This is a genomic window from Anabaena sp. TISTR 8404 (assembly GCF_056847745.1).
In genome coordinates this window covers 2,595,219-2,652,889 of the sequence record NZ_CP180578.1, presented here as the reverse complement: position 1 = coordinate 2,652,889, position 57,671 = coordinate 2,595,219, and the positions used below count along the sequence as shown (strand labels likewise).

At 38.1% G+C, this 57,671-nt stretch carries 48 protein-coding genes (1 of these 48 only partly in view); 33 read left to right on the top strand and 15 right to left on the bottom strand.

The genetic code is table 11. The features are described 5' to 3' along the window. The 13 genes from ACMX3D_RS11470 (at position 1) to ACMX3D_RS11410 (ending at position 14,191) form a co-directional block, all read left to right on the top strand. Entirely contained in the window at positions 1–972 is a 972-nt protein-coding gene (locus ACMX3D_RS11470; protein ID WP_482751544.1) for a GDP-mannose 4,6-dehydratase, read from the top strand. 668 nt (positions 973–1,640) lie between these two features. Further along, positions 1,641–2,921, top strand: a complete 1,281-nt coding sequence (locus tag ACMX3D_RS11465) for an ABC transporter ATP-binding protein (RefSeq protein ID WP_482751543.1) — start codon at positions 1,641–1,643, stop codon at positions 2,919–2,921. Positions 2,922–3,042: 121 nt separating this feature from the next. After that, positions 3,043–3,732: a class I SAM-dependent methyltransferase gene (locus ACMX3D_RS11460; protein ID WP_482751542.1), complete on the top strand. Its 690-nt coding sequence runs from the start codon at positions 3,043–3,045 to the stop codon at positions 3,730–3,732. Between the two features lie 23 nt (positions 3,733–3,755). Further along, positions 3,756–4,667 carry a glycosyltransferase gene (locus tag ACMX3D_RS11455; RefSeq protein WP_482751541.1) on the top strand — a complete coding sequence of 304 codons (912 nt, stop codon included), beginning with the start codon at positions 3,756–3,758 and terminating at the stop codon, positions 4,665–4,667. A gap of 131 nt (positions 4,668–4,798) precedes the next feature. Next, positions 4,799–5,668, top strand: coding sequence for a glycosyltransferase family 2 protein (locus ACMX3D_RS11450; RefSeq protein ID WP_482751540.1), 870 nt, complete (start codon positions 4,799–4,801; stop codon positions 5,666–5,668). A 27-nt stretch (positions 5,669–5,695) separates the two neighbouring features. Beyond that, entirely contained in the window at positions 5,696–6,673 is a 978-nt protein-coding gene (locus tag ACMX3D_RS11445) for a hypothetical protein (RefSeq protein ID WP_482751539.1), read from the top strand. Positions 6,674–6,723: 50 nt separating this feature from the next. Further along, complete coding sequence (locus ACMX3D_RS11440) at positions 6,724–7,689, top strand: glycosyltransferase family 2 protein (RefSeq protein ID WP_482751538.1); 966 nt, start codon at positions 6,724–6,726, stop codon at positions 7,687–7,689. A gap of 135 nt (positions 7,690–7,824) precedes the next feature. Beyond that, a complete protein-coding gene (locus ACMX3D_RS11435; protein ID WP_482751537.1) occupies positions 7,825–8,952 on the top strand; it encodes a glycosyltransferase family 4 protein in 1,128 nt (375 codons plus the stop codon). A gap of 17 nt (positions 8,953–8,969) precedes the next feature. Next, positions 8,970–10,049: a glycosyltransferase family 4 protein gene (locus tag ACMX3D_RS11430; protein ID WP_482751536.1), complete on the top strand. Its 1,080-nt coding sequence runs from the start codon at positions 8,970–8,972 to the stop codon at positions 10,047–10,049. Between the two features lie 46 nt (positions 10,050–10,095). Beyond that, positions 10,096–11,424: an O-antigen ligase family protein gene (locus ACMX3D_RS11425; RefSeq protein WP_482751535.1), complete on the top strand. Its 1,329-nt coding sequence runs from the start codon at positions 10,096–10,098 to the stop codon at positions 11,422–11,424. A 147-nt stretch (positions 11,425–11,571) separates the two neighbouring features. Next, complete coding sequence (locus ACMX3D_RS11420) at positions 11,572–12,771, top strand: glycosyltransferase (RefSeq protein ID WP_482751534.1); 1,200 nt, start codon at positions 11,572–11,574, stop codon at positions 12,769–12,771. A gap of 71 nt (positions 12,772–12,842) precedes the next feature. Then, entirely contained in the window at positions 12,843–13,616 is a 774-nt protein-coding gene (locus tag ACMX3D_RS11415) for a glycosyltransferase family 2 protein (protein WP_482751533.1), read from the top strand. Between the two features lie 5 nt (positions 13,617–13,621). Continuing rightward, positions 13,622–14,191 (top strand): YdcF family protein, encoded by a 570-nt coding sequence (locus tag ACMX3D_RS11410; protein ID WP_482751532.1) that lies wholly within the window; start codon positions 13,622–13,624, stop codon positions 14,189–14,191. A gap of 170 nt (positions 14,192–14,361) precedes the next feature. On the opposite strand, the gene ACMX3D_RS11405 is transcribed toward ACMX3D_RS11410, so the two are convergent. Further along, positions 14,362–16,758, bottom strand: coding sequence for a DUF4082 domain-containing protein (locus tag ACMX3D_RS11405; protein ID WP_482751531.1), 2,397 nt, complete (start codon positions 16,756–16,758; stop codon positions 14,362–14,364). A 707-nt stretch (positions 16,759–17,465) separates the two neighbouring features. Between ACMX3D_RS11405 and ACMX3D_RS11400 the strand changes: the two genes are divergently transcribed. Then, the gene (locus ACMX3D_RS11400) at positions 17,466–18,005 is read left to right on the top strand and encodes a WcaF family extracellular polysaccharide biosynthesis acetyltransferase (RefSeq protein ID WP_482751530.1); all 540 of its coding nucleotides are present in this window, start codon (positions 17,466–17,468) and stop codon (positions 18,003–18,005) included. Positions 18,006–18,216: 211 nt separating this feature from the next. Here ACMX3D_RS11400 and ACMX3D_RS11395 read toward each other — a convergent pair whose 3' ends face one another. Continuing rightward, complete coding sequence (locus ACMX3D_RS11395; RefSeq protein WP_482751529.1) at positions 18,217–18,522, bottom strand: acylphosphatase; 306 nt, start codon at positions 18,520–18,522, stop codon at positions 18,217–18,219. A 261-nt stretch (positions 18,523–18,783) separates the two neighbouring features. Between ACMX3D_RS11395 and ACMX3D_RS11390 the strand changes: the two genes are divergently transcribed. The 4 genes from ACMX3D_RS11390 (at position 18,784) to ACMX3D_RS11375 (ending at position 22,723) form a co-directional block, all read left to right on the top strand. Further along, entirely contained in the window at positions 18,784–19,158 is a 375-nt protein-coding gene (locus tag ACMX3D_RS11390; protein WP_482751528.1) for a DUF1823 family protein, read from the top strand. Positions 19,159–19,537: 379 nt separating this feature from the next. After that, complete coding sequence (locus ACMX3D_RS11385; RefSeq protein WP_482751527.1) at positions 19,538–21,196, top strand: alpha-amylase family glycosyl hydrolase; 1,659 nt, start codon at positions 19,538–19,540, stop codon at positions 21,194–21,196. 260 nt (positions 21,197–21,456) lie between these two features. Beyond that, positions 21,457–22,500: a 3-deoxy-7-phosphoheptulonate synthase gene (locus ACMX3D_RS11380; RefSeq protein ID WP_482751526.1), complete on the top strand. Its 1,044-nt coding sequence runs from the start codon at positions 21,457–21,459 to the stop codon at positions 22,498–22,500. 16 nt (positions 22,501–22,516) lie between these two features. Beyond that, positions 22,517–22,723, top strand: a complete 207-nt coding sequence (locus tag ACMX3D_RS11375) for a hypothetical protein (protein ID WP_482751525.1) — start codon at positions 22,517–22,519, stop codon at positions 22,721–22,723. Here the strand turns inward: ACMX3D_RS11375 and ACMX3D_RS11370 are convergent. Then, positions 22,718–24,628, bottom strand: a complete 1,911-nt coding sequence (locus tag ACMX3D_RS11370) for an ATP-binding protein (protein ID WP_482751524.1) — start codon at positions 24,626–24,628, stop codon at positions 22,718–22,720. The genes ACMX3D_RS11375 and ACMX3D_RS11370 overlap by 6 nt on opposite strands. A 319-nt stretch (positions 24,629–24,947) precedes the next feature. Here ACMX3D_RS11370 and ACMX3D_RS11365 point away from each other — a divergent pair, with 319 nt between their 5' ends. After that, complete coding sequence (locus ACMX3D_RS11365; RefSeq protein ID WP_190592304.1) at positions 24,948–25,151, top strand: hypothetical protein; 204 nt, start codon at positions 24,948–24,950, stop codon at positions 25,149–25,151. A 386-nt stretch (positions 25,152–25,537) separates the two neighbouring features. Continuing rightward, positions 25,538–26,392 carry a cyanophycinase gene (locus ACMX3D_RS11360; RefSeq protein ID WP_482751523.1) on the top strand — a complete coding sequence of 285 codons (855 nt, stop codon included), beginning with the start codon at positions 25,538–25,540 and terminating at the stop codon, positions 26,390–26,392. 286 nt (positions 26,393–26,678) lie between these two features. Here ACMX3D_RS11360 and ACMX3D_RS11355 read toward each other — a convergent pair whose 3' ends face one another. Next, positions 26,679–28,097 (bottom strand): aldehyde dehydrogenase family protein, encoded by a 1,419-nt coding sequence (locus ACMX3D_RS11355; RefSeq protein ID WP_482751522.1) that lies wholly within the window; start codon positions 28,095–28,097, stop codon positions 26,679–26,681. A 65-nt stretch (positions 28,098–28,162) separates the two neighbouring features. Further along, positions 28,163–29,206, bottom strand: a complete 1,044-nt coding sequence (locus tag ACMX3D_RS11350; RefSeq protein ID WP_482751521.1) for a nitrilase-related carbon-nitrogen hydrolase — start codon at positions 29,204–29,206, stop codon at positions 28,163–28,165. A gap of 114 nt (positions 29,207–29,320) precedes the next feature. On the opposite strand from ACMX3D_RS11350, the gene ACMX3D_RS11345 reads away from it, so the two are divergent. The 4 genes from ACMX3D_RS11345 to ACMX3D_RS11330 all read left to right on the top strand — a co-directional run bounded on the left by ACMX3D_RS11345 (position 29,321) and on the right by ACMX3D_RS11330 (position 31,076). Continuing rightward, positions 29,321–29,629 carry a hypothetical protein gene (locus ACMX3D_RS11345; protein WP_482751520.1) on the top strand — a complete coding sequence of 103 codons (309 nt, stop codon included), beginning with the start codon at positions 29,321–29,323 and terminating at the stop codon, positions 29,627–29,629. A 12-nt stretch (positions 29,630–29,641) separates the two neighbouring features. Next, on the top strand, positions 29,642–30,037 hold the full coding sequence (locus ACMX3D_RS11340; RefSeq protein WP_482751519.1) for a hypothetical protein: 396 nt from the start codon (positions 29,642–29,644) through the stop codon (positions 30,035–30,037). 17 nt (positions 30,038–30,054) lie between these two features. Beyond that, a complete protein-coding gene (locus tag ACMX3D_RS11335) occupies positions 30,055–30,303 on the top strand; it encodes a hypothetical protein (RefSeq protein ID WP_482751518.1) in 249 nt (82 codons plus the stop codon). A 194-nt stretch (positions 30,304–30,497) separates the two neighbouring features. Next, positions 30,498–31,076 carry a hypothetical protein gene (locus ACMX3D_RS11330; protein ID WP_482751517.1) on the top strand — a complete coding sequence of 193 codons (579 nt, stop codon included), beginning with the start codon at positions 30,498–30,500 and terminating at the stop codon, positions 31,074–31,076. Positions 31,077–31,190: 114 nt separating this feature from the next. Here the strand turns inward: ACMX3D_RS11330 and ACMX3D_RS11325 are convergent, their stop codons facing one another. Continuing rightward, complete coding sequence (locus ACMX3D_RS11325) at positions 31,191–31,640, bottom strand: Hsp20/alpha crystallin family protein (RefSeq protein WP_482751516.1); 450 nt, start codon at positions 31,638–31,640, stop codon at positions 31,191–31,193. A 359-nt stretch (positions 31,641–31,999) separates the two neighbouring features. Between ACMX3D_RS11325 and ACMX3D_RS11320 the strand changes: the two genes are divergently transcribed. After that, on the top strand, positions 32,000–32,320 hold the full coding sequence (locus ACMX3D_RS11320; RefSeq protein ID WP_482751515.1) for a DMT family transporter: 321 nt from the start codon (positions 32,000–32,002) through the stop codon (positions 32,318–32,320). Between the two features lie 342 nt (positions 32,321–32,662). On the opposite strand, the gene hppD is transcribed toward ACMX3D_RS11320, so the two are convergent. The 3 genes from hppD to ACMX3D_RS11305 form a co-directional block, all read right to left on the bottom strand. Beyond that, complete coding sequence (gene hppD / locus ACMX3D_RS11315; protein ID WP_482751514.1) at positions 32,663–33,685, bottom strand: 4-hydroxyphenylpyruvate dioxygenase; 1,023 nt, start codon at positions 33,683–33,685, stop codon at positions 32,663–32,665. A 140-nt stretch (positions 33,686–33,825) separates the two neighbouring features. After that, positions 33,826–34,914, bottom strand: a complete 1,089-nt coding sequence (locus ACMX3D_RS11310; protein ID WP_482751513.1) for an NYN domain-containing protein — start codon at positions 34,912–34,914, stop codon at positions 33,826–33,828. A 261-nt stretch (positions 34,915–35,175) separates the two neighbouring features. After that, positions 35,176–35,970 (bottom strand): phosphate ABC transporter ATP-binding protein, encoded by a 795-nt coding sequence (locus ACMX3D_RS11305; protein WP_482751512.1) that lies wholly within the window; start codon positions 35,968–35,970, stop codon positions 35,176–35,178. A 1,055-nt stretch (positions 35,971–37,025) separates the two neighbouring features. Between ACMX3D_RS11305 and pstS the strand changes: the two genes are divergently transcribed. From pstS to pstB, 4 genes are all read left to right on the top strand, one after another. Next, positions 37,026–38,066, top strand: a complete 1,041-nt coding sequence (gene pstS / locus ACMX3D_RS11300) for a phosphate ABC transporter substrate-binding protein PstS (RefSeq protein ID WP_482751511.1) — start codon at positions 37,026–37,028, stop codon at positions 38,064–38,066. 162 nt (positions 38,067–38,228) lie between these two features. Beyond that, entirely contained in the window at positions 38,229–39,230 is a 1,002-nt protein-coding gene (gene pstC / locus ACMX3D_RS11295) for a phosphate ABC transporter permease subunit PstC (protein WP_482751510.1), read from the top strand. 5 nt (positions 39,231–39,235) lie between these two features. Continuing rightward, positions 39,236–40,120, top strand: a complete 885-nt coding sequence (gene pstA / locus ACMX3D_RS11290; protein ID WP_482751509.1) for a phosphate ABC transporter permease PstA — start codon at positions 39,236–39,238, stop codon at positions 40,118–40,120. Between the two features lie 42 nt (positions 40,121–40,162). Next, a complete protein-coding gene (gene pstB, locus ACMX3D_RS11285; protein ID WP_482751508.1) occupies positions 40,163–40,942 on the top strand; it encodes a phosphate ABC transporter ATP-binding protein PstB in 780 nt (259 codons plus the stop codon). A 103-nt stretch (positions 40,943–41,045) separates the two neighbouring features. On the opposite strand, the gene ACMX3D_RS11280 is transcribed toward pstB, so the two are convergent. Further along, entirely contained in the window at positions 41,046–43,091 is a 2,046-nt protein-coding gene (locus tag ACMX3D_RS11280) for an FAD-dependent oxidoreductase (protein ID WP_482751507.1), read from the bottom strand. A gap of 233 nt (positions 43,092–43,324) precedes the next feature. Between ACMX3D_RS11280 and ACMX3D_RS11275 the strand changes: the two genes are divergently transcribed. Beyond that, complete coding sequence (locus tag ACMX3D_RS11275) at positions 43,325–45,478, top strand: tetratricopeptide repeat protein (protein WP_482751506.1); 2,154 nt, start codon at positions 43,325–43,327, stop codon at positions 45,476–45,478. 50 nt (positions 45,479–45,528) lie between these two features. Here ACMX3D_RS11275 and ACMX3D_RS11270 read toward each other — a convergent pair whose 3' ends face one another. The 4 genes from ACMX3D_RS11270 to ACMX3D_RS11255 all read right to left on the bottom strand — a co-directional run bounded on the left by ACMX3D_RS11270 (position 45,529) and on the right by ACMX3D_RS11255 (position 53,118). Then, on the bottom strand, positions 45,529–45,936 hold the full coding sequence (locus tag ACMX3D_RS11270; protein ID WP_482751505.1) for a KTSC domain-containing protein: 408 nt from the start codon (positions 45,934–45,936) through the stop codon (positions 45,529–45,531). Positions 45,937–46,022: 86 nt separating this feature from the next. Further along, positions 46,023–47,786, bottom strand: coding sequence for a hybrid sensor histidine kinase/response regulator (locus ACMX3D_RS11265; protein WP_482751504.1), 1,764 nt, complete (start codon positions 47,784–47,786; stop codon positions 46,023–46,025). Between the two features lie 15 nt (positions 47,787–47,801). Next, positions 47,802–50,810 carry a response regulator gene (locus ACMX3D_RS11260; protein ID WP_482751503.1) on the bottom strand — a complete coding sequence of 1,003 codons (3,009 nt, stop codon included), beginning with the start codon at positions 50,808–50,810 and terminating at the stop codon, positions 47,802–47,804. Positions 50,811–51,279: 469 nt separating this feature from the next. Next, positions 51,280–53,118 (bottom strand): alpha-amylase family glycosyl hydrolase, encoded by a 1,839-nt coding sequence (locus ACMX3D_RS11255; RefSeq protein WP_482751502.1) that lies wholly within the window; start codon positions 53,116–53,118, stop codon positions 51,280–51,282. Positions 53,119–53,391: 273 nt separating this feature from the next. Between ACMX3D_RS11255 and ACMX3D_RS11250 the strand changes: the two genes are divergently transcribed. After that, a complete protein-coding gene (locus ACMX3D_RS11250) occupies positions 53,392–54,030 on the top strand; it encodes a hypothetical protein (protein WP_482751501.1) in 639 nt (212 codons plus the stop codon). A 219-nt stretch (positions 54,031–54,249) separates the two neighbouring features. On the opposite strand, the gene ACMX3D_RS11245 is transcribed toward ACMX3D_RS11250, so the two are convergent. Beyond that, positions 54,250–55,389, bottom strand: coding sequence for an acyltransferase family protein (locus ACMX3D_RS11245; RefSeq protein WP_482751500.1), 1,140 nt, complete (start codon positions 55,387–55,389; stop codon positions 54,250–54,252). A 42-nt stretch (positions 55,390–55,431) separates the two neighbouring features. Between ACMX3D_RS11245 and ACMX3D_RS11240 the strand changes: the two genes are divergently transcribed. Both ACMX3D_RS11240 and ACMX3D_RS11235 read left to right on the top strand, forming a co-directional pair. Continuing rightward, positions 55,432–57,087 carry a glycoside hydrolase family 10-like protein gene (locus tag ACMX3D_RS11240; protein ID WP_482751499.1) on the top strand — a complete coding sequence of 552 codons (1,656 nt, stop codon included), beginning with the start codon at positions 55,432–55,434 and terminating at the stop codon, positions 57,085–57,087. A 308-nt stretch (positions 57,088–57,395) separates the two neighbouring features. After that, positions 57,396–57,671, top strand: partial view of a KGG domain-containing protein gene (locus ACMX3D_RS11235; protein WP_482751498.1) — the 5' portion only. 93 nt of this gene lie beyond the right edge of the window; the window shows 276 of its 369 coding nt (coding positions 1–276); its start codon is at positions 57,396–57,398; its stop codon lies off the right edge, out of view.

Here is a 57,671-nt window from a genome sequence, read left to right as displayed (position 1 = left end):
ATGAGTATGCAAAAAAAAGCACTTATCTGTGGAGTCTCAGGGCAAGATGGAGCTTATTTAGCACAGTTATTATTAAATAAAGGATACATCGTCTGTGGAACTTCACGGGACGCACAAATTTCGTCGTTTCATAATTTAGTCCGCTTGGGTATTTATGATCACGTGAAACTAGCATCTGTGGCATTGACTGATTTCCGCAGCGTCCTACAAGTTATCACAAAAATTCAACCGGATGAAATTTACAACTTAGCAGGCCAAAGTTCTGTGGGTCTGTCTTTTGAGCAACCAGTAGAAACTTTAGAAAGTATCGCTACCGGTACTCTTAATCTACTAGAAGCTATTCGTTTTATTGGCGCTCCCATTAAACTGTACAATGCTGGTTCTAGCGAGTGCTTTGGCAACACTGGTGAACAGGCAGCAAATGAAAATACGCCATTTCGTCCTCGAAGTCCCTATGGTGTTGCTAAAGCTACAGCTTTTTGGGAAGTAGCTAATTATAGAGAAGCTTATGGCTTATTTGCTTGTTCCGGTATATTATACAATCATGAGTCTCCTTTAAGACCTGAAAGGTTTGTGACTCAGAAAATTGTTTCTGCGGCCTGCCGTATAGCTCAAGGCAAGCAAAATCATCTTTATTTAGGCGATCTTTCTGTTCAGCGTGACTGGGGTTGGGCGCCTGAGTATGTTGAGGCGATGTATTTAATGTTGCAGCAAGAACAACCAGATGATTATGTAATTGCTACAGGTAAGACATCAAAATTAGAAGATTTTGTAGCACAAGCTTTTGCTTGTTTAGGGTTGGAATGGTGTAAATATGTAATTAGTGATACTAGCTTATTTCGACCTACTGATATTGCAGTTGGCAGAGGTAACCCAGCCAAAGCAAAAGCAAATTTGGGATGGCAAGCAACATTCACTATGAAGGATGTAGTGCGAATTATGGTAGAAGAGAAGCAAAAATCTTATTCCTAAAGTCGATAATATTTAGCAATTGTGTTCTGATTATTCAATTAATAAATCATATATTACAACGGGATATTGAGCGATATAGCCAAATAGTGCAGATTAAAGGATGATTGCATAGCTGATAAATATCGAGTAATTGCAGTAAAAATTAGGATTAGATTAACTTACCAGTCTAAAATAAACAGTATATGCAATTATCTAGCAATCCTAAATCATTTGTGAAAAATCGCAGTTGTTGATATGGTAACCATTGGAAGTGGCTAGTAGGGTGCATGGCAGTACAGATGAAAGAGTTGATAGAGTTCATTCAAACTACAGCAGACCCCAGAGAACTAAAACAATCACTGGCTCGATAGAAGCTTCTGTTTTAGGTGATTCCTGTTCTACTCTCCACAATAAAACATAATAGAAGGAAATAATGGCACAGCTTTAGATACTATATCAAGCGATCACTGACTCTATGCTGCCCTCGAACATTACTGCTCTTTATAGTAAGAGTGATGTGTATTCCAAAATTGCTGAAATCTTTAGCTCATCAAGCATTTTTTGATATGCCTCAGTAAAAGAGCTTGCGAGTACTGAGATGATACTGCGCAAGTTTAAGAACACGCCATTATTTTTCCAGTGTTTCACCATATGATGAATATTTATTTAACTGAAAGAGGGCTTATTTAATGTCTGAAACTTGTATTAGAGTAGAAAATTTGGGAAAAAAGTACACTATTACTCATCAAAGCGAAGGTCTTAAATATAAGGCTTTACGAGATATTGTGACAAGTAAAGTCAAGACAATTAGTAAGCAAATTTTCAAATCTGCTGAAAAAACTACAAATCGAACTGGAGAAGAATTTTGGGCATTAAAAGATATTAATTTTGAAATTAAGCAGGGCGATCGCGTAGGTATTATTGGACGTAACGGTGCAGGTAAATCAACTTTATTAAAAGTTTTAAGCCGAATTACAGAACCCTCTAAGGGTAAGATAGCTATCAAAGGAAGAGTTGCAAGTTTATTAGAAGTTGGTACAGGCTTTCATCCAGAATTAACAGGCAGAGAAAATATTTATCTCAATGGTGCCATCTTAGGAATGAGTAAAGCAGAAATTAAGCGCAAATTTGATGAAATTGTTGATTTTGCTGAAGTAGAAAAGTTTTTGGATACGCCAGTCAAGCGTTATTCATCAGGTATGTACGTGCGCCTTGCTTTTGCTGTAGCGGCTCATTTAGAACCAGAGATTTTAGTTGTAGATGAAGTGCTGGCCGTAGGAGATATTCATTTCCAGAAGAAGTGTCTTGGAAAAATGGAGGATGTTGGAAAGGAAGGACGTACAGTTTTGTTTGTTAGCCATCAAATGGCTACTGTCGAAAATCTATGTTCAAAAGGCATTATATTAAGCTCAGGTAGCGTCAAATTTATTGGTGATACAAAGTCAGCAATAAATTTATATTTAAGAGACTTAGAAGCTCAAACAAAGTCATTAAATGTTTTAGATTTAAAACGCTCAGGTTCTGGAGATATAAGAATTACTAATTTTTCTCTGGAAGATATCTATGGTAATCCTCTTGTGTCCGCTGCTTCTGGCGAAGATTTGGTTTTAGTTTTCCATTATGAGGTACCTGTAGATAAGTTTATCAAAAATGCTAGTTTCGGATTTTCACTTCATACTTTTTCTGGAGAAAGAATTTCTATCCTATATAGCGATTATGTAGGAAGTACATTCTCTGGCATTCCAAAAGCAGGAAAATTTAAGTGCAAAATTAAAGACTTTCCTTTCGCAATTGGTCGATACTTTATAGCAGCAAGAGTTTTAGTTAATGGTATAGAAGCTGATTGGCCAAGAGATTTTATTGGTTGTATAGATGTTGTAGCTGGAGATTTTTACCGAACGGGGATTAGTGGACATAGTGGTACTGGGTTGGTTTTATTAAGAGGTGATTGGGCAATAGAAAATGCCTAAAATGCTATCAACTTATTTATATAACTTAATTTTTTCTTGAAGCTACTTCAAAAACAGAAAAAAATTCAATAGAATATTGGCAATCGAATTGTGAAGCAAAAGTACTATACTATCCAATATCATGAAAAGCAGTAACTTATTATATAGAATATCCATACATATTAATTGGCGGACAGAAATTTTTCTGACAAACTTTCAAAATTCTGTCATTAATCAAGAATTAGCAAAATTAGGGTGTCCAAATGCTAAAAATATTGGCACACACATGACCAGACGAGAACTAAACACTCTTTATATATTAGCAAAAGAACAAGGAACTACTGCTCAGGCGCTAGAAATAGGCTCATATTTGGGAGCTTCTAGTTGTTACATTAGCGCTGCTTTAGCTCCACAGGGGGGGCATTTATTTTGTGTTGATACTTGGGAAAACCAAACCATGCCAGAGGGTGAACGTGATACATTCTTGGAATTTAAAAATAATATTGCTGGTTTAGCAAAATACATAACTCCCCTTCGTAAAAATAGTCAAGACCTAACAACATCAGAATTGGGACATCCATTTAACCTTGTTTTTATTGATGGTGACCACAGTTATTTAGGTGTCAAAAACGATTACGAAAAGACTTCTCCTTGGATTGTAGGAGGAGGCGTACTAGCCTTTCATGATTGTATTGCTTTTGAAGGAGTAGCTAGAACTATTGGCGAAGCCCTTGCTAGTGGTAACTGGAAATTTGGAGGACAAGTTGATAATCTTCTCTGGCTACGCAAGGTAAAAAAAGGTTATTTAGAATTTGAACATTCAGCATTTTAAAACCAAGACCAAAATTAGGTTTTATGGAACTTCCTATTAGTGTAATTATTTGCACTCACAATCCTCGTTCTAATTATCTAGAGAGGGTTTTAGCTGCACTTGAATCTCAAACTTTATCTAAAGATTTTTGGGAACTTTTGTTAGTTGATAATGCTAGTAATAAAATTTTGGCTTCTGAAATTGATTTAAGTTGGCATCCTCAAGCTCGTCATATTAGAGAAGAAAAATTAGGTCTCACTCCTGCACGATTAAGAGGTATTAGTGAAGCTCAAGCTGGAGTACTAGTGTTTGTTGATGATGATAACGTTTTGGATTCCAGTTACTTAGAAGTTGTATGGCGAATTGCTAAAGACTATCCAATTATTGGTGCTTGGGGTGGACTAATTAAGCCTGAATTTGAAGAACCTCCTCCATCATGGACAAAGCCATATTTGGGAATATTGGCAATCCGAGAGTTTGAGCGTGATCAATGGTCAAATTTACTTGATAACTATGAGACAGTCCCATGTGGCGCAGGACTCTGTGTTCGCAAAACTGTTGCTCAAAAGTATGTAGATTTGGTTACTCAAGATCCTAAGAGAGCTGCCTTAGATCGCAAAGGGAAAATGCTTACATCTTGTGGAGACTCTGATTTGGCTCTAACAGCATGTGATATTGGTTTAGGCACAGGGATGTACACATCTTTAAATTTAACTCACTTAATACCTTCTGGTCGTTTGCAAGAAGACTATCTCCTGCGGTTAGTAGAGGGTTTATCTTACTCACAAACTATGCTGGCGTATTTTCGAGGCACTATTTCATCTGATTCTTTTTGGAGAGCATCAAATATATACTCATTGTACTTAAGTCTACGATATGGTTTTAGAGTAGCTCGTTTCCATCAAGCTGGACAAAAGGGGAGAAAACTAGCATTAAAAGAAATTGCCAATTTGTAAAACAAATTTGACATAATGCCAAGTATTATTTGCATTATGTCAAAAAATAACTCTAGTGGAAATTAGTAAATCATAAGGGCATAAACTTTTAAACTCAAAAATTAAAAAACCTACAAAAACAAATATTCAAAATGGAAGACAAAAAAAATAATTATGAATTTAAAGAGCCAATTGATGAGCTGAGAAGTGTATCTCAAAAATTACCTCTTGTGTCTATAATCACAGTAACTTATAACTGTCTTGAAGGTTTACGTGAAACATTCGCTAGTGTTACTTCTCAGACATATAAAAACATAGAATATATAGTGATTGATGGAGGTTCTCAGGACGGTACAGTAGACTTTTTGCGTGAAAAGAATCACAGCATATCTCACTGGGTGAGTGAAAAAGATGGTGGTATTTATGATGCCATGAATAAAGGAGTCTCAGCGGCTACTGGAGATTGGATCATATTTATGAATTCTGGGGACAAGTTTTTTGCAGAAGATACACTCGCTAAAGTTGCAGAATATATTGATGACTCCATAGATGTTATTTATGGAGGAGTTGAATTTATTATTAATGATAGATATGGCTACCGTACTTATCAACGTAAGCCGTATGATTTATCTATAATTTGGCATGAAATACCAACTTGCCATCAAAGTGTTTTTGTGAAACGAGAACTGCAAGCTCAATATCCTTTTGATACTTCCTTAGCTTGGTGTGCGGATCATGATTTTCTGGCTAAGGTGTACGTAGCTGGCTACAGCTTTCAAGAAATTCCTATAGTTATATCGAAATTTGATGCTTCAGGAGGAGCATCTAGAGATTTGTTGAGTTTTACTAGAGAACGTTGGTCTATTTGCAGAAGATATTTTGGTAATTCATGGGAAAAAACCTGGTATTTTATTAATGAATATAAAGGATTTTGGTTGCAAAAAAATTTTATTAGTAAAATACGTAATTTGATTCCCAGTGAATGGATAATTGTTTTACGTAAATATAGAGGAATATATTAGTTTAAGTTAAAAATATAAAAATTTAATATGGATCACTCTAAGAGTATTGGAGTATATTTTTCTGCAAATGATGTAGTTTATGATTGGGCGATCGCTTTTCTCAATAGCTTCAGAACCTTTAACCCAGATTTACGTCTGATTCTGATTCCCTTTAATGATGAGTGCGATCGCCTCCTAAAGTTGAGTGATATTTATAGCTTTGAGATATATACTGATTCATCCTTTTCTCGTTTAGAAGCGATCGGTCAAGGATTTGAACTAGGTTATACATCCACAGGCCCCTACTGGTTCAGGCGCTATGCATCTTTTTGGGGGCCACTAGATTACTTTATGTACTTAGATGCTCGCCAAATTATCTTAGCAGATCTCAAACCTTTTATTGAAGCAGTAGAAAACCTGGGATTTGACTTTTTACATTATGACTGCGCCATTGACCAAGTTTATGAACCTGGAGCATTTCGCCAAAAATTATTAAGACAAGGACGTGGGCGTGGGTTTAATTCTGGTCGTTGGGCTTCTCGTAAAGGATTATTTTCAATAGAAGAGTTTGAACAGTTAGCAGAGGAAGCCTTGAAAATCAGGGATCAACTCAACCCTAGAAATACAGATCAGGTGTTTATCAACTACTGTTGTGATATAAAACCCGTATGCTATGGGCATTTTGCTGAAGTATTCGGAGGAATTTGTCAACGTGGTTGGTCAGCACATTTAGGTAATATTTACCAGCAAAGTGGTAAATACTTTCTTTGGAATTTTGGCAGTGACGATCATAATAAACAGATTATTCTGCTACACTGGGCAGGATGCCGTATGAATTCTCTCTTACCTCATATCAACTTATTTTACCAATACTACTTACAACGAAAGCCTATTTGGAAATATGGCATAATTTATACATATATTTTTCTCAATTATCTTTGGCAAAAGCCTCTTGAAATTTTACGCAAGAATCATTTATTTAATACTTTATATCATCGAATAAAAAAGAAAATAAATATTATTTAGAGCATTAAATATTGATCGTTAATATGATTTTTTAGAGAAGAGATATCTATATGTTAAATCAAGAATTTATGGTAAAAGACAAAATTAGAGTGAATTCTGTTTCTGTTTTAATTCCTACTCATAACCGTGATTGGTTACTCAAGAAGACATTAGAAAGTCTTGCTCAAATTGAAGTACCTTCTTGTATTGTATTAGAGGTTATTGTTACTGCTAATGCATGTACAGATAATACTCTAACTTTATTAGATGATTACCAGAAAAAGTTTCCGTACACTTTAAAATATTTTAATGAAACAACTGCTGGAGCTAATATTGCAAGAAATCGCTGTCTCCAAGAGGCTCAAGGCGAAATTCTAGCCATAGTTGATGATGATATTCAGTTCGATAGAGAATGGTTGGTAGGATTAGTTGAGGCTTTTGAAAACTTTTCTATAGATATTGTAGGTGGCCGAATCCTGCTATGGTGGGAATCAGTAGATCCTCCACAATGGTTAAACCCTAAATTAGAGACACTTCTTTCGGCATACGATTTAGGCAATGAGATTATCCATGTTGATCTACCAGGCCCTATAGCTGCAAATCTAGCTTTTCGTCGCCATGTATATGAAACGCTTGGTTTGATGCATACAGGCATTCAAAATGAAAACAACAAAATCAACCGTGGAGATGAAGTAGAATATCTCATGCGTGCGAAAAAAGCTGGTTTCAAAGCGATTTATGCTCCTAAAGCATTAGTCCACCATTGGGTATCTCCTAATAAACTAAAATCTGACTTTTTTAAAGTAGCTGGTTTGGGATTTGGCAACTCTAGAGTGTATATAAAGGATAAATTAACCGTATTTAATACTTTTAGATCTTTATTAGGTTTTTCTTATTTAGCTTCAAAGTATGCGGTTCAAGTATTGTGGAATAAATCTCAAAAAGATGAATCTGCATATTTATATAGCTTATATACCTGCATGGTAGGCTTAGGAGGTATCCAAAGTACGTTTCATAGAATTTTTAGTAAAAAATAACACCGCACCATCAACAATTTTATTTATTTAGGTTTTTACTACTTAGTAAAAAGTATACAATAACTGTTATAAAAGAAGAAACTTTATAACTTTTGACCAACTATTTTCTTATTTGTACAAAAATACAATATGTGAATGAAAATTATTTCTTACATTCATCCTATTCGTACATACTTACCCTGCACAGGAGTAGGACGGCATATAAATAATATTTTACTAGGGATTGCAGCTACAAAAAAGATACAATTAGAACTTTTGTTCTCGCAACAATGGTTAGGAAAAGACAATAAGTTAGACCCAAGCTGTCCTTTGCGAGAACTACCCAAACATACTTTCCCTACACCAGAAAACTCCACTGAGCGTCTATGGAAGTTGCTTGGCTATCCAGGTATAGATAAATATTTGCCTGAAAAAATAGACTGGCTCTACGCACCGATGGAAACTTACATTCCGGTCTCCAAATGCCCAGTAGCTGTCACAATTCATGACATACAAGCATTTGAAATTAATTTACCTTGGTCAGGTAGTTGGCAACATCAATGGTTCCGTTATAAGTGGGGACGTTGGGTACGTCGTGCTTTATCTGATTGTCGGGTTATTTTTACTGTCTCAGAATTCTCCAAACAGCGGATGGTGGACTTACTGGGAGGCAATCCACAGAAAATTGTAGTGGTTGGGAATGGTGTGGAGCAGTCCTTCTTTGATATTGCCTCAAAAAATCCAAAAGACTTAAAGCTACCAGTTGAAGCACCTTATATTTTAGTAGTGGGTGGTTTGCGTCAGAAAAAAGGAGGTGATTACATCCTGGCTGTTGCACAGGCTCTACTTAGATGCAAAAGTAGCCTAAATATTGTTGTAGCTGGGGAATTAGAAGCAAATTACGTTGAAGCAGCTAAATCTTATTCCAACATTACCTTGTTAGGCATGGTTTCAGACGAAGTTTTACCACAGTTGCTACGTGGGGCATTATCTCTTTTATTTCTTTCGCTTTATGAAGGATTTGGTATGCCTGCTCTTGAAGCGATGGCTGTAGGTATTCCAGTAATTGTTTCTAACAGAGCTTCTCTACCAGAAGTTGTTGGTAATGCTGGGATTGTTGTTAATCCAGAAGCAACTGAAACCATAGTGGAGATACTTGTGAATTTGGCGGAAAATAGTTATCTTGTCGAAGAATATGCTCAACTAGGGCGTATACATGCAGCACAATATACTTGGTCACAATGTGTAGATCGGGTAATAACTGCTTTACAGGAATTTGCTTAATATCAATGACAGTAACTATGACTTTAAAAGTAGTCTTTTGCTGGTCTGACATCTCTGGTTATATGGCAGCTTGTTGGCGAGCTTTGCATCAATTACCAGACATTGATGTATTTGTTGTTGCCTTTCAGGCTCACACTGAAACAGAGTTTTCTGACCAATTGATGCAAGGTATTCCTTGTCAGCTGTTAGATATACAAGAAAGAGAAGATGCTAATTTAATTAAGCATTTAGTTTTGTCAGAATCTCCAGATGTAATTGTTCTTTGTGGCTGGTTGCATAAACCCTATCATCAGTTGGCGTTTATTTCTGAATCCCAGAAAATAGCCATAGTGATGACTATGGATACTCCTTGGTGGGGGACTTGGAGGCAGCACCTAGCTCCTTGGTTTCTCCGCTCCTATTTAAAACACATAAATACTGTGGTCGTGGCTGGAGAGCGTAGTTGGCAATATGCTTTACGCTTGGGAATTGACTCAGCAAATATAGTGCGTGGGGTTTATGGTATTGATTACGATGCCTGGTCTCCACTATGGCAACATCGTACTCAGTCGCAATGGCCACGTTGTTTTTTATTTATTGGCCGCTACGTTCCGGTTAAGGCAGTTGATGTCTTAGTAGAAGCTTATCAACTCTATTATTCCCAAGTTTCCAACCCTTGGAAATTGGTATGCTGTGGAAAAGGTTCTTTGGAAACATATCTTCAGGGTAAGCCAGGAATCGAAAATAGAGGATTTCTACAGCCATCAGAAATGCAAGAGGTTTGGCAATCAGCAGGGGCTTTTATCTTGCCCAGTAGGTTTGATCCTTGGCCTTTAGCTTTGGTAGAGGCAGCAGCAGCAGGTTTACCTGTTATATGTACCGATGTTTGTGGTTCTGCGGTTGAGGTAGTTCGCTCTTGGTATAATGGTTTAATTATACCTAAAGAATCTCCAGAAGCTTTAGCCAAAGCGATGGTGACTTTACATAAAAATTACCTTGAGTTACCAACTTGGGGAAAGCGATCGCAACAACTAGCAGCTCCCTATGCTGCTAACATCTGGGCAATTCGTTGGCAAGAGTTAATACACCATACATACCAGATGAAATCTGCCAAGTAAAATACCAGTGATTTGGTTTTCGGAATTTTGGTATGAACTCTAAAATATGGCTTCAAATTTTACAGATAAACTTCTTGATCTCATATTTAGCCCTTATGCCCTAATAGGTATTGTCATCATTCTGATATTCTTGGAACAAGCTACACGCTCTCGCCGTTTAGCTTGGTTTTTATTCTCATTATTTTGTTATGCAGCTTCACTTGGGAAGTTCCAGGATGAATGGATAAAGGAACCCCCATCTTTAGTTTTTCCCTTACAGCAGATACGTGATATGGGTCGCCCCCTAACCATAGTTTTGCTCGTTTTACTGCTTTTATTAGGAATGCAAACGCGGAATGGGTGGCGACGGATACTAACTCCACAACCAGTTTATTACCTCATAGCATTTCAGGTGGCAGTTTTTTTTAAACTTCTACTTTATGGCGATCTCAACTTTGGGCTAATTGCATTAGTGACATTTTTGGCACTTGTACTGATGTTTAAAACAGGGCCGTGGCGTTGGTTACAAGATGAACATAATTTCCACTTAGGAGTTTGGTCACTGGCTATGGTGGGTGTTATATTCGCTGTTGCCTGTGCTTATCAGGCAAAATTCAATATGCAGGCAATGACATTTGCACAAGGAAGGTTCTTAGGAACTACTGGAAATTCACAACATGCAGCTGCTCTTTTAGCTGGGACTGTTCCCAATTTTTTATTTCTCATAGAAAGCCGCAAAAGATGGGATTGGATAAAAGTTCTGTGGATAGTTCTTTTACTCCTTGTTGTTTACTTCCTATTTCTCACTGGTTCCCGTACTGGAGCAATGATGACAGTCAGCTCAATTTTATGTTTCTATCGCAATAAAGGAAGTACTTTGCTAAAGCTAGGCTTATTTGTTGGAGTATTATCTGCTATATCTTTTTTCTTTAAAAATCCAGAGACAGATATAATTTCCAGCAACGCTCCAGCTAGTGACAGGTTTGTTTCAGGAGGAAATACGCGTGAAGGAGCATGGTCTGGGATGTGGAATGGATTTATGAACAATCCACTTTTTGGCTCACCACTGTACGGAGATCGGGTAGTTTTTGGTGAAAGTACTTGGTTAGCTGCTGGAGATACTACAGGATTGGTAGGATTTATACCAATATTAATGGTGGGTCTAGGATGTTTGAAAATGATATTTCAACTTCATAAACTAAGTAACAGGAAACCTAGTTACTTCTTACACAGTAGTACTGTTATTGCTGGGTTGGCAGGTCTTTTAGTAGGAAGCTTTTCAGAAGCTCTTCTTTTGGGAAATTTATCATTTTCTGTATTTTCATTGTTAATGTATTTATCTCTTGGAAAGTATTTGCTTGATTTGGATTTTGCTCAAAATAAACGTCAATTATAATAGGGAATACGAAGTCAAAATATTTTTGAATGATTCATAGTGTTGACTAAAATTTATTTAGAGCTTTTTCAGATAAAGTTATATATTTGTTCATTAGATTAATAAAAAAGCTATACATACCAATTTTTTAGCGAGTTAATTTTACTAATGAAAGTTCTCCACGTTATTCCTTCGATAACAAAAGTGCGTGGTGGCACTAGTCAGGCTGTATTAGATATGGTCAAGGCATTACGACTTAGCAATGTTGATGCTGAAATCGCCACTACAAACGATGATGGTGATAACTTGCTGGATGTTCCGCTAGGAAAGTGTATTGAGTTCAATCATATACCAGTTTGGTTTTTTCACCGTTTTTCGCCCGATATTAAAGCAGTTAGAGAATACGCATTTTCTGCTGATCTAACGCAATGGCTTTGGCAAAATATCACTAAATATGAACTTGTACATATTCACGCTCTGTTCTCCTATCCATCTACAATTGCAATGGCGATCGCTCGCCTTAAAAATGTACCTTATATAGTGACTCCGCATGGTCTACTGTGTGAGTGGTCTTTACAACAAAGTCAGCGTAAAAAACGAACTTACCTCAAACTTATAGAAAGAGCTAATCTCAACGCTAGTCAGAAAATCCACTTCACTTCCCAAAAAGAACAGCAAGAAGTTTCACTATTGGGATTGCAAGCTTCCAACTTTGTTTTACCTCTGGGAATATCTTTACCAAACCAGATTTCTCATCCTCGCTACCGCTTACGGCAACAATTTAATATTCCAGAAGACGAACCTGTCATTTTATTTTTATCTCGACTACATTACAAAAAAGGCTTAGATTATTTGATTCCTGCTCTCGCTAAATTAGTTCACCACCGCTTTACTTTTATTTTGGCAGGTAGTGGTACTCCTGATTACGAAGCTGAAATAAAATCTTTGCTTATTTCTCATGGATTACATGAGCGCACTCGAATTGTAGGCTTTGTTGCAGGTGAGACAAAAGATATACTGATGCAGGGGTCAGATTTATTTGTTCTTACCTCTCATTCAGAAAATTTTGCGGTTTCAGTTTTGGAATCATTATCTGTAGGTGTTCCTGTTCTTGTAACTCCTGGTGTGGCTCTAGCTTTCGTTGTGCAAGAAAATCAATTAGGTTATGTTCCTAAAATGGATGTTTTAGCGATCGCTAATGCTTTGGAAGATTTTCTTAAAAATCCTCAATTAGCTCAAACTACAGGTATTCGAGCAAGTCAATTTATAAGAGAAAAATATACTTTAGAAAAATTGGCTTCTCAAATGCAGTATATATATACACAGATAATAAATAAAAGCAGACATCAAGTTTTTGATAAAAAGTAAAATATTTGGTATTCTTCCTGCTATTGGATTAGAAAAATATATAGGTTTATCTTCTATAAAATTTATTATTTATGCTGGAAAAAGTTACTCCATTAATTCTTACATATAACGAGGAAATTAATATCCATCGAACACTCCAAAAATTAACTTTTGCCAAAGAAATTATTATTGTAGACAGCTATAGTAATGACGCAACTTTAGAAATTATCAAATCTTATCCACAAGTGCAATTATTCCAGCGAAAATTTGATACTCACGCTACACAATGGAATTATGGATTACAGCAGGTTAACTCTGAATGGGTTCTATCTCTGGATGCTGATTATGTTCTTTCAGACCAGCTGATTGATGAAATTCAGCAACTACCTGAAGATTCTCTGATAGACGGTTACTTTGCTAAGTTTAAATACTGTGTTTTCGGTAAACCATTAAAGGGAACCATACTACCGCCAAGACAAATTTTGTTCCGAAAAAGTAAATCTATTTATATTGATGATGGACATACTCAACTTTTAGAGGTTAAAGGTAAATCAGCAATGTTATCAGGTTATATTTACCATGATGATCGCAAATCATTAAGTCGATGGTTGTGGGCGCAAGATAGGTATATGGTGATTGAAGTCAAGAAGTTATTAGAAACTCCATCCAGAGAATTGAGTTGGGGCGATCGCATCCGCAAACAAAAATTTCTGGCTCCTTTTATTATTTTCTTTTATTGCTTAATCCTTAAAGGTGGCATTCTTGATGGTTGGCATGGTTGGTATTATACATTTCAGCGTGTATTGGCAGAAATTCTTCTCGCAATCCGTTTGATTGAAACTGATTTGGCAAAAGAGCAAGAATAATTATTATGAGAAGGTTTGATCACCGACTCAAGAAATACTTAATATTAGCTTTAACAGGTTTGATAATTTTTCATTTACTGATCATTCCTGTTCGTTTAGCTATAGCCCAGTACCAAGCACCTCAACCTCAAGCTATATTAACCCTTGGTGCTTGGACTGATCGAGAAAAAGCTGCGGCTAAAATAGCACATTGGAATCCTTCTTTAGAAGTATGGGTTTCTTCTGGTACACCACCGGAACTTGTACAACCAATTTTTCGGGCAGCTGGTGTATCAAATAGTCGTCTTCACCTTGATTACTGTGCTGTTGATACTGTGACAAACTTTACCACAGTTATTCCTGCGTTTCAGCGTCGAAATATCAGACATATTTACTTAATTACTTCAGAGTTCCATATGCCTAGAGCAAAGGCGATCGCTACGTTGATTCTTGGTAGCCAAGGCATAGCATTCACACCCATTTCTGTACCATCAGAAAACCCTAAAAAAGAAACTATTTTGCCTATTATTCGAGACTTAGGTCGCTCTCTTCTTTGGATTTTTATAGGTTGTACGGGAGCATCTAGTAAGTGTTGAAAACTATACTCATCAAGTAGCTAAAATTTGCAAAAGACTTTTCATATACATAAAAACTATACATTGGAAAAAAGAGTAGATGGCAAATAATTTTTGCCATCTACTCCTATTTATTGCTTATCATTATCGTCAACTTAGTTGACGATACAAATAGACCTGCGTTTCATCGACTAAAAAACAGTAGAAGTAGTCATATTCTTCGTGGGGTTCATTGCATCAGAATCTACAAGGGTGATTTGAGGCAGTCCATTGACAAGTTTAACAACGTACACAGATCCAGCCTTTCTGGCACGTAAAGTCAAAGTTCCTAATTTATTATCAATTTTCACCCTGATATCGCGATCTTCACCCGTATTCGCCCAAGCAGAAACTAACCAACGATCTTCACCAACAATTTTCCGTGCCAGAACACGAGCTGTTGGTATTGTTACAGGCCCCCACAAACCAGCTACTTGCTTGGTTTCACCTTCAGCAGTAAATTCCATTGCTGGCAGTACCTTAGTGTAACTTTGATAAGGATGCAAATTGGGCCCTGGTAGCAAGTCACCGTTACGCAAGTAATCTTCCAGATGTGAGAACAAGGCATGAACATGGCCCAGGACTGTTAATTGCTGAACCAGCGTGGGAGTTGTTGTCCCAACAGGCTTGTTATAGTAGAGAGACTCCCATATTGGCCCACTACACACAAAATAACCACTCACAGCTCCAATAGCTCCTGCTGTGTAGTAAGACTTCATCATACCCATGAATCTATCTGGCTCCGAGATAGGAACTTCTCCTTCCGAACCCATAGCTACCCAGGGATAGGCAAATTTTTGTCCAAGACTAATTGCTCCAGATATGTTGTTCAATGCTTGTGTCAAAGCATCCCAAGGTACTGTGCTGTTGTAATGTATACCAGTCCAGCCAGAGTTATGAAAATTGTGATACATCTCTGGAGAAGTATAATCAGATACTAACGGTTTTCGATTAGGATCAAGGAAGTTTTCGTACATGAACATATACCATTTCCAGCCTGCCCATCGACCACGTTCAGTACCGTATTGTTCTTGATACCAAGAGTAGACTGGTCGAGACTGCAAGTAGCTAAACAATTTTTCTTTCAGTGCGGCTTCCTGCCGTGCCTTATTGCGAGAGATATAGGCAAACCAGTCGCCTAGTCCAGAATTATTGAAGTCAGCTTTTACCGAAGGATCTCGACCGAAGTACTGTTCTGGGTCATTGTCGCCAGGAATCCAAAGCCCAGTCTCACCTTCATTGACAACTACCTTGATAGGCTGCCCAGAAGATTTCTCTAATTGACCTAGTGCTTTACCGTAATAGTCACCTATAATCTGAAAAGTTTCATTTGGTGCAGCAGGACTGACTATTGGCTTACCACCTTGGAGAATGATATTTCCATTACTGTCACGTAACCAGGTGTTCGGCGGTAGCTGCGGACGGTCAGGGTTGCGCCCATCGTAGTTATCATAAAATTTATACACTTCGCCTATGAGAACTACAGACTGATATTTACCAGGATTAGCACGGGCAACTTGATCCAAACCACCCTTCTCTATTGGTAGTCCGTATCCCCAGTAATTGGCTAACTCAGTGTACATTTGGTTATTTGGCCCACAACTGGCGGAAGCAGACAGAGGTAGCAGTGTATTGCCTTGTTTAAATACGGGTTTAGGTGCGGCTCTAAGATGATCTAATGGAGTAGATTGGTCATTGATAGTTGGAGGAACAGGAGTCGGTGTTGGTGTTGGTGTTGGTGTCGGTGTTGGCGTTGGTGTTGGAGTCGGTGTTGGCGTTGGTGTTGGAGTCGGTGTTGGAGTCGGCGTTGGTGTTGGCGTTGGAGTCGGAGTAGGCGTTGGTGTTGGTGTTGCTTGGGTAGCAGCAACAAAATTAATGTCACGAAAATAGTTGCTATTTTTGTAGGAGTCAGTCGGGAAGTTTCCGCGAGTGTAGTTAAACACTCCATTGCTACCGTCGGCAACTGAGCTAAGATTTCCATTAACTATGGAACTAGCTAGTTGATTTTGTGTGTAAGGATAGTAGCTATTGGCATTCACAGAAACCACATAATTTGTATTAGCTTGAATACTTAGTGGTGTACTCAAAGCCTGTTGTTGCCAACCAGAAGCAGTCTCGTTACTAAAAGTAACAGTAGCCAGCACAGTTCCTGTTGCTGACCAGATTCTGCCAGTGTGAGTTCCTGTCTCTCCGGAAGGTTTCCAATACCGAATAGCAGTAATCTGTCCCCCTGTGGTACTGCGGAATTTCATTCCTAACTCGTAAGAACGATCATTCGCGGAACCGCCAGGAACTTGAGTTGTGAAAACTGTCTGAACTGTGGTTGTTGTCTGAGCCAGTTTTATGTTGTTGATAAATTTCTTTAGACTACCATTCTCAACAGAGTTATTGTTGGTGTCTTTAACTGTAATTGGATAGGTTGCTATTTGGGAAGATGTATTTGTTGAGGCTAGATTAACGGCATTGGTGGGAACTGCCCCAAAAAAAGCAGCACACAATAAAACAGTAGGAGAATAGACTACTGTCAGAAGATTATTAAAAAGCTTCATAGAACCTCATCAGCCTATTGTCATTAATATCGGGAACACACTTCTGTCTAAATTCAGAAGTTGATAATTATTCAGGGAAGGGATACACACTGAAAACTTTAATTTGTTTAAAAGTACCACCATTTGGTAGACTTTTAACCATTTATTCTTTTAGGGCAGTTGTCTAACTTGCCTCCAGAATAAATTTGAACAAAAATTTTAAATTGTGGCTAACACTAAGTTAAATCGAGAAACAAATCAGGCTATGGAACAGCGAGTCTGAATGCGTAGACGCAAAGCGGCTTGTCGCTAGACATCGCACACATCAAATACATACGATAAACAGTTATGACTGTTACCTCCTCAATAAATCAGAATCTTTTCGACTCCGCCTGGGTAAATTTACCATAAATTCATCTACCATAAAGCAGATTACAGTAAAACTACGTGGGGTTAATTGCCTTGGAAAAACTCAAAAGTCAAAACTGGTAAGCTTTGCGGATAAATTATGAAGTTAAAATTTATCAAACTAACTCAATAAGTTTTTATCTATGTGTTACATAGATAAAAAGAAGTTATATTTTTGATGTTCAAAATAGTGATAAACTTCTTCATGAAGAACGTAAATTCATCTATGAAAATCTGGGTAAAACTATCCAAGCGCCAAGTAACCCAATATTTGTTTTTACAGGAGCCACTATTTAATAGAATGTTACTTGGCTTGATATATGCGGTTAGATAGTTATACTCTTGGAACTTATACCCCTGGCGCACCCTTATGGAAACAAGTCTTGTGGTATTTTGTAGGATTTACGTTAGTACAAAATCGTTGGTTGACTGCTTCAGGTTTTAAAGTTTGGTTACTTCGCAGTTTTGGAGCGCAAATTGGTCAGAACGTCCGCATCAAACCAGGAGTGCGCGTTAAATTTCCCTGGCGATTAACTGTTGGTGATCATGTTTGGATTGGAGAAGATGCTTGGATTGATAACCTGGCTACTGTAACTATCGAAAGTCATGTGTGCATATCTCAAGGGGTTTATCTCTGCACAGGAAACCACGACTGGAATCATCCCGATTTTAAATTAATTACTGCCCCAATCCATATTCAAGAAAGTAGCTGGATTGCTGCTAAGTCAGTAGTTGGCCCAGGCGTAACCGTCGGTAAGGGAGCAGTATTGACTTTGGGTGGAGTGACAGGACGTTCTTTAGAAGCGATGACCATATATGCAGGGAATCCCGCTCAGCCAATCAAGCAGCGCAAAATTTAATTTATTTCAACGAGCGATCGCCCTACATTAGATATACTATATGAATCCGATTTGATTACTGAAAATCCTTGTGTTGGTAGGCAACAGGGAACAGGGAACGGGCAACAGATAAGAGCAAAGTTAGATGTGTACTGATTTTTTTCAAAGATCAAATATGAGTCCTATATCAATCTATACTTTTTTCTAGCCCATATTTTCCAGTCACGTTTATCTATTTAATAAACTGCTTAACTTCAAATCCCCGCAAACCTTCTGGTTTTTCATACTCAGTCACAACCTCTTGCACCATAGCCGCAGGTGGGCCAGAGTGACACCAGCGAATCATTTCCTCTACAACTTCCCGCGCCCCTTCAAATACTGCTTCTACGCGATTATCAGGAAGATTTCTTACCCAACCTGTTAAACCCAATTGGCTGGCGGTATCGACCGTTGCATAGCGATAGCCCACTCCTTGAACTCGTCCAGAAATTAAGACATGGGCGCGAATTATTTTGGGTAGCTGTGTGGAGTCTTGCATAAACCGGTCAGATCTTTACGATTTCCAGTCTACCTGTTAAGTGAATCCAGAACAAAATTTTAATTAAAAACTCAAGTTTTGGCAGATAAGTTTTTTAACAAAAGTAGATAACTAAAAAATTATCCTTAGCTTTTAGAGTCACTAAAGGTGATGATAAATTATTGTTTGTGTATTGCTGTACTCTGACGGATGCTTGCATCCCTAATTACAGATTACTCTTGAGCAATCTGCTAATTTTAAAGTTTGAATTCTGCCTTGCTTATGTCTAATTTACCACCTCTCAATACAGATACAGTTTGGGGAATACTCAAAGATCAAATTGATGATGCCACAGTTAATCAGTTAGTATGGCACTACTTGGGATATCGCTATAACTCCACAACTGACAAATGGGACAATAGCGAAGTTATTCCCGAATGGCGAGATGAATATCCAGAACCGCCAAACTTTCTAGAAAGTCGCCCTGCAACCATGAAGTTAACACGTTCTATTCCCAAAGAATACAAGCAAGGCCTCAAAGAAAAGTTGGGTTTTAAAGGTTATAAAATTGGAGAATTTACTCCCAGAGAAACACGCAGAGCAACAGCCGCCAATTGGTTGTTAAGTTATTGGCAACAGCAAAATCCTGAATTATAGCCTTTATAAGGCAATCCTATTTGATTGAGTAATTGTTCCTGATGATAGATTAGGAATTAAATCTGTTTCTCACCAATTTAGGGCTGTTCTATAAATATTCAGTTGATATTTAGATATTTTCAACTGAATATTATTTTATTGTTATCTATAAATAGATGAAAATTAATTTTATAAACTCTATCGCTTGATGGTAGATAGCTGATTATAGACAAATATCAGGCATTTTTCGGAATTAACTTTTAAAAAATACCTATTTTGATATTAACTAGTATCCCTGTAGATAGAGGAGTGCTGAGTTAATTATTTCCCTAGACCGATTTGCAAATTGATTAATTATTAAGAAAATACGGATATTCGCTTTATATAATTGAACATTTTTATGGCTAATCCCATTGAATTTACTTTATTTGCACCTTATAACAAAGGTGCTGCATTAATAGGTTCTTTTTCTGATTGGCAAGAAATTCCAATGGAAAAAGGTGAAGATGGTTACTTTCGGACAACTGTTGAATTAGAAGATGGGGTTTATCAATATAAATTTCGTGTTCAGTCAAAATCATGGTTCTTTGAACCAGATCAGTGCGTAGATGTTACCGACCCTTATGCAACTGATATTGACGAAATGAGTGGTCAAGATAATGGCGTAATCCGCATTAAAGATGGACAAAAAATTGTTGATACTTATGTTTGGCATCATGATGACAAACCATTACCAGCAGACCATGAGTTAGTTATTTATGAATTACATGTTGGAGATTTTTCTGGTGGTGAAGATGACCCTTATGCCAGAGGTAAATACAAACATGTTATTGAAAAGTTAGATTATTTGTGTGATTTAGGAATTAACGCTATTGAGTTGCTGCCAGTTAAAGAATATCCTGGTGATTATAGTTGGGGTTATAACCCCCGATATTTTTTTGCAACTGAATCTAGTTATGGTTCTACAGATGGGTTAAAGCAACTAATTGATGAGTGCCATAGCCGAGGTATTCGAGTGATTATGGACGGGATTTATAACCACTCGGAATCTTCTAGCCCTCTAACTCAAATAGACCATGATTATTGGTATCACCATGCGCCTCGTGACCCTGGTAATAGCTGGGGGCCGGAGTTTAATTATGAACTATACGACAAAAATTTAGAGACTTATCCAGCACGAAAATTTATTGGTGATACAGTCCGCTTTTGGATTCAAGAATATCACATAGATGGGATTCGCTACGATGCGGCAAGACAAATAGCTAACTACGATTTCATGCACTGGATAGTTCAAGAAGCAAAAAAAACTGCTGGTGCTAAACCTTTTTATAATATTGCCGAACACATCCCTGAGACTACTAGTATTACTAATATTGATGGCCCAATGGATGGTTGTTGGCATGATAGCTTTATGCACACAATCACAGCCCACATTTGCGGCGATCGCTTTGATTTAGAAAACCTCAAAGATGTGATTGATGCTAAACGCCAAGGATTCATGGGAGCGACCAATGTAGTGAATTATCTCACCAACCACGACCATAATCGAGTGATGGTTGAGTTAGGTAATCGGAATGTTTTTGATGAAGAAGCTTTTAGACGGATCAAATTAGGTGTAGCCATTTTGATGACGGCTGTTGGTGTACCTTTGGTATGGATGGGGCAAGAGTTTGGCGAATATAAACCTAAAACACAAGAATCATCGAAAATTGATTGGACACTACTAGGTAATGATTTGAATCGTAGTTTATTTGATTACTACAAAGGCTTGATTCATTTACGGAAAAATAACCATGCCCTGTACACCGAAAATATTGACTTTATCCACGAAAATGCCGAAGCAAAGGTGCTGGCTTATAGCCGTTGGAATGATGAGGGTTCCCGTGTAGTGGTGGTAGCAAATTTCTCAGAAAACTTTTTAGCCGGCTATCATGTGCCTAACTTTCCTTGTAGCGGTACTTGGCACGAGTGGACGGGCAATTATGATGTTGAGGCTGGTGATGATGGAATTATGACTGATATTGGCCCATACGAAGCCAAGGTCTTCGTTTGGCAGTAACAAGATTCTCTGACATAAAGTCAACCTAAGTACTTATAGAATTAAGGGGGCTGCATTTAGCCCCTTTTTATTTATGATTAGAAAACTGGCGATCGCCAGTAATTCTCCTCGTCAGTAAGTACAGTTAAACTATCAATAGACTCAGGAATAAAGTCTGTTTAAATAAAAATAGATTCATCTATTGTTGTGCTTTTGACCTAAAATGTGTATATTAATTTCCACTCAAGCAATGAGATAACAAAAATCTCCAGAGCCGCTCCATGCACAACAAATTATCTAATACTAACATCAAAAGTTCTCACATTTTATTAACGCCTCATGACGTTAAGACAAGACTGCCGATAACTAAATCAGCAGAATATACAGTTTTAAAATATAGACAGCAACTAGAACATATTTTAGATTTTCAGGACAGTAGAAAGTTTATTGTAGTTGGCCCATGTTCTATCCACGACACAAAAGCGGCATTAGAATATGCTGAAAAATTAAAAGTATTAGCTGAGAAAGTTAAAGATAAACTCTTATTAATTATGAGAGTTTATTTTGAAAAACCCAGAACAACAGTCGGCTGGAAAGGATTGATTAATGATCCTGATATGGATGATTCTTTTCATGTTGAAAAAGGTTTATTAACCGCCAGAAGCTTGCTATTAAAAATTACTGAATTAGAATTGCCTGCTGGTACAGAAGCCTTAGACCCAATTATACCGCAATATATTAGTGAATTAATTACATGGTCTGCTATTGGTGCAAGAACCACAGAATCACAAACTCACCGCGAAATGTCTAGTGGACTTTCTATGCCTGTCGGTTTTAAAAATGGCACTGATGGTAATATTCAAGTAGCCTTAAATGCTCTCCACTCAGCTAAAAGTCCCCATAATTTTTTAGGAATTAATAATAAAGGACAAGTCAGCGTTTTTCAAACTAGAGGTAATCCTTACGGTCATGTGATTTTACGAGGTGGAAATCAGCCAAACTATGATGCAGCCAATGTCAAAGTAGTAGAACAAAAATTAAAAGAGGCTAATTTACCACCAAGAATTGTGATTGACTGTAGTCATGGCAATACAAATAAAGACTACAGATTGCAGTCTCAGGTCTTTGAAGATGTGATTCAACAAATAGTTGATGGCAATACATCAGTTGTTGGGATGATGCTGGAATCTCATTTATATGAAGGCAATCAACCATTGAATTGCAAACCGGAAGAATTAAAATATGGTGTTTCTGTAACTGATAAATGTATTGGTTGGGAAGAAACAGAAAGAATTATTTTGGCAGCCTATGAAAAACTAAGATAGTAATGGAGACGTTGCAATGCAACGTCTCTCAATTAACTTTACTAGCCCCTTCGGTGCGGGAACTCTTAAGAGGGAACAGGGAACAGAAGAGAGAATTAGCCCCGAAGTGAGGTTTAAAGCCGAGTGGAATTTTGGGCGAAATAATCATTATTTTGCAGGGCAGGTTGAAACCCCGCCCCCTGTGGGTGGCTTAATTTTCCCCGTTCCCTGTTCCCTTTCATAAAATCATGCCAATTTCTTTTAAATAAACTCTTGTAAAGGGTTCATCTTCTCCCAAGGTGTAATCTTCAATTAAGCCCTTGCGCCTAACTGAAACATCGTTGTCTTTTTTAATGATCACTGTTGAACCGTCAATAACATCACGCACTAACATCATTTCGGTTTCAGTGGGATTATCTAAAATGACAATGTTGCTTCCTTGATAGAACATTCCCTCTGTATCCAAAATTTCTGATTCATACTCAGCAATCAGTAAATCTAGTTTGGGATTACGTAGTAAACCTTGGATATTGCTGTTGTAATCTTGGCGGAGAACTTTTTGTGAACGATTCACAAAAATAGCTTCACGACAAACAGCACCGACTGTCCATTCAGGATGTTGTAACAAAATATGGTCTATTGTTGTTTGTAGTTCCTGAACTGAGATTTTGTTAAAGGTAATAATGGGAATTCTGGCATCAATACCCGACTCAAAAAAAGTTTCGAGGATGCGAGATGGCACATCTACACTTTCACCAACTGCTGGGTTAAGGTGCATCAAAATACCTGGTGCAGCATTAATTTCCAGGATGGCAAAGTTACCTTTTTTCCAAGATTCTGCTAAATCTTCAGCTATAACATCAATACCCAAACAAGTTAAGCGAAAATGTTGGGCAATATCTTGAGCTAAGATAATATTATCATCATGAATTGTATGGGTGGCATTGATACTCATCCCACCAGCGGAAAGATTCGCAACTTTACGCAGGTAAACAGTATGCCCTTTGTCTAAAACACTTTTTAAAGACAAACGCTGTTCCTCTAGATATAATTCCATCGCCTCATCAATTTGAATTTTGCTCATTGGCGATGTGGGTGAATCTAAACGTTCAGGTTTGCGATTTTCTTGCCGAATTAATTCATTAATCGTGGAGTAACCATCACCTGTCACCGAAGCAGGACGGCGTTCTGTGGCTGCAACAAATTTACCGTTGACACAAAGCAAGCGAAAATCTTTACCGGAAATGCTTTTTTCAACGATGATGCGTATGGGTTGGTTTTCTGGAATTGCTGCTAAGGCGCGACCGTAAGCAGATTCTAATTCGTAGGAGTCTTGTACTTCTGCGGTGACACCAATTCCTTTATGGCCTACCACAGGTTTGACAGCTACTGGATAGCCAATTTCCTTGGCTACTATCAAGGCTTCTTTTTCAGAACTAACGATTTCACCGTTGGGAACCGGGAAGCCTAAATGACCTAAAAAGTCTTTGCAGTCATCTTTGCGGGTGGTGAAGTCAGAATCAATATGACTATCACAATCAAAGGTTGTAGCTACACCCCGAACCTGTTTTTTTCCCCAACCGTATTGGGTTAGTCCTTCGTCCCAGAGATAAAAGGTGGGAATGCCTTTTTCATCGGCGGTACGTAATAAGGAGTAAACGGTGGGGCCGCCATAAACAGATTCGCGGAATCGGGTTTGTAACTTGCTTAATTGGTCGTCAAAAAGAAAATCTTCGTCTTGGCTAATGGCTTCAAACCAATCCCAAACACAGTAAATTACTGCTCTGGTGGTGCGGGGATGCAGTGATTGAACACTAATCCGCGTAAACTTATCGTATGGCTTAACACTGTAGTGGCTAAGGTGCAAATCCATTTCCAGCCTTCCCAGTTCTGACGCGGCGCGTGCAAATAAATGGGCGTATGATTCGTAAGTTTGGTTGCCTAGAAGTGGATAGCGATCGCTAATTTTGGCAATATAATCTTCAATGGGCAAAGGCTGTCTATACCCAGTCAGCGCAAAATCAAATACTAACGCGCCTCTATCTAAGTAAGGGTTAGGCCCGGCGAAATGCTCGAAGTTGAAAACATCAAACACATCTGTTCTTCTGGCATTCACACGGACTACATTGGTGCTTTTTTCTTGAATCATTGATTCTCAACCTTTGCTAAACACCCTGAAATTTCAACCTTAATTTGTGGTTGCTTAGACTCAATCAATTATTGTAGATTGATTCAAATTAACTCTGGGCAAGCTGTAACTTTGTCTTTGACTTCATTAGCTTCACCCTAATTCTACTTGTTAGGTATTTTCAACTATCTCAAGGCATAATCAAATCCCTACAAGGTTTCATAAAATCACTAGCATTCTACACGCAATCTGCAACGATAAAAATATAACCTTTGAAGGGTGATTTTTGATTTATCAAAATATATAAGTATAAAAATAGGGTTCGAGGAGACAGCCAAACATGAATAGCACAAAAGCTGCTCTTAGAGATGAGGTTAGACAACTCGCCGAGGAAGCTTTTCACTGTAAGCTGATTTCTGGCTATGGAGATGGCCCGGATATCAACGAATTTCAAATTGTATATCAAGGTAAACCACGACATTTACCTTTGGAACAAGCACGTTTGTTTTTAGTGAACTTGCTTTATAAAATTCGTCCCCAGTAAAAATTTCCTTTTAGATGTGTAGATTACAACACCCAACTTTACAAAACTCAGGTTAATAACAAAATCACGTCATAACGCTTCTCTGTTCAGCGTTCTACTCTTGAGAGAGCTAGAAACTTCTCAATAATAACTACAATGTTTTAGTTATTACACTTGAGGAGAGTTATAAATACATTATTACTACATTAGTAATTGGTAGTTCTGCCAAATAAATTACCAATTACTAATACACAAGGCAATTTTTTATTTGCGCATAAAGTTATATATAATTTAGCTTTTTCTAACAAAAATTAATCTGCCAAATGGATGATTTGATTGTAGGAATTGTCATGTTTTATTGAAATTAATCTAAATTTAATTCTTAATCCGGTTATCCGGGAGGCATTATGACAGAGGCTAAACATAAACGCCAGTTGGTAATTATTGGGGGAGCAGAAGACAAAGAAGGCGATTGCCAAATTCTGCGAGAATTTGTCCGTCGCGCTGGTGGTACAAAAGCCAATATTGTAATTATGACAGCAGCAACAGAACTGCCCAGAGAAGTTGGAGAAAACTATATTAGAGTTTTTGAACGGCTAGGTGCAGAAAAGGTTCGTATTGTTGATACAGAAACTCGTGAAGATGCAGCTTCATCTACTGCTTTAGAAGCTATTAGTAAAGCAACTGGAATATTTTTTACTGGAGGAGATCAAGCGCGGATTACCAGCATCCTCAAGGATACTGAAATCGATGCGGCAATTCACCAACGGTTCGCTGAAGGTGCAGTTGTAGCAGGTACAAGTGCTGGTGCGGCTGTCATGCCCGATAAAATGATTGTCGAGGGTGATTCTCAAAGCACACCCCGGATGGAAATTGTGGAAATGGGGCCGGGACTTGGTTTTCTACCAGGGGTAGTTATTGACCAACATTTTTTACAACGGGGACGCTTAGGACGCTTGGTGACAGCTTTAATTCGTGAACCTGCGGTATTAGGGTTTGGTATTGATGAGAATACTGCGATCGTTGTGACTGATAACCAAATTGAAATTATTGGTGAAGGTTCCGTCACAATTGTGGATGAATCAGAGTCCACATACAATAACATGGGCGAAATTCTTCGGGATGAACCTCTGGCAATTTGCGGTGCAAAGCTGCACATTTTGCCACATGGCTATAAATTTGACCTGAAAACTCGTCAAGCGATTTTAACTAATGGTGTTGTCGCTAGTGAAGCTGTGAATGAATCCGTAGGGGTTGGTTAAATTTCAATACGGTTCAGTTAAGAAAGTTTCCCTGTAGAAACAAGGGAGCAGGGAACAGTAAAAGACAAAAAAACTTATCTGAACTGTATTGGGTTAAATTTCAGGAAACATAGGTGACAGCTGACAGTTAACAGTAGGTTGGGTGGAGTAACAGCGAAACCCAACAAACGCCAATTAATATTTTGACAAGAGCGATCGCTACATCTTAATATGTCTCAGATGGTGCGTTGCGCTATGCGACAACACACCCTACAAAGAATGATTCAATGATTAACGTGAAATAATATTACCCATGATTAAACCACCAAGGGTCTGGATGAGAGTTGGTTTTAATCAAAAAAGCTTTTTTCCGCAAAAACCGTTTTAGTGCTGCTGCACCCATGCGCGAACCGCCTAAACCGGAGAATTTGAAGGAGTTTTTCTCACCCTCGTGCATGATGGCTGTAAGAGCAGCATCATTAATACTAATAGCACCTGCATCTATTTGTTGGGCAACAGCTAAAGCTTCAGTTTCGGTTTCTGCAAACACCGCAGCACTCAGTCCATAAATTGAATCATTGGCTAAATTAACTGCTTCTTCAACTGTGGCAAAAGGCATGACTGGCATGATAGGGCCAAAAGTCTCTTCTGTCATGACTTTCATAGAATGATTTACTTGAGTCAGCACTGTGGGACGACACCACAAACCACCGCCTAAGTCTTCAACTTTACCGCCACAATGAATAACTGCACCTTTTTCTACAGCATCTGAGATATGCTCGTTAATGATTACTGCTTGTCTTTCGGCAATAATTGGGCCAATTTCGCCAGTTTCAATGGTGGGATGGGCTAATTGTAGGCGATGAGCTTTAGTTACTAGCTGATGATAAAACTTTTCAAAGATAGATTCCGCAACGTAAATTCGCTCAATTGATAAACATGACTGTCCGGTGTTGACGACAGAACCCCACAAAATCGCTGATGTTGCTAATTCTAAATCGGCTGATTCTAAAACGATCACCGGATCTTTGCCACCCAATTCCAAAAAAGCAGGGATAAATTTTTTCGCTGCGGCTTCTGCAACTTTGCGTCCAGTGGTGACACTACCTGTAAAGCACACTAAATCTACATTCTCAATTAAAGCAGCCCCAGTTTCCCCGGCTCCTTCAACAAAACTTAAAACATCACGCAACGCCGGAACTTCATTAATTGCGGCTATTAGTGGGGCGATGAAACGTGGTGCAATTTCACTGGGTTTAACAACCACAGCACAACCCGCCAGCAGTGCAGGAATAGTATCTATGGTAGACAGCAACAGTGGAAAATTCCAAGGACTAATTACCCCAACTAAAGGGTAAGGTGCTGATGTTTGTTGCAGTGCGATAAAGGGGATAGATGTATTCTTGGCAGAATCTTGTAATAATTCTGGGGCTAATCCACACCAGCGATCAATACTGGACAGGAATGAGTCAATTTCCATCACCGAGATAGATAATCTACCCGTATCATTGACCAAAGCCTCTGTGAGTTTTTCGCGTTTAGATAAGATAACTTGCTTCCATTCTTGAAAAGCAGCAACTCTACCTTCGACACCGAGTTTTTGCCAACGCACTTGCGCCCTTTTTGCCCGGTTGCATTGCTGTGCCAGCAGTTTCGGCGGCGGTGGGATAATTATATAGTCATATTTTCCCGTTCGGGGGTTGCGGACTTCGATTGGTTTGTTCATTAGTCATTGGTCAATAGTCAATGGTCAATGGTCATTTCACACTTCAGACTTCAGACTTCATACTTTTAAATAATCCCCAGTTGGGATAGACGTTCTATAGTTTTTTGTTGTGTTTGGATGAAGTGTTTGCGATCGCATTCTTGATCCAGCATAGTGTTTGCTGGGTAAAATTGTGCCTGGTTGTAGCTTTGGGCGTAGAGTTCAAATCGCTGGCGAGAGAGTAAATTATTTAACCCTGGTCGGTGGCGATCGCGTCTTAAGGCAGCTAAATCTATCTCTGCGAAAGCTGCCATACTTTCGCCTGCACCTGTTTCTGCTAGTACAATACCGCGATAATCAACTATTTTTGAGCCGCCATCAACGGAAGCTATGGGGATAGAACTATTAGCTAGACCTGCGGTATTAGAAGAAACAACGTATGCCATATTTTCGACAGCACGAGAAATTTTCGCCGCGTCTTTGGGTGTGAGGTTTTTGCTGTAAACTTCTGAGGTGGAATGCAGAAAAATCTCTGCACCGCGCATAGCTAAACACCGCGCCACTTCTGGATACAAAATTTCTTCGGAAGCTAAAGCGGCTAAATTCCCTATTGCTGTTTTCGCAACGGGAAACACCCCTTCTACGCCGTAAAAATCCAGATATTTATCCCAAACATCATGGGGTGTGGGTGCAAATAACGAATTTAGCCGCCGATACCGCAACACAATAGTGCCAGAAGGGTCAATCACAAAGCAAGTTTGAAAGTACAAGCCGGGAAAGTTAGGGTCGAGTTCGTAGGCGTTACCAGCTAAAAATATCTGATGTTTTTGCGCGATTTTACCCAGTGCTTCATATTCTGCACCGTGCATTTCTATACAAGCTTTTTCTCCCCACACAGCCAAAGATTCCCCCATTGGGAAACCTGTGAGGAAATATTCTGGTAAGACAATTAAGCGACAGTCAAAACCAATAAAAGCAATGCTGGCGGCGATTTGTGTTGCCAAGCGATTGATAGTATTATGCATCATCACCTGGGCTGCGTGGCGATCGCTTGCTTGATTAACAGCATGGCAAGTAACTTGCAGTGCTAAGGCACGGTATGATTCGATGGAATTTGTGATATCTGCCATGCTGTTTACTTTCCAAAACGCCTCACTATCAATTTACTAGGAGATGTTTACTATTGATTAGCGATCGCGCTACATTCACATAAATTGTGCTTCTACTGCATTAGTATTCAATGAATGGAAGCTTTACCCGATAATTGGTCAATTATTCGACCTGATACTGTATATTTGTCAACCAGTGGCTTGCTTGTGTCATTTGCCAGCGAACAAATAAAGTTAGGATTGAAATATGATTCTAAAGGAAAACATTTAAAAGCCATTGAGAAAGGGCAAGTAGCCCCTCGCGGTCATGTTGGACTAGTGACTTCTCAAGAGTCAGGCTACGATTTAAAATCTAAGGTTCTAGGTAAAGGTGGCGATAGCCGATTTCATGCAAAATTTATTGATGGTATATTACACTTTCCCGGTTTGGTAACAGAACATTAAGCCCACATAACTATGACAATACTGAAACTAAAAAATCACCAAATCTGGCAAGATTTAACTGAAATATTGGAAAATTTAGATGCCAATATTCTCGTTAAAGAACATCTTGAGCAATGTGAGTATAAAATATGTGGCTACTGGGATGAGCAAGATGAATACTATGAAACAATTACTTTACCTGGTGATTTAAAGGCTGAATTAGTCAGTAGTTCTATTGGTGTTAGTCAGAAAGAACGCTTTTTAAAATTCAAGTTTTTACTCATAGCTTCCACTGTTGACACTAACATACAAGCCCCAAATAATACCACTCAAAAACTTGCTGAATTAGTTCTAGTTTACGATGAAAACTTAAATTTTGTTGATGAAAATTGGTTGTTAGATATCGATTCTCCAATGTTAGTGAAATGATATTGCTTAATTTCTGATTGCTGTTAATGACTGCGATCGCATTTCTTATACTAAGAGTCGCTGATATAGATTTTGCGATCGCATTTGTGATTTTTGCGTTAAGATTTTCATTCTTTTACCCCTCAGGGGGATGGAACAGTATGGCGTTAATTAACCAAACTGCCGAGTGTCAGGAATTGCTTACATATCAAAAATTCCGTATTGTAGGCAAAACAGTTAATAATAGACGCATATATAGCGCTTACACTTACAACTTGCGATGGTAGTTTTCGCAGTCCTACCAAGTTGCTGGAGAGAAAAGTATTTTTAGTTAGTCTAGATTGTGTTGCCGATTTAACTATAAACTGACTACTAATCCTGCAAATTGTATTCTGCCAACTTGCCTGTTTATCGGGACTAAACCCGGAAGACAGGTAGAAAGATGGGAATAAGTACTAGTAAATAACAGACAATTTTGCTAATGAGAATTTGGGCTGCAATAGTTGTACTAACTTCTTCTTGGCTAGTCTCTGGGTTGGTAGCCTCTAAGCCAATCAATGCTACAGTTGCGATCGCCGACAACAAGATAGCATCTACTGGGTTAATTTCTCAAGCAAGCAATACTAACAAGCCAATTGCGATCGACAAAGCTGAGTTTGGGATAGCAAGAGTTGATGCTAGAGGTAAAGTTAACTTTATTCCCACATTCAGAGTACCACTACAAGAAGGTAGTAAATATGGGTGGCGGATTCAACTCAAGGACTACCAAGGTGAAGTGACATGGCGAGAAGTTCTACGGTTACCAAAACCTCCAGAAACTTGGGCTACAGATGATGGTGAAAACTTTTCAGTCTCAGCTGATGGTACAGAGTCGGTAATGAGGCGGAAAACTGTAGCCAATGATGGTGTGATTGAAAACTATTGGACGATCGCAGCAGGTGATCCCCCTGGTAAACATAAAATACAGGTATACGTTGATGAACGTCTGATTGCAACTTTCGATTTTGAAGTTTTTCCCATAGACAGACCACAATCATCAAGTAGAAATCGCAGCTTATAGCAATATTAAATCATTCGTAAACAACAAAATACCCGACTTCTTTAAGAAGTCGGGTATCTGATTAAGCGGAATTTTTATCTCTGTAGAAACGTTGCATTGCAACGCCTCTAATTTTTAGCCAACAGATTCTAGATTCACCTTGACAACTTTTTTCTTTTCGTCTTCAGCTTTAGGCAATGTCAGAGTCAAAATCCCATCTTTATAGTCAGCAGAGACATTGGTATTTTGAATGCGAGTAGGTAAAGGAATCAAACGTTGGAATTTGCCATAATGGAATTCCGTCTTGGTTAAACCTTTGCCTTCTGTTTTGGTTTCAGATTTACGTTCACCACTGATGTAGACAGCTTTTTCTGTAACTTGCACGTCTAAGTCTTTGGCTTCTATTCCTGGCAGTTCTAGTTTGAGATGAATAGCTTCTTCAGTTTCTTGTAACTCAGCTGCGGGAACTTTTGTAAAGCTTCTTTCAATTAAAGTAGATGGTAGCATTTCTTCTGCAAATAAACGGTTGATTTGTCTTTGGAAGGTGTTCATTTCTTGCCAAGGATTCCAACGTACTAGTGTCATATTTCTACCTCATTTATCTAGTTGGTTTAGGTTTAATTCATTTGCTTTGTTTTTATAGTATTCACAAACTCTATTGGTGTATATTCGGTTTCTTTCACTCCTAAAATCATGATTACCGAACGTTAATATTAGTACGGTAAACCGCCATGATTTTGGTGTAAAAACTGATTTTTTAGATATCCGAATTCTTTAAAAAATCGGACAACCAAGTCTGATAATTTCATCAAATATTAAAGGCTTAATATAACTGTTGTAAAAATAGCAGAATCAGTTAATTTATTGACTATATAATTTTTACTTATTATGCTTAGTTGTACAGTGCATATTCTTCATTACCCACTTAAAATCAAGCAATAAACATGACAACTAGTTGGATTTACCTCATTACTGCAATCTTGTTTGAAGTCGCTGGTACAACTTCCATGAAATTGTCTGAGGGATTTACTAAAACTATTCCCTCAGTATTAATTTTTGTCTGTTATGGAGTTTGTTTTAGTTTTTTGACTTTATCACTCAAAAGAATTGAAGTTAGTGTTGCTTATTCTGTTTGGTCAGGTTTAGGAACAACTTTAATTGCTAGTATTGGTATTATTTGGTTTCGTGAATCAATGACTCTTGTCAAGTTTTTATCTATAGCTTTAATTATCATGGGTGTAATTGGGGTAAATTCTACAAAATAAAAAATCCTCGTCCATTTTGAGATGGACGAGGGAAAGAAAGGATAGGAGTAATCAACGAGGACTTCCTGTTATGTTTGTCCTTTTCGAGATAAAGAAGTTTGATAACGATCGCTACAATAAAAACAGCAGCAATCTCTCAAAAGAGTGAGCAAAATAAGCAACCAACCTAAATCCGTCCGTTGTTAATGCTCTAGCATGTTTAGTGTAGTAAAAGTTGGTTTATCAAGCCCGCAAGTTATTTCCCATTTATAATTTAGCAGCGATGCTCAGGTATATGTAGCCAAGTTGGCATGATTTTTAACCACAAATTTTCCACCAAATTCAACCTTATATACGACTGTTTTATTGCAAAGTTCCGCGTTTGATTTGTTCGCTTTCAATTGCTTCAAATAAAGCGCGAAAATTGCCTTCACCAAAACCTTGAGCTTGGAAACGCCGTTCAATAAACTCAAAGAAAAATGTCGGCTTTCCAAAGATAGGTTGAGTAAAAATTTGCAGCAATAGGGCGTTTTGAGTATTAGCTTGCCAATCTACTAAAATTTCTTGTTGAGCGATCGCTTCAAGTTCTAAGGGTGATAAGGGAAATTCTGTCCGCTTTTTTAGCTGTGAGTAGTAAGTCTGGGGAACGGAGAGTAAAGATAAACCACGACTACGTAATTGCGCGATCGCACTAATCAAATTTGATGTGCGCAAGGCGATATGTTGAATTCCTGCACCACGATTCACATTCAAAAATTCTTGAATTTGGGAATTACTCGAAGTTGGTTCATTAATTGGTAATTGTACGCTGCCGTTGCGAGAAATTAGCACTTGGCTATACAAACCAGAGCGATCAGTTTTAATTTTAAATGTCTGCTGTGGTTGCAAATCTAAAACATTTTTGTACCAAGCCACAGCACGCTCTAATTCACCAACTGGTACATTTAAAACTATATGATCGATTGCGGTAAACATGGGGCGATCGCGTGCTTCCCATTTTCCACTTTCTGCTTTTTCCATCAAAGTATGCGTCATTCCACCCCAGGCTGCAATTTTGCAGCACTTATAGCCGGGATATTGTTGAATGGGTTCTAAGATTGTAGCTTTCTGTGCTGCTGCTTGAGCGATCGCTGCTTCCACATCTTGCACAGTAAAAGCAATATCTGCTACACCAGGAGGATGTTGACGCAGAAACGCCGCTACCGGACTGGTGGGTAATAACGGTGAAGATAGCAAAAAACAAATAGCGCCACTTTGCACCATTTCGGTACAAGTGTGTTCTGAACTCATCCTACTAGGAACTGCGGTAAACCCAAGATAATATACGAACCAATCCCGCCAAGCTGTGGCATCTTCTACATAGAAGTGAACGTGAGCAATTTCCATAAATCCTGAAAATCTAGCATTTGAGCTTATCTATGTGTAAATTCTGCCTTTTTCGCTAGATTATCAAGTCCTTCTTAAGCAATAATTATGAGAGCATCCTACATTATTGCACGCAGATAAGCAAGGGTTTGCATTGGAGTTTATTTAATTGCTATCTGCCATCTTTTTGAAGTTTGCCTGAGTTGAAAGGAAGTACACGACTGCAAAAATTTAATAAAATTGCCCCTCAGTTGCAAGCTTTTGATTTGTCCAGTAATGGTTTTACCATATTGTTTCTGAAACTCAGTACCTAAAGGGCCGATATCAATGTAACTTCCAGGCGAGTTTTTAGATAATTTATTAATAATATTTTTGAGTGCCTGTTCTAAGTCTAATTTGGTAGTAATATTTGACGATAACACAGGTTTAGCAGTACTTTGCACAATCTCATCTTCATTTGAATTAATTTCAAATAAAGTGATATATACAGGGGCATTTTGCTCAATTTGATGCGTAACAAATTCTGTAGGATAATTAACAAATATGTCTCTGGCTTTTTTATCAGGAAAATGTTTATTAGCAACCTGACTGATAGATATTTTATACTTGTTTTTATAATCTTGAGAGATAGTAGATAACTTAATCCAATAACTGTGAGTGCGTTTTTGTTCAGCTTTGATTAACTCTTTGATTTGTTGAATAAATTGTGCGATCGCAGGTATTTCGGGGACATCATTAGCAAACAGCCTCACAATTTTACCTGTATAACTATTCAATACTGTAATATCTTCACCTTGTTTACTTACTTGATATACTGTCAAGCCATGTTGCTGTAGATGGTTGCATAAGTTAGTCATCACTTTATCTGAAGAACAAACTAAAACTTCTCTAGCTTTTGGATATAGTTCGTGAATAGATGAACCAAACGCAATCATTTTTCCATCAGCATTATCTTTACCCACAGGGACATGAATCAAATCGTAACCACGTCCATGCAACTCTACATCTATTTTCCCCATGCTGCACCAATTAGCAAAGGCAATTTTAATTTGAATCGGACAGGTGCAAACTGTGGTTAAAAATTTTTCGGTCTCAGGATTCAGTTGTAAGTTTTCCGCATCTAATAGTAAAACTGCTATCCCGGTTTTGTTAACAGAGGTAAGGTTGACAGTCGCCTGTTCTGATTCACATGGCTGAATTTGGGTGATAATACCTGAGCCATTTAACTCAGTTGTTTTAGCATAGCTCATAAATTACCTGTAGTAATTTAGCTGAGATTATTAAGTTATTTTCCCAGCTAGAAAATTACCCATGTTATATCTGTGCAATAAACTATCTGATAACCGTAAAACTCCCTAAAAGAAATTCTCCCAGATACCAAACTTTTTTATAAGTCAGGTATCTGAACATTATGCAATTTTTATAAACTTAATAAATACATAGATAAAAAATTTCCCAACCAAATTTGAAAAAGTCTTTCCCATACACCCAGACACCCCTATTCCCTATGTTTATTTACCACAACCAAGACGGGCTAATACATATTCACGAGTGCGTGTATCCAGGGCGTTAGAAAAAATTTTTTTTGTGAGTCCAAACTCTACCATTTGCCCAATACGATGTTCATTTGTGTCGAAAAAAGCAGTGAAATCAGATATGCGTGTGACTTGCTGCAAATTATGACTAATAATTACCATTGTTAATTCTGATCGCAAACGCAAACTTTGAATCAAACCTTCCACTTTCGTAGCTGCTATAGGATCAAGACCAAAACAAGGTTCATCCATAAGAATGACTTTCGGTTTGACAGCTAAAGCACGCGCTATACAAAGCCGCTGTTGTTGACCGCCAGAAAGTTCTAACGCTGATTTATGCAGTTTATTTTTTACTTCATCCCAAAGGTCAGCGTCTTTAATAGCAGATTCGACAATCTGATCTAATTCTACTTTTGGTCGCCATCCTAATATTTTTACGCCATAAGCAACATTATCGTAAACGCTCATGGGAAAAAGATTTGGTTTAGGTAATACTATGCTTACTTGGCGGCGTAATCGATTTAAGTTAACTCGACGTTCATAAATATTTTGATTGTAAAACTCTACTTTCCCTTCAACCCGAACTTCTGCTTCTAATTCATTCATTCGATTAAGGCATTTAATAAAAGTAGATTTACCACAACCACTAGGGCCAATAATTGCTGTTACTTTATCCTGGTAAATATCCATTGACACCCCTTCCAGGATTTTCTGGGTGTTGTAGTAAAGGCTGAGATTTTTAACTTTGATTGCTGGAATTAGTTTATTCATGCTAGAAAATCGTATGTGTATAGATGTTGACTAAACGCAATCATGAAAATCCGTAGCTCTGTATTACTACGCCGGGTTCAACACTGGAAGTTAATTTTCTTCAATCTGGCTATACAGCAAATATACTGATATCAGATACCTGTATAAGATTAAGGTAAAGAGTTATCAGCCTCCTCAAGAGTTATTGTAAAATAAGTTACCATTATTTTCTACATTTTTTCAGGTTTTTATTGATGAATTTCTGATTTTTTTGGATTAATTTGACAATATTTTCATCAATAAACTATATTTAGACCTGTGAGTAATCTTAATATGACAAAAATATTTTTATTCTTTCAAATTTGATTAAATACGTTACAGCACCTCATTAAATATTTAAGTAAATTATGGGGTTGTTGTATTTAATCTAAAAGTGGAAAAGGTGCGATCGCTACAACACTCAGACTGAAATATAGATAATACATACCTACACCAAAAGACAGAAATAAAATCAACCTTAGTGTTGCTTGCTTCTAGCTGCATAGTGAGTTGCATCATGCTCTACTAAATCTTAGTTAATCATTAGCAAAGCTATATATAGTATTTTAATATACTTTAAAACACTTAGTTAAAATCAGAAATAGAAATATAAACTAAAAACACTAAAAATACTTAAAAAAATAATTCTTAGATATTAAGAAAATATAAAAGGTTTTAAATATCTATATTCTTGAACATTGAGAATTTTGTTTATTTACAGTTGAATTTTTATTCAACCATTCTGTCATAAGTGAGAACTAACAGTTATTCTTACTCATCAATCCTAGATTCTGTTTTCATAAAAATTATTTTATACTCTAACAATTTGATGGCGTAATTTTTAGCCAATAATTGTTTAAAAGCTTAATTATATTTTCTTACTTAATTATAGGAAAAATTATTTTTTAATCAAAAATTTTTTAATTATATTTAACTTGTTGTTTACCTATTGTTAATGTTATTTCAATAATTAAATAATACAAGTTTGTTTACAGCTGCAAGTCAAGCAAAAACTCTTCATAAAATTACGGAGTAATATGACTTTTTCGACCACCACTTTGTACCAAGTATTTACCACTTCAGTTGTAGCATCTGCTGTTGCATTTAGCCCTGTTTTTACAGCGATCGCTCAAGCTGAAACTCTTAATGGAGCAGGCGCAACTTTTCCAGCTCCACTTTACGAAAGATATGCTCGTGAAGTGAGAAAGAAACTTCCAGACTTAAAAATTAACTATCAAGGAATTGGGAGTAGTGGCGGAATTCGTCAAGTTATTGCTGGCACTGTTGACTTTGGTGGTAGTGATGCAGCTATGAAAGATGAAGACATCGCTAAAGTACAAAGAGGTGTCATATTAGTACCCACCGCAGGCGGCGCAGTTTCAGTTGTTTACAATCTTCCCGGTGTGAGCAATCTCAAATTATCTCGCGCTACACTACCAGCTATTTTTTCTGGTCAAATCACCAACTGGAGTGACGCTAAAATCAAGGCTGATAATCCTGGTGTAAATTTACCCAATCAACCAATTAAATTTGTAGTTCGTGCAGATGGTAGCGGTACAACTTTTATTTTCACAAACCACTTGAGTAACATTAGTGGTTATTTCAAAGGTAGAGTTGGCACTAGTACTGCTCCTAAATGGACTTTACCCAATGTACTCAAAGGCAAAGGTAATCCAGGTGTAGCCGCTTTAGTAGCCCGTACCCCTGGTTCTATCGGTTATGTAGAATATGCCTACGCTACTCAAAACAAACTCAAGTCAGCACAAATCCAAAACAAAAAAGGAGAATTTGTTTCTCCTTCTTTGCAAACTGCTAATGCAGCTTTAGCCACTGTGAAATTTCCTGATAACTACCGCGTTTTTGTCGGAGATCCAAGCCAAGGTTATCCGATTGTTGGTCTTACTTGGATGATGATTTATAAACAATATCCTACTGCGGCTAAAGCTGATGCTATCAAGAAATGGATTAATTGGGTACTCAAAGACGGTCAACAATATAATGATGACCTCAACTACACAAGAATTCCAGACGAAGTTGCAAATCGGATAGTACAAACTGTCAATAGTTCTGTGAAATAGAACTTAATTTGTAACCTACTTGTTATCTTCATAAATAGGGTGGACTATTACCTCCCTATTTATAAATTTTAATCTATAAATAACAAGTTTAAAATTATAAATCATAACAATATTGCATAAGAATTTAGATATAAATAAATTCAAAAAATAAAGTTTTTATTCATGACAAACTCATCTGAGCCAAGCAACAATCAACCGTTATTTCAAATAAATCCAAGTGATGACAACATAGAATTAACAGCTTCTAACGGTGTAAATTTCTGGTTTGATCAAGGATTTACGTGGTTAACATATATTTTTGCTACGATTACCGTTGCCATATTATTTACCATGAGTTGGGTAATTTACAAAGAAGCTAAACCAGCAGTTGAGCAATTTGGCATCGGATTTTTATGGAGTCAAAATTGGGATACGGGAAATCAGCTTTTTGGTGCATTACCTTACATTTATGGAACTTTAATTAGTAGTGCGATCGCCATTTTTTTTGCCGTCCCAATTGGTATCTCAATTGCAATAGTCACCAGCGAAAATTTCTTACCCATATCTGTGCAAACTACCTTGGCATTTGTGGTAGAGTTAATTGCCGCAATTCCTAGTGTTATTGTTGGGCTGTGGGGAATTTTTGTGTTTATTCCAGTTTTGGAACCATTACAAAAATGGTTAGCTATTCATGTTAATTGGATACCAATATTTAATTCGGTAGATCCTGTAGGCACAAATATGTTGACGGCAGGAATTATTTTAGCGATTATGATTCTACCAACAATGGCAGCCATAACTCGTGATGTTTTACTCGCCATACCAAAAGAATTACGTAGCGCTTCAATGGCTTTAGGTAGCACTCGTTGGGAAACAATTTTTCGGGTGTTACTACCAGCAGGATTTTCTGGGATTGTTAGTGCAGCAATGCTGGCATTGGGTAGAGCCTTGGGTGAGACAATGGCTGTAACTTTAGTAATCGGTAACTCATCTCAAATTAGTGCTTCTTTCCTTGATCCAGCTTATACAATTCCCTCTGTATTAGCTAACGAATTTGCTGAAGCTGAACCTGGATTACACATTGGTGCTTTAAGTTATTTGGGGCTGATTTTGTTCGGATTAACTTTAGCCGTAAATATTGCTGCTGTGTTATTGGTGCGGTTGGTTGGGAAAAAAATTAGATAAGCAATATGAGTAATTATCAAAATTCGGAAATAGATGAATCTTTGTTAGCAAGAGAATTATATAGTCCTTTACCCACAGGTAGACAACTATTTACATATAGTATGAATGCGATCGCCTTTGCATTCACAGGTTTAGCTTTAATTCCTTTGATATCAATTTTATGGGAAATTCTCAAACGTGGCATTTCTAGCTTAAGGCCAGAGATGTTTGTCAAACCAGTCATTGATTATGGCTTGGGCAATGCTATTACAGGAACTATAACAGTTGTTATCATTGCCTCGCTATTGAGTTTGCCTGTCGGGATATTAACAGGGATATTTTTAGCTGAGTTTAGTCAAATCAACCCAGCGGCACATTTTGTCCGTTTTATCGCCACAATTCTTACGGGTGTGCCGTCGATTATTGTGGGTATCTTTGCTTATGGTGTAATTGTCTTAGCTACCAAAGGATTTAGTGCAGTTGCAGGTGGCTTTGCGTTAGCTGTACTGATGTTACCTATCATCATTCTCACAACCGAAGAAGCCTTAAAATTAATTCCCAAAGACCAACGCCTCGCCTCAGCAGCCCTAGGGGGAACTCGTTTTCAGACGACCTTTCGCATCGTATTTACTGCTGCTATACCTGCAATTACTACAGGTATTTTACTAGCGATCGCCCGTGCGGCAGGTGAAACAGCACCGTTAATTTTCACTGCATTATTCAGTTTAGATTGGTCACCAGGATTACTCAGTCCTACAGCCTCTTTACCAGTGTTAATTTTTAACCTTTATAACGACCCAGACCCGCAAAAAAATCAATTAGTCTGGACTACTGCTATTGTCTTACTCAGCTTAATTATTTGTGTGAGTTTAATTTCTCGCTTAGTCACAAATAAGAGAAAGATGAAGTAAAAAGCTAATTTTTTTGATAATTATTTTCTCATTTTCGTAAATATGAATCATTTAGTGCCAGCGATTAAAGTTAAAAACCTCAGCTTTTATTACAGCACCTCTAAAGCAATTGAAGGGGTATCAATTGATATTTATCAAAACCAAGTAACTGCAATTATTGGCCCTAGTGGTTGTGGTAAATCCACTTTTATTAAAACTTTAAATCGCATTAGTGAACTAGAAGGTGCGGTCAAGGTAGAAGGGCGTGTAGAGTTTTTTGGCCAGAACATTTATGATCCTAGGATTAATGTCAATCGCTTGCGTCGTCAAATTGGGATGGTATTCCAAAAACCAAACCCTTTTCCGATGAGCATTTATGAAAATGTAGCTTATGGAATCAGAATAGCAGGTAGGCGATCGCAAACAGAATTAGATGAGATTGTAGAATCAGCCCTGAAAGGCGCAGCCCTTTGGGATGAGGTAAAAAATAAATTAGATAAATCTGCGTTAGGACTTTCTGGTGGTCAACAACAACGACTCTGCATTGCGCGTGCTTTAGCAATTAAACCAAAAGTTCTATTAATGGATGAGCCTTGTTCAGCGCTTGATCCCATCGCTACCATGAAAGTTGAGGAACTGATTCATAGTTTGCGCTCAGAATTGACTATTGCAATTGTTACCCATAATATGCAGCAAGCTGCTCGCGTGTCGGATTTCACAGCTTTCTTTAGCACTGACGAAAGTCGTATTGGTCAAATGGTGGAATTTGGAACAACAAGTCAAATATTTAATAATCCTTTAGATGCTCGCACCCATGACTATGTTTCAGGTCGTTTTGGGTAATTAATCATATGCTACTCTATAATGCGATCGCACTGAATCAATCTGAGTGAGGAATGAGAATGAAAACACCATAATTCTCATTTCCCATCCCTAAGTGTAACAATTACCGCCAATCTTCCCAGTTTTGATTAAAAATTGAGGTGTCAGGAAAGGCGGTAGGATTGCCGTTTTTCTCTAACAAGCCTTTGAGTGCTTGCAGTTGCGGTTCTGGTTTTGGTAAATCATCCACTAGTTGGTAAGGCGCAATATTATTTTTCAGGGAAAAAGCTGCTACAGTTCCCGCAGCCGCACCGGAAGACCATTCAAAGGAGTGTACTCGATAAGCAGCCGAAGCGATATGGCTAGTAGCAATACTCTTACCACCAACAATTAAATTGTCGATTTTTTGAGGAATCATCGCTCTGAGCGCAATTTGGAAAGGATAAGCTTGTCCAGCGCCGCGCCTTTCACCTGGACGTTCTTTGTTACCAGGAGTTTCTGGCGGACTTTGAACCATGCAAGGATGAAAGTCGATGGCGTAGTGACCAATACCCACAGCATCAGGATAAATTGTTGAACGACTACGACGTAAGGCTTTGTCTGGTGAGACTTGACCTGTAATTACAGAAGCAGCTTCTAAACCTGCCAATGTTGCTTTTAACTGGCGATAAGTATCCGCAGTTAAAGTTTTGCGGTAGTACTCATCGTTATAGTTGCGGCGAGAAATATCCACTTCCCAAATCGTAAAGCCTTGGGGTTGTCCCCAACTAGGGCGACCAATTATCCGCCTAGCTTCTCGTATGTAGGGATATTTTGACAAACCATGCACCGTCCCCATTGGCGAATTTAACCCAGCTAAAAATCGATTTCTCGTTTGCGGTTGTTTTACATCTTTACCTAATTGAGAATCAGTAGTCCCCTGGACTAGCCAGTAATAATATGCCAGGGCGTTTTCTTCACCTTTGCGTAAAGTTTCTGTCCGCAGTCCTCCCATCCAGCCGCCTGGCTTTAACTGTCCAGTGCTTTGCAGTTGTTGACGAGTATAAATTAAGTTATCTTTGGCAGTGCCAGGACGATAGTCATTACCCCAAGTCCAGTTTTGCATGGAGATGTCCCCTGGTGTGGGTGCAGTGAATCTCACACCATTGAATTGTGTGGGTTGTCCTTGGGTGGGACTCCATATCCGACGGTAGGTAAAAACTAAGCCAAAGTCTGCCAATCTTTTTAATTCATAGCTGAAATATGGTGAATACTGTAAATAGAATGGCGGCATTGTTTGCGGTTGTGGTTCCTTTGTTGCCTCCATTGCAAAGGTGTAGGTAAAACCTTGGGTACAGTAAGGATCATTGCTGGTGCTAGAAGAAGACGGTTCTAAAAAAGAACGTGCATCAATACCCAAACGATAGGGAACATCTGCTAAGGCGATAATTTCTCCGGTTTCGCTTGCGTCGATAACGTACCACTGGGGAGAATTGCTTGTGGTTGACTTTTTGGGAACCTTGGGGACAAAGCGAATAATTCTTTTGTTAAACCGAGATGAATTTTGGTAGCGATAAGCATCATCAATGGTTTGAGCTAGGGTAAAAGTATTAAGAGGTGGTGCGCCTTTAACTGGTTGATGTTGGATAGCGATCGCACCATCGATAATTTTACCATTAGAATTAATATTCAATTCTTTAATTACGGTGTTGGGGAACCATTCCATCTTGCCTTTGCCCTTTTTTTCTGCATCCTTGAGCATCTGTGTCAGAATGGTGTGGGCATCGTGGGGAAGAAAACAAGAGTCACTTACCCAGCAGTCACCAGGGTTAAGTTTGCCGTAATGCCGCTGAATGCGGTTGCGTAATTCTGTATATCCGCGAGAATAAAATTGGCGATCGCGTTGGGTTGGTCTTTCATCTAACGCAGATGTCCCCTGAGAAGAAATTTGTCCTCCCAACCAATCGGTGATTTCTGTCAAACACACTGTTCGGCCTGCTAGTAACCCCTCGTAAGCGGTGGCTACTCCTGATAGTCCACCACCTACTACTAAAATTTCGCAATTCACTGTTTTATCTGGGGTTCTTGGTGGTGCAGCAACAACAGTAGAGTCAGGTACGAAATATGTTGAAATTAAGCTAAGGCTGAAGAGTATTGCGTGAAAACCAGCTACTTTGTGTCTGCGCTTCATGATTTGAGAACTCTTTCCGCTCCTGTGCCAACTTGTAGACGGTACCATCTTGGAAATGTTCACCACAAGTCACTGTGGATAGTTGAAGACATTCCTACCAGCTGTAGAGTAGAGACGTAGCAATGCTACGTCTGTGCAAATCAATTTCTGCGTGAACGAGCAGTCAGCTTATCAACCGATAACGAAATTCTGTTATAGATTGGAAAAGGCACGAACAAATCGAGATGGTTGGGATGAACAGCAAGAATCAATTTGTCTTAGCATTAGTCTTGAAAAGCGCGATCGCCTTTTCACCCTTGCTGCTGTCTGCTGGTTTGGCTAGTGGACAAACTACACCACCCATCGCCAAAGAACAAACTGTCGCTCAGGTACTTTCCAATCAAGAGCGGGAAGAATTAAACCAACTGCGAACCGAAAAGCGATCGCAATCGCCAGTTCTATCTACAACTATCTTGCTTAATCTCTGGCTAGTCATATTAAGTCTATTTCCTGTTGCCGTGATTGCTTTATTTTGGTTGTTACGACGAGTAGCAATTCGAGAAATTGTTGACAGAGCAATGGGACAGCTACAAGGAATAGAAAATTTACAAAATCAGATAACTATTGTTAAGCAAGAAGCCGAAAATCTGATTCAAGAAGTTAAAAAAATCAATCGAGAATTAGAACATGAATCGGAAGCTCTACAGCAGAAAATAAAACAAGAACAAGATAATTTAGCTACTTTTGCTTCTGACATAACACAATCAAAAAATAATATCTTGTCAGGGTTAGAAATAGAAATCAAGAACCTGCAAAAGCATATAGAAAATTTAGAATCAGAATTTACTCATCAATTACAACAATTGCAGTTAACTGCTCAACAAAAACGCGATACAACTCTAGAAAATATCGGAAATTTAGAATCTGATTTTGCTGCGCAAATCTCAGAGCTAAAATTAGGTACTGAAAAACATAAGAATTTAACCTGGGAATATTTAGAAAAATCTAAAAATGAATTAGTAACTCACGTTACTCATTTACAATCTGATATTCAGCAGCAAAAAGATAATTTAATTGAGGATTTATTAAAATCTCAAGCCGAATTTATCTCTCAGTTGGCTGGCATTAGAGTAGATGCAGAACAACAAAAAGATAAAACCCAGCAAAATATAGCAGAATTAGAACATAACTTTAATTTGCATATATCGGGATTACGCTCTGAAAGTCAGCAGCGAAAAGATAATCTCTTGGGGGAGTTGAGCAAAACTCAACAAGAATTTATCTCCCAGTTGGCAGGAATTAGAGTCAATGCCGAACAACAAAAAGATAAAACACTGCAAAACATTATAGAATTAGAAAATAGTATCAAATCTCAAATATCAAGTTTACAATCTCAATACGAGCAACAAATATTAGAAAATATCGAAAAATTGCAATTAGAATCACAACTAGATATCCAAAAGCGTAAAGACTTAATAATTGAAAATTTAGAAAAATCTGGTCTAGAGTTTGCTGCACACTTTTCCGAGTTGCAGGTAAATGCTCAACAACAAAAGTTATTCATTCTCGAAAAACTCGAAAAATTAAAAACAGAATTTGTGGCTCAACTTTCAGAGTTACAGTTAGATGCTCAACAACGTAAAGAGTTAATTCTGCAAGAAATTACAGAGTCAAAAGCAGAACAAACCCCAGAACCTCAACCACAACCGCCAGTATCAGCAGAAGCTGATATTCAACAAGGTGATGATTTATTTGCCCAAAAGCAATATGAAGCAGCGATCGCCTGCTACAATCAAGCAGTCGAAATCCAGCCTGATAATGCAACTGCTTGGTTAAAACGCGGTATCGCTCTCGGAAGATTAAAACGCTACAAAGATGCGATCGCTTCTTATGATCAAGCTATCAAACTGCAACCAGATTATCATCAAGCATGGTGTGATCGCGGCGTAGCTTTCGGTAATCTCCGCCAGCACAAACAAGCTTTTGCTAGTTTTAATAAAGCGACAAAAATCAAACCCGATGATGCCACAGCTTGGTTAAATCGTGGTTTATCTCTCATAGAATTGGAAGAATATGAAGAAGCATTAGCTTCATTTGAGCAAGCACTAAAATTCCAACCAGAATCTCCGAAGATTTGGGATAAACGCGGTTACACCTTGGTAAGATTAGGGATGGATGATGATGCGATCGCAGCATTTAATAAAGCTTTAGAAATTAAACCAGATTATGCTATTGCTTACTACAACAAAGCAGCGTGTTATGCACTACAAAAGCAAGCTGAATTAGCTCTTGAATGTCTCCAACAAGCAATAGAAATTAATCCTAGATATAAGGAAGATGCAGCAACTGATATAGATTTTGATGAAATTGCCAATAATGAGCGTTTTCAGCAGTTGATTGCTGGCTAATAATACGTATATGCTCGGCAAAATAAAAATGATATCAGCACTTTGTTTGATTAATCGATGCGTTCCGAATCATATCTACCTTTAATTTCTTGATTAAAAAACTCACCAATCGAGTCAGCTTCATGTAAATCTTCCCAAGTTTCTGGCTCTACCTCAGCATATTGATAGACTGCGCCATTTTGAAACTCTACTTGCAAAATGCGATCGCTCTCACTATATCCCACAGCGATCGCCATTGATGAGCTAACTGGTAACATCGCAATTGGTTCTTCCACTACCGGAAGTGTCGCAGTTTCGGCTACAATCTCACTCAAGTGTTGCAATCCTTCATAAGCTTGGACTGGTGCAGGAATTTCTAAAAATTCTAGTTCATCACCTCTATCTAGCAATAATTGCAAGTATCCGTCAGAATGAGCGATCGCTACTAAACTGCTCAAGTCTACTTTCGATAGCTTCATTAACTTTGCTCTCCTGCTGGTGTGGTTGTGGAGTTATGTTGACGCAATCAGCAATTTAACTTAGTATTTTTGTACTATAAAAATATTTAGCCGTCAAGTTTCCTTACCGTGTCTTCATGAATATGAGGAAGCAGTGGTAAAACCAGGGTAAAGCAAATCTCTTGTGTGCGTGATTCTACAAAAATAGCACCCTCCAAATTTTCTGCCAGTTTTTTCACCAATGCCAACCCCAAGCCAGTACCTCCAAGTGTGATGTGTCCCAAATTGGGGATGCGGTAGAATTTATCAAAAATGCGAGATAGTTCAACTTCAGGAATTTCCACACCAGAATTAATCACACAAAGATGTAGTTGGTTATCTTGTTGGTGAGCAGTTACGGTAATAGTTTCTCCAGAAGGCGTATACTTACAAGCATTTTTGACTAGCTCACGCAGAATACGACTCAAACTAGATATATCAGTAGTTAGCAATGGTAAATCTGGAGCCAGTTGAATTTGGAGATTTTTGTGCTGTTGCTGAGCTTGGATGACAAAAACTTCTACAGTGTAGGGAATCCAATCATATAAGTTAATAGTAGTTAACTGTAAGGGATAAAACTCAGCATTGAGATATTGTAAGTCGAGTAAATCTTGCAGCAGTTGCAGTTCTCCTTCGCACTCTTCGTGTAAAGTTGTCAAATACTGCGATATTTTATGATTGTGTTGATGATAAATAGTTAATTCTGTCTCTAGTAATTGGATAAATGATTTAATATTAGCTATGGGGTTGCGTAACTCGTGAGAGATAGAACAGAGAAAATCATCTTTTAGTTGATTTAGTCTTTGTAACTCCTGAACTTGTGCTTGCGCTGCTTGATAAAGTCGAGCTTGACGCAGTGCGATCGCACATTGATTTGCTAATTGTTTAACTAACCTGACTTCCAATTCATCAAATACTTGTTCTGCTGATTTGAACAACCACAAGCCACCTAAAATTTCTTGATTATCAAAAATCGGACATAGTAAAGTAGCATATTTTTTTTCATTACCGCCATAGCAAAACTGAGTACTTTGTTCTTCTAGCAATTTTTGAAAAAAATCCGTCCATTTTGTGACTTGTTCAATAAAACTTTTAACACAAACATTATCACTAACTATGCTATATCCATATTCTATCGAACAAACTTTTAACTCTCTATTATAAATAGTTGCATAACAGCAATCTAGTGCCAAGCCAACGGCTAACTCTGCCACTGCGGCCTGCCAAATTTGTCCTTCCTCTAAACTGTCACGAACTGTATCTGTAATGCGTTTCAATCTTTCTTCAAATTCTAACGATCTTTGTAATTGCTGAGTGCGTTCTATAACTTGTTTTTCAAAACTTCTATTGAGTTCTTGCAAAGCTGTTTGTGCTTGTTGGCGTTCTTGAATTTCTTGCTGTAACTGTTGGTTTTGCGCCATCAATAATTTTCGCTGCTCGTAAATCATTAATTGATTTCGCACCCGCGCCAGCACTTCTAACTCTTGAAAAGGTTTAGTAATGTAGTCTGCTCCCCCTAACTCAAAAGCCTTGATTTTATCTGTAATTTGGTCTAGCGCACTAATAAAAATTATGGGAATATTTGCTGTTTTTTCTTGTAACTTTAATTGCTGACACACTTCATAGCCATTGATTTCTGGCATATTAATATCTAGTAAAATCAAATCAGGAGGTTCTATTTGCGCCGCCTGAATTGCCATCCTACCACTGACAGTTTTTTTTACCTTAAATCCTTGAGACTCAAGTATCTTGTCTAATAAACGCAGATTATCTGGTGTATCGTCAACAAGCAAAATCAAAGCAGAATGAATAGAAGATTGGGATAATGTCATAATTTAAAATTCGATTTACCCTTGATCTTTGATAATTTCTTGAGTTAAGTTAATAATGGTTTCTAAATGAAAATTATCTACTAAATCTTTCAATGTATCAGCAAGTTGATACTTACTTGCAGGGATTTCTTGGAAAAGTTGATAGAGTTTTTCATCATCAATCATCATCGCAGCTTCATGGACTTGAGCAATCCAGTTTGCTGGCATTTCTTCTAAATCAGATAAAGTTAATTTTTGAGATTGGTGTTTTGCATCAGGTGGCTTTTGTTGAGAATTTTCGGCATAAATGTAACGTACCCCAAGATATTGCGCCATTTTGTCAAATAGAACTGTTTCTTCAAAAGGTTTGGCAACAAAATCATCACAACCTACTTGCAAAATTCCTTGTCTATCTTCTTCAAAAGCACTCGCAGTTAAAGCAATAATGGCCAAAACTTTACCTTGAGTATGAGCGCGAATTTGCTTAATTGCTTCATAACCATTCATCACTGGCATTTGTATATCCATCCAAATTAGATGGGGTTGCCAAGCTTTACAGATATCAACAGCTGTCTGACCATTCTCCGCCGCACATACCTCAAAACCAACAGACTCTAGCAGCTTTACCATTAACTGGCGATTTTCTAAAACATCCTCAACAATTAAAATTCGGTATTTAGGTTGACCAGGTTCTAAACCAATAACTCGCCTAGTTACTTGTGTAGAAGGCAAAACATCAACTTGCTCAGCAACAGTCATTTGCACGCTACAAATAAAAGTTGCACCTTGACCTAAGACACTTTGAGCGCGAATATCACCTCCCATTAATCTGGCAAACTGGCGACTGATAGCTAGTCCCAAGCCTGTACCTTGCATAAACTGTCGTCCACCTTTAGCTTGCGCAAATGCTTCAAAAATTAACTCTAAATCTTCAGTGGCAATTCCTGGGCCAGTATCTTCAACAGCAAATTCTACAGTTATTTTGCCTGATTCTGCTGCGGAAAATGAAGCATAATGAGCGTAAGAGACTCGCAGTACAACTTGACCAACAACTGTAAATTTGATCGCATTCCCAAGCAAGTTAATTAGTATTTGTCTGAGCTTGCCTTCATCGCCACAAACATATTGATTTACTTCTGGACTCAACTCAGTAATAATGTTTAAACCTTTATCTAATGCTTTTAAGGCAAACATTTCTTGAATTGAATAAATCAAACGATACAAGTCAAAATAACTTTCATTTAAGGTTAGTTGACCAGCTTCAATTTTTGACATTTCTAAAACATCATTAATTAAAGCCAACAAATGCTCACCACTACGACTAATAATATCTAAATGCTCTTTGTCATCTTGAGATAAAGAACTATTACGAATCATAATCTGCGTAAACCCTAAGATAGCGTTGAGCGGAGTACGCAATTCATGACTCATCTTTGCCAAAAACTGACTTTTGGCACGGTTAGCAATTTCTGCTTGCTCAGCTGCTTGCTGAAGCGCCACATGGGAAAATTCTAGTGCTGCTAACATGAGATTATTTTTCATCTCTTGTGCAACTTCAATTTCAAACGGTTGCCAAGGATAAGATTTACCTTGAACTGTTTGTTTCCACCGTTCAAATGATTTGCGTGGAGTTAGACGCAGACTATTATCTGAAGCAACAGAAATTGACGTATGAGGATTACCAGCCCAATTAACAGTTTGTACTTGCTCTGGTCTTAACCAAATAATATGATAAGACCTTTGATTAAGAAAAATTGAAATTGCTAAAATGCCGCTAACTTTATCTTTAAATTTGATAGCTGGTGGATAGAGTTGTGGTAAAGAATCCGTAGAGAAAATTTCTTGGCGTTTTTGTTCAGACAGCCAATTTATCAGCTTTCTGACTTCAGTTTCTGAAGGAGTTTGACCAATGAGAGTTAATTGTTCTTCTAATAATATGACAACGCCTTGAGCTTGCACTAAATTTAATAAGTTAGACTCGTTACGTTTAAAAACATTGCCGATGTAGTCTAATTCGTTAGATAATGCTTGCCGCAGTTGTTCTTGAATTGCTTTTACTTGTTGGCGATAGGAGTTCAACGCTTGTTCTTGCTGGTTGAGTAATTCAACTGAGGCAAACTGTCCGATAAATTCACAAATTTTGCGAGTCTCGTAATCAACTTTTTTGGGAGTGTAGTTATGGCAAGCAATTAAACCCCAAAGCCTATTTTTGTTGACAAGGGAGATACACAAAGTCGCTGTAACACCCATGTTATGTAAATACTCTATATGCCAGGGCGATACACTTCTCAATGTTGCTTGACTCAGATCCAATGGTGAATTTGGAGGTATTAATTGAACTGGTTGATAATTTATATCTGGAATCAATCGCAGCCATTTTTCGTAGTAAAGTTTTCTGGCTTGGGCTGGAATATCCGATGCTGGATAATGTAGTTCTAAATAACTTTCTAAATGGCTTTGCTTATCTTCGGCAATCACAACACCACTGTGGTCTGCTTCCAATCTGTAAAGCATGACCCGATCAAACTGAGTAATTCTTCTGACTTCTGTAACAATAATTTGAAATAGTTCCTGGGAATTTTTGGCACTAACTATCTGAGAAACTGCTCTTTCTAAAAGATGATAATATCCTAGGAATGGACTGCTTTGTATATATGAAATTGGTTCTAATTCTAAGATTAAAATATTGTGCGATCGCTGTATTATTCCGATAAACCCTGAATGAAAATTTTCTCCACCATTGTGGAGTTTAGATTTTAGTTCAAATAAGTGGGCAAATGTGAAATTGTCTTGTTGGAGATAATCAGTAATACACTGGACTTGTTCTGAGAAAAAAAGATAAGTTAAATCTTTACCAATTAAATCTGCTGCGGGAATCCCCAAAAATTGACTGGTATTTTCACTGGCTTGCAGAATTTTTAGCTGTGGTTCTTCTAGTGCTAAAAGTAAACCATGTGGTTGGATATAACCAGGAATATGAATCGGCTCATTATCACAGTCAATAATATCAATTGTTTCTGATAAAATTATGTCTGTATGTGTCATTTTTTAATTGAGTTTTTGCTATTTTTTATCAAAAAAAAGTATTTGTTTAAATATATAATTTTGATTCTCTAGGAATCCGATTTAATTCCTGAAACATTTGCTTAGGAAGGGAACGGGGAACAGGTAAGAAGGAATAAAAGTGTACCTAGCTGCGCAGAAATCAAATATGAGTCCTATATTTGTACTTGAGGTTGCTGGAGGTTAAAGTTTGCAAGCAGGCAAAAAACCTTGCCATCGCGCTTGAGTACTCTGCAAAGTATTCATTATGTTTATCTTTATACAAAAACGCGATTAATTTGTTTTGTGAAACACTACATCATTTAATAATGTGTTATTTTGGCATACAATATCGCTCTTAGATAAGTTTAGTGACAAAAAGTTGAAAACTGCGATCGCTCCTTCAATCACATAAAAAAAGGCGCATAAATATGCGCCTCACGAGGAGAGAAATTGAGCATTTAACAGAAATTTATTCGTAAATTACCAACCCAGCCGCAGGAACAGTAATTTTCACAGCTTTACCATTTCTGGCTTCAATTTTTACCTTTTGACCTTCTTGTTGTTTATCGGTAGAGTAAATGCAGGTGAGAAAATCACCTTCATTGTGCAATTCATTATCAATAGTTACCCAAGCTTCACGAAGTTGGTAATAGTCGGTATTAATAGCCGCAACTATTTCTTGGTCGCTGAAAATTCGCGACCAAGGTACTACAGAACGAATTTCATTACCAATCATCTGCGGTAGACCAAAGTTTACGCCATCACCAGAAATTGGGCGGAGATATTGACGACCGCGACTTAAAACTTTTTTCTCTCTTCTAATTTTCAGAATTTTTGCGATTTCTTGATAAACGTAATTTTCTTCATTAAAGAAGTGAACACCTCGTGTAGCAAATGCACCGAATTCACCACCGAACATAGCTTCGCGCAAATAGCGATCGCTATCTCCATGACCATCAAAACCTTGTTCTGTACCATAATAAATACAAGGGATTCCCAGCGTTAAAGCATTGAGTGCTAACGCATTTAGTACAACTTTTGCAGCGTCTTGATCAGCACAAAATCTTGCTTTGTTTTGTCCTTTACGCACTTGGTCATGGTCGTCAAACATTGTTACGACCTTATCTCTAAACCAAACGTGAGATTCTTTCTGCACCAGCAAAGAATTACGGAATAAACTAAAGTAATCTATGGGGTTACGATATCCCTTGACTAAATATTCAAGTTTGTCCGGAATATCATCAATACCTAAAGCTGCATCTAAACCTGTCTCTTCTAAAGTTTCAAATGCTCTGCGTCTTCCACCAGTGATCTCACCCACCAAAAAGAATTTTTCCTTACCAATACTTTGGGTAAATTCATGAATCATCGAAGCAAAAATGCGAGTTGCTCCTTTATCCATGTGTTTGACAGTATCAATGCGGAAACCATCAATATCTGCGTAGGCTATCCAATATTTATACACCTGAGCTAGATATTTCAAAGCAGGAGATGCTACATAATCATCCAGTCCGCCAAAGCCATGATGAATATCTTTTAAATCCTCAAAATCTCCTTCTAGAAATTCAGGATCGCCATCCCAATTTCTGATGCGTCCCTTTTGGGTATATAAAGATGGATCTTGAAATTCTACTGGCCAAATTGCGTCATTTTCTTTAGGCCAAGTTGCGGGATTGTTGGGGTCAGTTTTGCGAAATGGGATGCTGGGTTGACCTGTTTCGTCATTAAAACCTTTGACTTGATAAGTTGCACCGTTGTAATCAACAGTACCTGCTTCGTAACTAAAAATATTACCAGAATGATTTAAGATAATATCTAGAATTACGTAAATACCATTAGCATGAGCAGTTTGCACTAATTCTTTCAAATCTTCACGACTACCGAACCTAGGGTTAACTTCTAAAAAATCTTGAATACCGTAGCCGTGGTATGTTTCTTGAAAAGATACTTGTTTGAAAATCGGACTAATCCAAATTGCAGATACACCTAAACGCTTTAAGTAACCTACTTTACTAGTTAGTCCTTTCAGGTTACCACCAACGTATTTTACGCCTGCTTCTCGCCAACGTGCTGCATCTTCTGGTGTGCGTGTAGCATTATTTTGATCGCCTGGTGCGAATATAGGAATTACACCATCAGAAACAACATTTCCTGCATTATCTTTATATCCATTCTCTTTACCATCAGAAAATCGGTCGAGCATCATAAAATAAAACACTTGATCTTCCCAAGCAGTTGGGGATGGATAAAATGTTTTGTTAGTGGTATATGAAGCGATATTTAGTTGAGATAATTGCTTTACTGCCATGTCAGTAGTTCTTGGATTAAGGATTAGAATGATTGCTGTTATGACACTGAGAGCTACAAAACTAAATTTTTCGATTCCGGATAACCTGAAGAAACACAGGGGTGTAAAGTTAGTGGAAAATATCAGAAAATTTGGTGAAATCCAATAATTGCAATATAAAGTGCAGAAAAGTGTAAATATCAAAATCCACCATCTTGGAATCAAAATATCCTATTGATATAGCACACCATCTTTGTAGAATTAGAGTAATTATTCCTACTTGTTATCAAAGCGATGCAACTTTTATCCCGTACACACAGCTTGCGTTTACTGCCTGTAGCTGTGGCTTTGATCAGTTTAGTCTCTAATACTACAAAAGCTCTAGCCAATACTACTTACGCATTTAGTGCTAACTACGATATATTTTCTATTTCTACACATATTACACAGAACGTATTAAGAGCAACTCTCTCAGGAGAAAGCACCGATGCTCCTTATGGTCTAAACACAATTAGTGGTTTAAATTACGTTGAAATTGATTCAACTACAGGTTTTTTTCGTTTAAATACAGACCCAACAACTTTTGGAGTACAAGGCTTACCAGTTGGGTCTATAGTATTTGGAAGTGGAGTTAACAAGTTATTTGGTATAGACAGCGCTACCGGACAAATTGATTTTACAACCAATACAGCAACAGCTTCTGGTATTTTCACTATTATTGGCGGTGAGGGACTATTTACAAAAGCCAGAGGCACACTGAGCTTTTTTGAAGTTGATAGACTCAGTTCTGATCCTTCTATTCCTAACATAGCTAGGGCTTCAGTGACTGGCTTTATTCAAACAGTTCCAGAACCTCAAACTAACACAACAATAGTTGCAGGTGTAATTGGAGTTGGAACGCTACTCCGAAATCGCCGTTTTCGCAAGCTTTAGCTAGAATACAGGCTACGCACCAAGGTTGTCTTTTCAGACTGATACCATTTCACGAAAATCCTCATACAAATTCATTGGTTGTTTATTCTTTCCCCCTGCGGCCTATTTGTATCAAACTGAAAGTGAAACGGTATGAGTGTAGGGGCTTTGAAAACCTAAACCCCTGCACCCTTCCTCAAACGCTTAATTTTTCGGATCACTGCGTAAATCCTGTGCTGTTTAAATTTTTAGGAACCAGCGACGACGATACATTCCATAAAGAATCGTCCACCAAAATAAAACCATAACTATGGCAAATATTAGCGAACCATTGAGCGCTCCTGCCCAAGGGCGAAATAGATGTTCATAAATCCAAGTGTAGGTGGTGCTGCTGCCAATGTTGGTTTTAATTAAAATTCTTGTGAATACGCCAGAAGCAACGAACAAAAAGATGGCATTTAATCCCATTACTTCTAATGGTAGTCCCCAGTGTTTGAAATGGCGGACTTCTATGAGTTCATAACACAAAGCCAAAGTGATTAATGCCCACCCAGCCGTAAACAGAACGTAAGAACTTGTCCAGAGTTGTTTATTAATCGGAAATATAAAGCCCCACAATTGCCCAATAATTAAAGCAATTAAGCCAAAAATTACTAAATTGACACTGGTACGGCTTTTAATTGGCTGAGTTCGCAACCAGTCACCTGTAAAATATCCCAACAAAACTGTAACAACTGCTGGCAAAGTACTAAATAAACCTTCCGGGTCAAAGGGGCCGCCGCGATAAAGATGCTTACCGAGAATTATCCGGTCGATGTAAGCGCCAAGATTACCTTCTGGGGAAAGATTCCCTGCACCAAAACCGGGAACTGGAATAAATTGCATTGCCAACCAGTAACCAACTAGCACAACACCTGCTAGTATCCACAACCAACGGCGGGAAAGGTTGAGAACTACTAGTGCTGCTAGGACATAAGTTAGGCTGATGCGCTGCAACACTCCCATAATTCGCAGCGTACTGAAATTGGGTGGAATACCTTTAATTAACCAGTCAAGGGCTAAGGTAAACAAGGCGAGGAACAAACCAAGGGCGAATAATATCAGTCCTCGGCGGAGAATGCGCTGATAAACAGCAATAGTCGGTCGATTTTCTCTTGTGTACTTGGCAAAAGAAAACGCCATTGCGACACCGACTATAAATAAAAAGAATGGGAAAACCAAATCTGTCGGTGTGCAACCATGCCATTCGGCGTGTTCGAGAGGCGGATAAATATAATCCCAACTTCCGGGATTATTCACTAAAATCATAAAGGCGATCGCAATTCCCCGAAATACATCCAGGGAAGCAAGACGCGTAGATGGTGTAGAGGTCTTTTCCATAACGTTATAGTTTAATCTGTGAAACGCTCCTCCAAAATTTTTGTGAACATCAAAGACATTTTTCTTAGTGGATTTTTACGTCTAGCACAGCATGGTACAAATCACCACGCTGTGAGAAACATCAAGTTTCTTCCCGTCGTTCTTTTACCTTCTGCCTTTTCTCTCCTCCCAATGCAAATTGCTGACTCCTCACCTCAGCCAGTTGCTATCACCCCGCCCTCACCCCATAGAGAATTTCGGGGTGTATGGGTTGCTAGTGTCGCAAATATTGATTGGCCTTCTAAACCAGGTTTAACTACCGCACAACAACAAGCAGAGTTAATTACCATACTCGATCGCGCGGCAAAATTAAAACTCAATGCAGTTATTTTACAAGTCCGCCCTGCTAGTGATGCGTTATACCAATCTACCTATGAACCTTGGTCAGAGTTTTTAACTGGACAGATGGGTAAAGCACCAGCACCTTATTATGATCCCTTAGCTTTTGCAGTGGAAGAAGCTCATAAACGCGGATTAGAATTACACGCTTGGTTTAATCCTTATCGCGCCAGTCATCCTCAAGGCAAATCAAGAATTTCTGAGAATCATATCAGCAAAACCCATCCAGAATTAGTCAAACATTACGGCAAATATCTCTGGTTAGACCCCGGTGAAAAAGCTGTACAAGATTACACCATCAAAGTAATTATGGATGTTGTCAATCGATATGATATCGATGGTGTTCACATTGATGATTACTTTTATCCCTATCCCGAAAAAGATAGAAGACATCATACTATTGAATTTCCTGATGAAATTAGTTGGCAAAAATATAAACAATCAGGAGGAACAGAGAACCGTGATGATTGGCGGCGGGAAAATGTCAACACGTTAATCCAACGGTTGTATCAAAATATTAAAAGCACTAAACCTTGGGTAAAATTTGGTGTTAGTCCTTTTGGAATTTGGCAACCAGGATTTCCAAAACAACTAGGCAATGACAAAGCTTTTAATCCTTATGAAGAGCTATATGCTGATTCTCGCAAATGGTTAATGAATGGCTGGGTAGATTATCTATCACCACAACTTTACTGGAAAATTGAACAAAAACAACAAAGTTATCCTGTGCTGTTGAATTGGTGGATAGAACAAAACACCCAAGCAAGGCATATTTGGCCAGGAATTTTCACTAGCCGCGTTGGTGAAAAAAGCAGTATGGCTTGGCCTGCTAAGGAAATCATCTATCAAATTAAAACCACCCAAGGACAAAGTGGTTCAGATGGAAATATTCACTTTAGTATGAAACCTCTGCTGCAAAATCGTGGTGGAATTGCAGATTTGTTACCACAAGATGTTTATCATCATCCTGCGTTAGTCCCTTCATCACCTTGGTTGGATAATACACCACCAGAAAAACCACAGGTGCGTCTAGAAAAAGATGTCACAGGTACTAAAACTGTCCTGCGATGGCAACCTACTGGTAAACAACCAGTTTGGTTATGGGTTGTGCAAACCAAAACAGGTAATGAATGGAATACCAATATTTTACCTGCTGGGCAGAATTCAACTTTGTTAAATAATAATCAAGTTGAAGATGTCGCTGTTTCTGCGGTGACTCGCTATGGTGTTCAAGGGACAAGCGCTATTGTGGAAATTCCCCAATATCAGGCGAGAAAACCTAATGTTCGCACTTCTTTGCAAGGATTAAATACTCGTTAACCGAGTTCTGAGCTTCATTAATGAAGTTCCAAGGTTCACGCGTGATGTTCCAAGGTTCATGCGTGATGTTCCAAGGTTCATGCGAGATGTTCTGAGGTTCATTCACGAATTTTTTAAATGTAGAGACGCGAAATTTCGCGTCTCTACTTAGGTTATATATCTGAAGTTGTGGCTTAGTCTGACATGATTCTCTCCTATGGCCAATGAAAGCAATGATTGAGATAGCTAAATTGAGAACGTGAATCAACTAAAAGTTTTTACTGACTGATAAAAGTCAAAAACTATAGTTTGTTACAAGGAGCGATATTATGTCAGATACTAGCAAACGTGGCTTTGCTTCAATGGATGAAGATAAGCAACGCGAAATTGCCAGCAAAGGCGGACACGCTGCGCATGAAAAAGGTACTGCTCACGAATTCACACCTGAAGAAGCTCGTGAAGCTGGACGCAAAGGTGGCGAAACTGTTAGCCAAGACAGAGAACACATGGCTGAAATTGGTCGTGAAGGTGGAAAGCATTCTCACGGCGGCGGTCGCAAAAAACAAAAGGAAGATACTGAAGATATAGAAGATACAGAAGAAGAA

Coding starts and splice junctions, on each gene's coding strand:
- ACMX3D_RS11385 (WP_482751527.1), top strand. CDS start 19,538: ATGGCTAATCCCATTGAATTTACTTTATTTGCACCTTATAACAAAGGT.
- ACMX3D_RS11250 (WP_482751501.1), top strand. CDS start 53,392: ATGCAACTTTTATCCCGTACACACAGCTTGCGTTTACTGCCTGTAGCT.
- ACMX3D_RS11410 (WP_482751532.1), top strand. CDS start 13,622: ATGAGAAGGTTTGATCACCGACTCAAGAAATACTTAATATTAGCTTTA.
- ACMX3D_RS11330 (WP_482751517.1), top strand. CDS start 30,498: ATGAGAATTTGGGCTGCAATAGTTGTACTAACTTCTTCTTGGCTAGTC.
- ACMX3D_RS11320 (WP_482751515.1), top strand. CDS start 32,000: ATGACAACTAGTTGGATTTACCTCATTACTGCAATCTTGTTTGAAGTC.
- ACMX3D_RS11275 (WP_482751506.1), top strand. CDS start 43,325: ATGAACAGCAAGAATCAATTTGTCTTAGCATTAGTCTTGAAAAGCGCG.
- pstS (WP_482751511.1), top strand. CDS start 37,026: ATGACTTTTTCGACCACCACTTTGTACCAAGTATTTACCACTTCAGTT.
- ACMX3D_RS11375 (WP_482751525.1), top strand. CDS start 22,517: ATGCAACGTCTCTCAATTAACTTTACTAGCCCCTTCGGTGCGGGAACT.
- ACMX3D_RS11395 (WP_482751529.1), bottom strand. CDS start 18,522: ATGCAAGACTCCACACAGCTACCCAAAATAATTCGCGCCCATGTCTTA.
- ACMX3D_RS11345 (WP_482751520.1), top strand. CDS start 29,321: ATGGAAGCTTTACCCGATAATTGGTCAATTATTCGACCTGATACTGTA.
- ACMX3D_RS11455 (WP_482751541.1), top strand. CDS start 3,756: ATGGAACTTCCTATTAGTGTAATTATTTGCACTCACAATCCTCGTTCT.
- ACMX3D_RS11350 (WP_482751521.1), bottom strand. CDS start 29,206: ATGGCAGATATCACAAATTCCATCGAATCATACCGTGCCTTAGCACTG.
- ACMX3D_RS11365 (WP_190592304.1), top strand. CDS start 24,948: ATGAATAGCACAAAAGCTGCTCTTAGAGATGAGGTTAGACAACTCGCC.
- ACMX3D_RS11260 (WP_482751503.1), bottom strand. CDS start 50,810: ATGACACATACAGACATAATTTTATCAGAAACAATTGATATTATTGAC.
- ACMX3D_RS11305 (WP_482751512.1), bottom strand. CDS start 35,970: ATGAATAAACTAATTCCAGCAATCAAAGTTAAAAATCTCAGCCTTTAC.
- ACMX3D_RS11440 (WP_482751538.1), top strand. CDS start 6,724: ATGTTAAATCAAGAATTTATGGTAAAAGACAAAATTAGAGTGAATTCT.
- ACMX3D_RS11390 (WP_482751528.1), top strand. CDS start 18,784: ATGTCTAATTTACCACCTCTCAATACAGATACAGTTTGGGGAATACTC.
- ACMX3D_RS11445 (WP_482751539.1), top strand. CDS start 5,696: ATGGATCACTCTAAGAGTATTGGAGTATATTTTTCTGCAAATGATGTA.
- ACMX3D_RS11430 (WP_482751536.1), top strand. CDS start 8,970: ATGACTTTAAAAGTAGTCTTTTGCTGGTCTGACATCTCTGGTTATATG.
- ACMX3D_RS11310 (WP_482751513.1), bottom strand. CDS start 34,914: ATGAGCTATGCTAAAACAACTGAGTTAAATGGCTCAGGTATTATCACC.
- hppD (WP_482751514.1), bottom strand. CDS start 33,685: ATGGAAATTGCTCACGTTCACTTCTATGTAGAAGATGCCACAGCTTGG.
- ACMX3D_RS11470 (WP_482751544.1), top strand. CDS start 1: ATGAGTATGCAAAAAAAAGCACTTATCTGTGGAGTCTCAGGGCAAGAT.
- ACMX3D_RS11465 (WP_482751543.1), top strand. CDS start 1,641: ATGTCTGAAACTTGTATTAGAGTAGAAAATTTGGGAAAAAAGTACACT.
- ACMX3D_RS11435 (WP_482751537.1), top strand. CDS start 7,825: ATGAAAATTATTTCTTACATTCATCCTATTCGTACATACTTACCCTGC.
- ACMX3D_RS11270 (WP_482751505.1), bottom strand. CDS start 45,936: ATGAAGCTATCGAAAGTAGACTTGAGCAGTTTAGTAGCGATCGCTCAT.
- ACMX3D_RS11245 (WP_482751500.1), bottom strand. CDS start 55,389: ATGGAAAAGACCTCTACACCATCTACGCGTCTTGCTTCCCTGGATGTA.
- ACMX3D_RS11405 (WP_482751531.1), bottom strand. CDS start 16,758: ATGAAGCTTTTTAATAATCTTCTGACAGTAGTCTATTCTCCTACTGTT.
- ACMX3D_RS11420 (WP_482751534.1), top strand. CDS start 11,572: ATGAAAGTTCTCCACGTTATTCCTTCGATAACAAAAGTGCGTGGTGGC.
- ACMX3D_RS11360 (WP_482751523.1), top strand. CDS start 25,538: ATGACAGAGGCTAAACATAAACGCCAGTTGGTAATTATTGGGGGAGCA.
- ACMX3D_RS11265 (WP_482751504.1), bottom strand. CDS start 47,786: ATGACATTATCCCAATCTTCTATTCATTCTGCTTTGATTTTGCTTGTT.
- ACMX3D_RS11450 (WP_482751540.1), top strand. CDS start 4,799: ATGGAAGACAAAAAAAATAATTATGAATTTAAAGAGCCAATTGATGAG.
- ACMX3D_RS11425 (WP_482751535.1), top strand. CDS start 10,096: ATGGCTTCAAATTTTACAGATAAACTTCTTGATCTCATATTTAGCCCT.
- ACMX3D_RS11400 (WP_482751530.1), top strand. CDS start 17,466: ATGCGGTTAGATAGTTATACTCTTGGAACTTATACCCCTGGCGCACCC.
- ACMX3D_RS11380 (WP_482751526.1), top strand. CDS start 21,457: ATGCACAACAAATTATCTAATACTAACATCAAAAGTTCTCACATTTTA.
- ACMX3D_RS11460 (WP_482751542.1), top strand. CDS start 3,043: ATGAAAAGCAGTAACTTATTATATAGAATATCCATACATATTAATTGG.
- pstB (WP_482751508.1), top strand. CDS start 40,163: ATGAATCATTTAGTGCCAGCGATTAAAGTTAAAAACCTCAGCTTTTAT.
- ACMX3D_RS11325 (WP_482751516.1), bottom strand. CDS start 31,640: ATGACACTAGTACGTTGGAATCCTTGGCAAGAAATGAACACCTTCCAA.
- ACMX3D_RS11355 (WP_482751522.1), bottom strand. CDS start 28,097: ATGAACAAACCAATCGAAGTCCGCAACCCCCGAACGGGAAAATATGAC.
- ACMX3D_RS11255 (WP_482751502.1), bottom strand. CDS start 53,118: ATGGCAGTAAAGCAATTATCTCAACTAAATATCGCTTCATATACCACT.
- pstC (WP_482751510.1), top strand. CDS start 38,229: ATGACAAACTCATCTGAGCCAAGCAACAATCAACCGTTATTTCAAATA.
- ACMX3D_RS11280 (WP_482751507.1), bottom strand. CDS start 43,091: ATGAAGCGCAGACACAAAGTAGCTGGTTTTCACGCAATACTCTTCAGC.
- pstA (WP_482751509.1), top strand. CDS start 39,236: ATGAGTAATTATCAAAATTCGGAAATAGATGAATCTTTGTTAGCAAGA.
- ACMX3D_RS11415 (WP_482751533.1), top strand. CDS start 12,843: ATGCTGGAAAAAGTTACTCCATTAATTCTTACATATAACGAGGAAATT.
- ACMX3D_RS11340 (WP_482751519.1), top strand. CDS start 29,642: ATGACAATACTGAAACTAAAAAATCACCAAATCTGGCAAGATTTAACT.
- ACMX3D_RS11370 (WP_482751524.1), bottom strand. CDS start 24,628: ATGATTCAAGAAAAAAGCACCAATGTAGTCCGTGTGAATGCCAGAAGA.